The 57,671-nt window shown below is 43.7% G+C and carries 55 protein-coding genes, 3 tRNA genes and 2 pseudogenes (2 of these 60 cut by a window edge); 33 read left to right on the plus strand and 27 right to left on the minus strand.

All coding sequences use genetic code 11. From position 1 onward, the window contains the following. The 3 genes from AZH43_RS05670 to AZH43_RS05680 all read left to right on the plus strand — a co-directional run. Positions 1-259, plus strand: partial view of a DUF3015 family protein gene (locus AZH43_RS05670; protein ID WP_067667490.1) — the 3' portion only. 212 nt of this gene lie to the left of the window's left edge; the window shows 259 of its 471 coding nt (coding positions 213-471); its start codon lies off the left edge, out of view; its stop codon occupies positions 257-259. A gap of 100 nt (positions 260-359) precedes the next feature. After that, a complete protein-coding gene (locus tag AZH43_RS05675; RefSeq protein ID WP_067667492.1) occupies positions 360-2,261 on the plus strand; it encodes an Lnb N-terminal periplasmic domain-containing protein in 1,902 nt (633 codons plus the stop codon). A 325-nt stretch (positions 2,262-2,586) separates the two neighbouring features. Further along, positions 2,587-3,966, plus strand: coding sequence for a diguanylate cyclase (locus AZH43_RS05680; protein ID WP_067667494.1), 1,380 nt, complete (start codon positions 2,587-2,589; stop codon positions 3,964-3,966). A gap of 86 nt (positions 3,967-4,052) precedes the next feature. Here the strand turns inward: AZH43_RS05680 and blaOXA are convergent, their stop codons facing one another. From blaOXA to AZH43_RS05715, 7 genes are all read right to left on the minus strand, one after another. Next, a complete protein-coding gene (gene blaOXA / locus AZH43_RS05685; protein WP_067667496.1) occupies positions 4,053-4,886 on the minus strand; it encodes a class D beta-lactamase in 834 nt (277 codons plus the stop codon). A 92-nt stretch (positions 4,887-4,978) separates the two neighbouring features. Beyond that, positions 4,979-5,338, minus strand: a complete 360-nt coding sequence (locus tag AZH43_RS05690; RefSeq protein WP_067667498.1) for a cupin domain-containing protein — start codon at positions 5,336-5,338, stop codon at positions 4,979-4,981. 147 nt (positions 5,339-5,485) lie between these two features. After that, positions 5,486-6,034, minus strand: a complete 549-nt coding sequence (gene folE / locus AZH43_RS05695) for a GTP cyclohydrolase I FolE (protein WP_171254434.1) — start codon at positions 6,032-6,034, stop codon at positions 5,486-5,488. 96 nt (positions 6,035-6,130) lie between these two features. Further along, positions 6,131-6,814, minus strand: a complete 684-nt coding sequence (locus AZH43_RS05700; protein WP_067667500.1) for a Smr/MutS family protein — start codon at positions 6,812-6,814, stop codon at positions 6,131-6,133. A 539-nt stretch (positions 6,815-7,353) separates the two neighbouring features. Beyond that, complete coding sequence (gene trpC, locus AZH43_RS05705) at positions 7,354-8,160, minus strand: indole-3-glycerol phosphate synthase TrpC (RefSeq protein ID WP_067667501.1); 807 nt, start codon at positions 8,158-8,160, stop codon at positions 7,354-7,356. Between the two features lie 21 nt (positions 8,161-8,181). Next, a complete protein-coding gene (trpD, locus tag AZH43_RS05710; protein WP_067667503.1) occupies positions 8,182-9,228 on the minus strand; it encodes an anthranilate phosphoribosyltransferase in 1,047 nt (348 codons plus the stop codon). A 17-nt stretch (positions 9,229-9,245) separates the two neighbouring features. Beyond that, positions 9,246-9,830: an anthranilate synthase component II gene (locus AZH43_RS05715; protein WP_067667505.1), complete on the minus strand. Its 585-nt coding sequence runs from the start codon at positions 9,828-9,830 to the stop codon at positions 9,246-9,248. Between the two features lie 1,094 nt (positions 9,831-10,924). Between AZH43_RS05715 and glnA the strand changes: the two genes are divergently transcribed. The 5 genes from glnA to AZH43_RS05740 all read left to right on the plus strand — a co-directional run bounded on the left by glnA (position 10,925) and on the right by AZH43_RS05740 (position 15,492). After that, on the plus strand, positions 10,925-12,340 hold the full coding sequence (gene glnA, locus AZH43_RS05720) for a type I glutamate--ammonia ligase (protein WP_171254428.1): 1,416 nt from the start codon (positions 10,925-10,927) through the stop codon (positions 12,338-12,340). A gap of 96 nt (positions 12,341-12,436) precedes the next feature. Next, positions 12,437-12,712, plus strand: coding sequence for a hypothetical protein (locus AZH43_RS05725; protein WP_067667509.1), 276 nt, complete (start codon positions 12,437-12,439; stop codon positions 12,710-12,712). A 70-nt stretch (positions 12,713-12,782) separates the two neighbouring features. Beyond that, positions 12,783-13,268 (plus strand): chorismate--pyruvate lyase family protein, encoded by a 486-nt coding sequence (locus AZH43_RS05730; protein ID WP_067667511.1) that lies wholly within the window; start codon positions 12,783-12,785, stop codon positions 13,266-13,268. Continuing rightward, the gene (gene ubiA, locus AZH43_RS05735) at positions 13,265-14,143 is read left to right on the plus strand and encodes a 4-hydroxybenzoate octaprenyltransferase (RefSeq protein WP_067667512.1); all 879 of its coding nucleotides are present in this window, start codon (positions 13,265-13,267) and stop codon (positions 14,141-14,143) included. The genes AZH43_RS05730 and ubiA overlap by 4 nt, the downstream gene beginning before the upstream one ends. A 125-nt stretch (positions 14,144-14,268) precedes the next feature. Next, the gene (locus AZH43_RS05740; RefSeq protein WP_067667514.1) at positions 14,269-15,492 is read left to right on the plus strand and encodes an alpha/beta hydrolase family protein; all 1,224 of its coding nucleotides are present in this window, start codon (positions 14,269-14,271) and stop codon (positions 15,490-15,492) included. Between the two features lie 92 nt (positions 15,493-15,584). On the opposite strand, the gene AZH43_RS05745 is transcribed toward AZH43_RS05740, so the two are convergent. Beyond that, positions 15,585-16,466 carry a LysR family transcriptional regulator gene (locus tag AZH43_RS05745; protein ID WP_067667516.1) on the minus strand — a complete coding sequence of 294 codons (882 nt, stop codon included), beginning with the start codon at positions 16,464-16,466 and terminating at the stop codon, positions 15,585-15,587. 221 nt (positions 16,467-16,687) lie between these two features. Between AZH43_RS05745 and AZH43_RS05750 the strand changes: the two genes are divergently transcribed. The 6 genes from AZH43_RS05750 to AZH43_RS05775 all read left to right on the plus strand — a co-directional run bounded on the left by AZH43_RS05750 (position 16,688) and on the right by AZH43_RS05775 (position 25,285). Beyond that, positions 16,688-18,430 carry an FAD-dependent monooxygenase gene (locus tag AZH43_RS05750; RefSeq protein ID WP_067667692.1) on the plus strand — a complete coding sequence of 581 codons (1,743 nt, stop codon included), beginning with the start codon at positions 16,688-16,690 and terminating at the stop codon, positions 18,428-18,430. A gap of 132 nt (positions 18,431-18,562) precedes the next feature. Next, positions 18,563-18,853, plus strand: coding sequence for a hypothetical protein (locus AZH43_RS05755; RefSeq protein WP_067667694.1), 291 nt, complete (start codon positions 18,563-18,565; stop codon positions 18,851-18,853). Positions 18,854-19,376: 523 nt separating this feature from the next. Beyond that, positions 19,377-20,786 carry an aldehyde dehydrogenase family protein gene (locus AZH43_RS05760; protein ID WP_067667518.1) on the plus strand — a complete coding sequence of 470 codons (1,410 nt, stop codon included), beginning with the start codon at positions 19,377-19,379 and terminating at the stop codon, positions 20,784-20,786. An 89-nt stretch (positions 20,787-20,875) separates the two neighbouring features. Further along, the gene (locus AZH43_RS05765; RefSeq protein ID WP_067667520.1) at positions 20,876-21,538 is read left to right on the plus strand and encodes a helix-turn-helix transcriptional regulator; all 663 of its coding nucleotides are present in this window, start codon (positions 20,876-20,878) and stop codon (positions 21,536-21,538) included. 82 nt (positions 21,539-21,620) lie between these two features. Further along, positions 21,621-23,930: a primary-amine oxidase gene (gene tynA, locus AZH43_RS05770; protein WP_067667522.1), complete on the plus strand. Its 2,310-nt coding sequence runs from the start codon at positions 21,621-21,623 to the stop codon at positions 23,928-23,930. A 77-nt stretch (positions 23,931-24,007) separates the two neighbouring features. Continuing rightward, on the plus strand, positions 24,008-25,285 hold the full coding sequence (locus AZH43_RS05775; protein ID WP_081406780.1) for a hypothetical protein: 1,278 nt from the start codon (positions 24,008-24,010) through the stop codon (positions 25,283-25,285). 118 nt (positions 25,286-25,403) lie between these two features. On the opposite strand, the gene AZH43_RS05780 is transcribed toward AZH43_RS05775, so the two are convergent. From AZH43_RS05780 to fahA, 5 genes are read right to left on the minus strand one after another with little or no spacing between them, the layout of a single operon-like run. Further along, positions 25,404-26,051: a 3-oxoacid CoA-transferase subunit B gene (locus AZH43_RS05780; protein WP_067667524.1), complete on the minus strand. Its 648-nt coding sequence runs from the start codon at positions 26,049-26,051 to the stop codon at positions 25,404-25,406. 2 nt (positions 26,052-26,053) lie between these two features. Next, positions 26,054-26,755, minus strand: coding sequence for a CoA transferase subunit A (locus AZH43_RS05785; protein WP_067667528.1), 702 nt, complete (start codon positions 26,753-26,755; stop codon positions 26,054-26,056). 18 nt (positions 26,756-26,773) lie between these two features. Further along, on the minus strand, positions 26,774-27,349 hold the full coding sequence (locus AZH43_RS05790) for a VOC family protein (protein ID WP_067667529.1): 576 nt from the start codon (positions 27,347-27,349) through the stop codon (positions 26,774-26,776). A 30-nt stretch (positions 27,350-27,379) separates the two neighbouring features. Next, a complete protein-coding gene (maiA, locus tag AZH43_RS05795; RefSeq protein WP_067667530.1) occupies positions 27,380-28,018 on the minus strand; it encodes a maleylacetoacetate isomerase in 639 nt (212 codons plus the stop codon). A gap of 18 nt (positions 28,019-28,036) precedes the next feature. After that, a complete protein-coding gene (fahA, locus tag AZH43_RS05800) occupies positions 28,037-29,320 on the minus strand; it encodes a fumarylacetoacetase (RefSeq protein ID WP_067667532.1) in 1,284 nt (427 codons plus the stop codon). 386 nt (positions 29,321-29,706) lie between these two features. Here fahA and AZH43_RS05805 point away from each other — a divergent pair, with 386 nt between their 5' ends. Genes AZH43_RS05805 through AZH43_RS05820 form a run of 4 tightly spaced genes read left to right on the plus strand, consistent with a single transcriptional unit; the run spans position 29,707 to position 33,780 of the window. Then, positions 29,707-30,486, plus strand: coding sequence for an IclR family transcriptional regulator (locus tag AZH43_RS05805; protein ID WP_067667534.1), 780 nt, complete (start codon positions 29,707-29,709; stop codon positions 30,484-30,486). 50 nt (positions 30,487-30,536) lie between these two features. Beyond that, positions 30,537-31,844 carry an MFS transporter gene (locus AZH43_RS05810; RefSeq protein ID WP_067667536.1) on the plus strand — a complete coding sequence of 436 codons (1,308 nt, stop codon included), beginning with the start codon at positions 30,537-30,539 and terminating at the stop codon, positions 31,842-31,844. Positions 31,845-31,888: 44 nt separating this feature from the next. Beyond that, the gene (locus AZH43_RS05815) at positions 31,889-33,598 is read left to right on the plus strand and encodes an FAD-dependent monooxygenase (protein ID WP_067667537.1); all 1,710 of its coding nucleotides are present in this window, start codon (positions 31,889-31,891) and stop codon (positions 33,596-33,598) included. Next, on the plus strand, positions 33,595-33,780 hold the full coding sequence (locus tag AZH43_RS05820) for a hypothetical protein (protein WP_067667538.1): 186 nt from the start codon (positions 33,595-33,597) through the stop codon (positions 33,778-33,780). Before AZH43_RS05815 ends, AZH43_RS05820 begins: the two co-directional genes overlap by 4 nt. Before the next feature lie 129 nt (positions 33,781-33,909). On the opposite strand, the gene AZH43_RS05825 is transcribed toward AZH43_RS05820, so the two are convergent. The 3 genes from AZH43_RS05825 to AZH43_RS05835 all read right to left on the minus strand — a co-directional run bounded on the left by AZH43_RS05825 (position 33,910) and on the right by AZH43_RS05835 (position 35,074). Beyond that, the gene (locus AZH43_RS05825) at positions 33,910-34,353 is read right to left on the minus strand and encodes a DUF2726 domain-containing protein (RefSeq protein WP_067667699.1); all 444 of its coding nucleotides are present in this window, start codon (positions 34,351-34,353) and stop codon (positions 33,910-33,912) included. A 59-nt stretch (positions 34,354-34,412) separates the two neighbouring features. Continuing rightward, positions 34,413-34,488, minus strand: a tRNA-Asn gene (locus tag AZH43_RS05830). Positions 34,489-34,998: 510 nt separating this feature from the next. Beyond that, a tRNA-Asn gene (locus tag AZH43_RS05835) sits at positions 34,999-35,074 on the minus strand. A 250-nt stretch (positions 35,075-35,324) separates the two neighbouring features. Between AZH43_RS05835 and AZH43_RS05840 the strand changes: the two genes are divergently transcribed. Continuing rightward, complete coding sequence (locus tag AZH43_RS05840; protein WP_067667540.1) at positions 35,325-35,768, plus strand: hypothetical protein; 444 nt, start codon at positions 35,325-35,327, stop codon at positions 35,766-35,768. Positions 35,769-35,883: 115 nt separating this feature from the next. Here AZH43_RS05840 and AZH43_RS05845 read toward each other — a convergent pair whose 3' ends face one another. Then, on the minus strand, positions 35,884-36,318 hold the full coding sequence (locus AZH43_RS05845) for a PaaI family thioesterase (protein ID WP_067667542.1): 435 nt from the start codon (positions 36,316-36,318) through the stop codon (positions 35,884-35,886). A 122-nt stretch (positions 36,319-36,440) separates the two neighbouring features. Continuing rightward, positions 36,441-36,680: a hypothetical protein gene (locus tag AZH43_RS05850; protein WP_067667544.1), complete on the minus strand. Its 240-nt coding sequence runs from the start codon at positions 36,678-36,680 to the stop codon at positions 36,441-36,443. Between the two features lie 212 nt (positions 36,681-36,892). On the opposite strand from AZH43_RS05850, the pseudogene AZH43_RS05855 reads away from it, so the two are divergent. Both AZH43_RS05855 and AZH43_RS05860 read left to right on the plus strand, forming a co-directional pair. Beyond that, positions 36,893-37,311, plus strand: a pseudogene (locus AZH43_RS05855) (GFA family protein). A 146-nt stretch (positions 37,312-37,457) separates the two neighbouring features. Then, positions 37,458-38,294, plus strand: a complete 837-nt coding sequence (locus AZH43_RS05860; protein WP_067667546.1) for a DMT family transporter — start codon at positions 37,458-37,460, stop codon at positions 38,292-38,294. Positions 38,295-38,400: 106 nt separating this feature from the next. Here the strand turns inward: AZH43_RS05860 and AZH43_RS05865 are convergent, their stop codons facing one another. Both AZH43_RS05865 and map read right to left on the minus strand, forming a co-directional pair. Beyond that, on the minus strand, positions 38,401-39,636 hold the full coding sequence (locus tag AZH43_RS05865; protein ID WP_067667549.1) for a pyridoxal phosphate-dependent aminotransferase: 1,236 nt from the start codon (positions 39,634-39,636) through the stop codon (positions 38,401-38,403). Positions 39,637-40,021: 385 nt separating this feature from the next. Continuing rightward, positions 40,022-40,849, minus strand: a complete 828-nt coding sequence (gene map / locus AZH43_RS05870; protein WP_067667551.1) for a type I methionyl aminopeptidase — start codon at positions 40,847-40,849, stop codon at positions 40,022-40,024. A gap of 207 nt (positions 40,850-41,056) precedes the next feature. Here map and rpsB point away from each other — a divergent pair, with 207 nt between their 5' ends. The 6 genes from rpsB (at position 41,057) to AZH43_RS05900 (ending at position 45,642) form a co-directional block, all read left to right on the plus strand. Further along, a complete protein-coding gene (gene rpsB / locus AZH43_RS05875) occupies positions 41,057-41,806 on the plus strand; it encodes a 30S ribosomal protein S2 (protein WP_067667552.1) in 750 nt (249 codons plus the stop codon). 141 nt (positions 41,807-41,947) lie between these two features. Then, positions 41,948-42,826, plus strand: coding sequence for a translation elongation factor Ts (gene tsf, locus AZH43_RS05880; RefSeq protein ID WP_067667554.1), 879 nt, complete (start codon positions 41,948-41,950; stop codon positions 42,824-42,826). A gap of 187 nt (positions 42,827-43,013) precedes the next feature. Continuing rightward, complete coding sequence (locus tag AZH43_RS05885) at positions 43,014-43,535, plus strand: DUF3465 domain-containing protein (RefSeq protein WP_067667556.1); 522 nt, start codon at positions 43,014-43,016, stop codon at positions 43,533-43,535. 93 nt (positions 43,536-43,628) lie between these two features. Further along, the gene (locus tag AZH43_RS05890) at positions 43,629-44,468 is read left to right on the plus strand and encodes an AraC family transcriptional regulator (RefSeq protein WP_067667700.1); all 840 of its coding nucleotides are present in this window, start codon (positions 43,629-43,631) and stop codon (positions 44,466-44,468) included. A 152-nt stretch (positions 44,469-44,620) separates the two neighbouring features. After that, entirely contained in the window at positions 44,621-45,325 is a 705-nt protein-coding gene (locus AZH43_RS05895; RefSeq protein ID WP_067667558.1) for an AzlC family ABC transporter permease, read from the plus strand. After that, positions 45,325-45,642 carry an AzlD domain-containing protein gene (locus AZH43_RS05900; RefSeq protein ID WP_067667701.1) on the plus strand — a complete coding sequence of 106 codons (318 nt, stop codon included), beginning with the start codon at positions 45,325-45,327 and terminating at the stop codon, positions 45,640-45,642. The genes AZH43_RS05895 and AZH43_RS05900 overlap by 1 nt, the downstream gene beginning before the upstream one ends. Before the next feature lie 92 nt (positions 45,643-45,734). On the opposite strand, the gene AZH43_RS05905 is transcribed toward AZH43_RS05900, so the two are convergent. From AZH43_RS05905 to AZH43_RS05935, 7 genes are all read right to left on the minus strand, one after another. Then, positions 45,735-46,190, minus strand: a complete 456-nt coding sequence (locus AZH43_RS05905; protein WP_067667702.1) for an Mpo1 family 2-hydroxy fatty acid dioxygenase — start codon at positions 46,188-46,190, stop codon at positions 45,735-45,737. A gap of 309 nt (positions 46,191-46,499) precedes the next feature. Beyond that, positions 46,500-47,111: a septal ring lytic transglycosylase RlpA family protein gene (locus AZH43_RS05910; RefSeq protein ID WP_067667560.1), complete on the minus strand. Its 612-nt coding sequence runs from the start codon at positions 47,109-47,111 to the stop codon at positions 46,500-46,502. Positions 47,112-47,397: 286 nt separating this feature from the next. Then, positions 47,398-48,399: a lytic murein transglycosylase B gene (gene mltB / locus AZH43_RS05915; protein WP_067667561.1), complete on the minus strand. Its 1,002-nt coding sequence runs from the start codon at positions 48,397-48,399 to the stop codon at positions 47,398-47,400. Between the two features lie 771 nt (positions 48,400-49,170). Then, positions 49,171-49,821: a hypothetical protein gene (locus AZH43_RS05920; RefSeq protein WP_067667562.1), complete on the minus strand. Its 651-nt coding sequence runs from the start codon at positions 49,819-49,821 to the stop codon at positions 49,171-49,173. Positions 49,822-49,846: 25 nt separating this feature from the next. Beyond that, a complete protein-coding gene (gene queF, locus AZH43_RS05925; RefSeq protein ID WP_067667564.1) occupies positions 49,847-50,662 on the minus strand; it encodes an NADPH-dependent 7-cyano-7-deazaguanine reductase QueF in 816 nt (271 codons plus the stop codon). Further along, positions 50,662-51,435: an ABC transporter permease gene (locus AZH43_RS05930; protein WP_067667567.1), complete on the minus strand. Its 774-nt coding sequence runs from the start codon at positions 51,433-51,435 to the stop codon at positions 50,662-50,664. The genes queF and AZH43_RS05930 overlap by 1 nt, the downstream gene beginning before the upstream one ends. Continuing rightward, entirely contained in the window at positions 51,432-52,367 is a 936-nt protein-coding gene (locus AZH43_RS05935; protein WP_067667569.1) for an ABC transporter ATP-binding protein, read from the minus strand. The genes AZH43_RS05930 and AZH43_RS05935 overlap by 4 nt, the downstream gene beginning before the upstream one ends. 188 nt (positions 52,368-52,555) lie before the next feature. On the opposite strand from AZH43_RS05935, the gene AZH43_RS05940 reads away from it, so the two are divergent. The 6 genes and pseudogenes from AZH43_RS05940 to AZH43_RS05960 form a co-directional block, all read left to right on the plus strand. Beyond that, positions 52,556-52,631 (plus strand) — tRNA-Arg (locus tag AZH43_RS05940). 149 nt (positions 52,632-52,780) lie between these two features. Then, positions 52,781-53,005, plus strand: a complete 225-nt coding sequence (locus AZH43_RS18845) for a hypothetical protein (protein WP_227509789.1) — start codon at positions 52,781-52,783, stop codon at positions 53,003-53,005. Further along, positions 52,948-53,490, plus strand: coding sequence for a tyrosine-type recombinase/integrase (locus AZH43_RS19050; RefSeq protein WP_264753346.1), 543 nt, complete (start codon positions 52,948-52,950; stop codon positions 53,488-53,490). The genes AZH43_RS18845 and AZH43_RS19050 overlap by 58 nt, the downstream gene beginning before the upstream one ends. Positions 53,491-53,643: 153 nt before the next feature. Continuing rightward, a pseudogene (locus AZH43_RS05950) lies at positions 53,644-55,440 on the plus strand (sigma-54-dependent Fis family transcriptional regulator). A gap of 411 nt (positions 55,441-55,851) precedes the next feature. Beyond that, positions 55,852-56,733: a transporter gene (locus tag AZH43_RS05955; RefSeq protein ID WP_067667571.1), complete on the plus strand. Its 882-nt coding sequence runs from the start codon at positions 55,852-55,854 to the stop codon at positions 56,731-56,733. Positions 56,734-56,820: 87 nt separating this feature from the next. Then, on the plus strand, positions 56,821-57,671 hold the 5' portion of the coding sequence (locus AZH43_RS05960; RefSeq protein WP_067667703.1) for a benzaldehyde dehydrogenase. 604 nt of this gene lie beyond the right edge of the window; 851 of the gene's 1,455 nt are visible here — the first part of the coding sequence; the start codon lies at positions 56,821-56,823; the stop codon falls past the right edge of the window.

Here is a 57,671-nt window from a genome sequence, read left to right on the forward strand (position 1 = left end):
AGTAACAGCGCAGGCGGTCACGTTCACCAATGAAAACTCTGAATCCCTAGCGCGCGATATGGCGGTTGGCCAAGGTGAAAGCTTGAATGTGCTGGCGGAGCTGCTGAATATTAAAGCGGCAGATAAAGCGCATTTCTTTGCGGTATCTAAAGCCAATTTCTCTAAAATTTACTCAGCTGAAAATGCATCTTCAGTTCAAGTGCTGGCATCGCTGCAAAGCGTTATGGCGCAAGATGAGGTATTGAAAGCCTACGTTTAATCTGCTCAATCAAAACCCTGTCACAGCGGCAGGGTTTTGTTGTCTCTGCATCTATAAAAAATCATTCCAGATAAAAATTATTCAACACTGTCAGGCGTTCATGAAATCAATTGCTTTATGCTGTGCTTTAGCTGTCCCCAGTTTTGCTTTTGCTCAAAATTCACCTGCTGAAATTTTAGTGAGTGTATCTGATGCATACGGGGCGAAGGCTGAACAGCTGCAATTGGCAGATCAGCTGGCATGGACGCGTTTGATGTATGCCGATGCGCAGGGTCAAAGCGAAGTGGCCTATGCGGGCTATTTTCTGTCTCAAGATGGACAGCATAATCTGAAAAATGAACTGCGCGCGAATGTACAGGCCCTGTTTCAGGAAGCATCGCCCAATCAGTCTATCCGCTGCCGCTTTCCTGCGCGCAGCCAGTGGCTGATGGCGCAGCTGCAAATACAGTCGTCACAATTGCCTGAAGCGAAATGTCCTGAATTGGATGATTGGTTTGGAAAAATTAAGCCTTATAAAGCGACTTTAATTTATGCCACAGATTTTATGGGCAATCCCAGTTCGATGTTTGGGCATACGCTTTTGCGTATCGATCCTAAAGATCAGGAACAGCTGAATTTAGTTTCCTATGCGATTAATTACGCGGCCACAGTAGCCAATGCCGATGGCTGGTCATTTGCATGGAAAGGCTTAACTGGACAGTATCCTGGTGAATTTTCATTAATGCCGTATTACCGTAAAGTCAAAGAATATGGCGACTTTGAAAGCCGTGATTTGTGGGAATATGAACTGAATTTATCTGAGACGGAAACTCAGTTTTTGGTCAAGCATATTTGGGAAATGCAGAACGTCAGTTTTCCCTATTATTTTGTCAGTGACAATTGCGCATACCGCTTGCTCGGACTGCTGGACACCGTCCGTCCCGAGCTGGACTTAAAGAATCAGTTTAAAGCGGCTGCCATTCCGATTGAAACCATACGTTCGGTTGCGCGGCAGGGGCTGGTTGCAGAAACGGCCTACCGCCCGGCTTTGGAAACTCAGCTCTTGGCGCAGGCCCGGCAGCATGGCAATGTTTTGGCGCAAAAGGCGCACCAGCTGGCTTTTGCAGCGCCACTGCAGATGCAGGCGCAATTGTCAGCCTATTCGGAAATAGAGCGCGCTAAAATTTTAGAAATGGCGTATGACGATTTATACTTGTATTTAACCTCACGCAAAGTCGAGGGAGAATTCGCTCAGCCGCGCCTGCGTCAGCTTTTGGTGCTGCGCAGTGAAATACACGCGGAAAAACAGCGCAAAGATGCGCCGCGTCCAAATACTGACCCGGTTCAGGGGCATCATGCCAGAAATTTGCAGTTCACAGCCGGTGAAGTACAAGGCGACAGTTTCTTTGAGCTTGGGCACCGGCAGGCCTATCATGATTTAATTGACCCGCAGGGCGGTTTCCGTACAGGGACGCAGCTGATGTTTTGGGATGGCGCGCTGCAATATCGGCAGGATGAATTGAAGCTGGAACATTTTAACTTTCTATCGGTCAATTCTTATAATCCAATCACGCCGTTTAAAACCCCGCTGTCGTGGGGATTTAACTTCGGCTGGCAGCAGGAGGCCTTAGGCGCGCATGGCCAGTTCAGCGAAATACATCAGCATGGTGTGGCCAATTTGAGTGTACAGACGGGTTTCAGCAAAGCAAATAGTGACCGCAGCCATTTATGCTATGCGCAAATGCAAATGCATTTGCAGGGCAGTCAATCATTAGATAACGGCTGGCGCGCTGGGGCAGGGCCTGCGCTAGGATGTCAAAATATCTGGTCAGATAAAATCAACAGTTTGGTGCAAATTGAATTGCCATTTTGGCAAGATCAAAGTCAATGGGCTGTACGGCTTAACAGTCAATTGCAATATTCGGTTGATGCGCAAAATGCGCTGCGCGTGGGATGGGTATTTCAGCAGCAGCATCGTTTAGATTGGAATAAGGCCAGTTTAGAATTTGTTCATTTCTTTTAATCAATGCCTGATTCAGCATGTCTAAAAAGCCTTAATCTGAATTATGGCTAAATCATATCCCGGTTTGAGAATACTTCTTAGCCTTTAATTTTGCGTTAAAAGCATGAACTTTGCTCTGAACGATCTCACTCATTTCTTTGAATCACCAGATTATCTACTTAGATTTCAGTTTATTTTTCATTCTATTTCGTGAATTTTTTAAATTTAAAGCACTGTTTTTCATAAAAAGATTAATTAGGTCGCACTATTTAAATTATGTATAATTTGCGGCACTAATAAATCTTTTTTTGCTGGCTGGATATTTATAGCCATTGGGACAGAATGTATGAATACTGAAAGCATTGCAAAGCTTGCAAAACAGTGGAAATTAATTTGCGATGATTATTCAGTCGATATTCTCAATGATGCTGTTCACTTTATACAAAGACATTCTGAAATTTTAGTCGTTGAATTTTATAAAAATATGATGCTGGAAAAAGAAGCCTCATATTTTCTTTCGGATGATATTGTCCAAAACCGCTTAACAAAAACCTTGAATCAATGGCTGATTGAATCTTTCAATGCACCGCTGCAGCACAAGTTTGAAGAGGTTGCCGCAAAGCAGCAAATGGTCGGCAAGGTTCATGCGCGGATCGGCATTCCGTCTTGGCTGATCATGCGCGGGATTCGGGAAATCGAAAAGAAAATCTTCAGCCTGCAGGCCGAATCTCAGTTTGCTGAGAATTATACAATCAGCATGATCAGCTATATTTTTCAAATTTTAGGCTTCAGTTCTGAAATTATGTGCCGTTCGTATGAAGTCAATATTGAAAAAAATAATGACATTAAGCACAGCTACCGGTTATTTTCCGCCATGCAGGATGCTTCTGTGCAAAAAGACAAGCAGCGCAGTTCATTGCTGGATTGGGAAAATGAATTGATGTTTAAAGTATTTTCAGATACACAGCGGTTTACGCATCCTGCACTGTCAAAATCTGAATTCGGCCTGTGGTTTATTCATAAGGCGGCTTATGCTTTTAGCGGTTCAGAGCAAGTGGATGAAATCATCAGCCGGATTCATGAAGTTGATTTGCTGAATCATCATGTGCTGGAATGCGAGCGGAAAGAGCAGACCATAGACCTGATTCAGCAGATGCGGAGTAAAAATAGAGAAATTCAGCATTTAATCGATCAGCTGTTCCAAGTGGCTGAATATATAGACTCAGGGAATGATGCGCTGACGCAGCTGCTTAACCGGCGCTATTTAGACACCATTGTCTCACGGGAGATTAATTTTTCTCGTAAAAATCATTCACCATTGTCACTGCTGGCCATAGATGCTGACTACTTTAAGCGCATTAATGATAAGCATGGCCATGCGGCCGGCGATTTGGCGCTGCAGTTTATTGGTGAGGTGCTGTTAGAATCGGTACGCGGCAGTGACTATGCCTTCCGTATTGGCGGAGAAGAGTTTTTGCTCTTGCTGGTCGACAGTGATTTGAGCCGGGCGCAGGAGATTGCAGAGCGTATCCGTAAACGTGTGCAAGAAACGCCTATTCGCTCATCTTTGGGCAGCAGTTTTAATTTTACCGTCAGTATAGGCTGTGCCCTGTATGATGGGCACCCGGATTATCAGCGGTTTTTAGATACAGCCGATGCCGCGCTGTATGCCGCTAAAAACAAAGGCCGCAACAATGTGTATTTGGCAAAATTGAGCGCAGAATAGTCATCACAAAATAAGAAAGCCGTAAATTGCGGCTTTCTTATTTTGTGAATTGGTTTACCCCAGTAACTGTTGGTATTTTAAAAAGCTTATAGAATTTTGAGCTGCTTTAAGCTGCTGATCACCAGTTCTTTACGGATAGAGGCCGGGGTGGACGGATCCATCTCAAGGTTTAATGAAAATGCTGTGGTTCTGCCTTGAGCATCTTCAACCCAGCCGGTATACCAGCCCACTTGGGGTTCAATATCCATGCCCCAGCCGCTTTTGGCATAGAGCGCTTTATTGCCGATCTGCTCAATAAACAGCATTTTAACCACTTGCTGCTGTGTGATTTTGCTAAAGGGCAATTGTAAATGAGACAGCTGATCGGCGAATTGCACTTCCTGCTTTGGGGTGATTTTGAGCGGGCCAATCAGCCAGAAATTATCGACTTGAGTGCCAATATCGCCATTGCCGAATTGAACCCGTTTCACTTCATTTTGCATCAGCTCTAAGCCAATTCTGCGCGCCAATTCCTGATATACCGGCACCGCAGAGGCGGCCATTGCCTGCGCTAAGGTCAAATCTTTTTCCCAAGCCGGAAAGCTGCGCTTTTCCCCATTCCATTTGAATATTTCATCTGGGGACGTTTTGTTATGTTCAATGCCAATCAGGGCATTCAGCATTTTAAACGTGGATGCCGGGATAAATTGCTGATCTGCGCGCTGTACTGCATTGCCGTGTTCTTGAAGATCATTGCCGTTTTTAATGATAATCACGCCTTTAACATTGGCTTGATTAAACAAATTGCGGATAGTGGCTGCATCAGCTAAATGGCTGGCGTAGGCAGAATGCGCCTGATTGTGCGAAAAAGGGGACGTAGTACAGGCGCCCAGCAAAATTATAGGACATACAATTGCACAGTATTTAATTAAAGGATTCATCCATTGAACTCTGAAAATTGCTTTCAGCACTATGCCAATAAACCTTTACAATTACAGCGATATTCATGTGATGAATCTGTAACTTGAGCCGTTTAAACCTCTACAATGACATAATATTTTTTTACGGCTTGCACGACTTCAAAGGTGCCTTCAAAACCAGGCGGAATAATGCCGGCATCGCCTGCGCCAATTTCAATTGTAATATTGGAATGTTTATGGTGCAGGCGTACAAGACCTTCGATTACATTAAAGAACTCTTGTTTATTATCTGCAAATACAATATTCCAAGCGCCGGCTTCACAGTGCCAAATACCGCAATCCATATGAGGATGCTCATACAGGCTGTAAGTTTGGCGTTCTGGATTGCCGTTGACCAAGCGTTCTGGCCGTGGAAAATCTACAGTGCATTCACTTTGGGTTAAACCTTGGCCTGCTAACCAGATTGCTGACATGGTCAATGCCCCTAGAAATAAAAATAGAAAAATGCAGTTTATCTGCAATTCGAAAATAAAAAAGCCTCAACATAGGTCGAGGCTGTAATTGTGTACTTAAAATTATTTGAAGCCTGAGCTTTGAAATCAGCTGCGGGCAATCACATTTTAGTAGCTTTCAGGCGCTGCGCTTAAAAACTCGCGGCGTTCTTCTTTATTGGTTTTAAAGTCGCCGACAAAAGATACAGTGCGGGTTGTGGATTCCTGTTTGCCTACACCGCGCATCATCATGCACATATGGGCAGAATCAATCATGACCGCAACACCGCGTGCGCCAGTGACTTCAGCTACAGCTTCCGCAATTTGCTGCGTCAAGTTTTCCTGAATTTGCAGGCGGCGCGCAAACATTTCTGTAATTCGGGCAAACTTAGACAAGCCTAGAACATTGCCTTCCGGTAAATAGGCAATATGCACGCGGCCATGAAAAGGCAGTAAATGATGTTCGCACAGCGAATAGAACTCGATATTTTTTACCAGCACCATTTCACGGTTGTCAGAAGGAAAGACCGCTTTATTAGTCACTTCTTCCAAGGTTTGGCTATAGCCGGACGTTAAATAGGAGAAGGCTTTAGCAGCACGCATAGGGGTATCTTTTAGACCTGGGCGATTAAGGTCTTCACCAACGGCAGTAAGAATGTTAGCGTAGGATTGCTGCATAGACATAAGACGTGTTCACTTACACAGAGAGATTGAACAAGGACGGCATTGTAGCAGAAAACCATTACAATGCCTGCTTTTAAAGGAAGAATCCGATTACTGTTTAAACTTTGGGTTCTTTTCAGCGCGTTTTAGCAGCACAAGAACTGCACCAGTTCCGCCCTGATTTTCAGGCGCGCTGACAAATGCCAAGACATCACGGTGCTGACGCAGCCAGCTGTTGACATGGGTTTTTAAAATGGCTTCAGGGCCTTTGCCATGTACAATTTTAATGACATTTTGATTGTCATCTTTGGCCATTTGAATAATCTGCAGGACAGCTGTGCGGGCATCTTCTACGGTACAGCCATGCAGATCTACTGCTTCAAACCAGCGCAGATTACCCGCTTTTAAATCTTCAAATACCCGATGCTGCAAGGTGGCTATCCGGTAGCTTAAATTGGCTTGGCTGGCGACAGGGTTCAGCATGGCTTGGGTATCGGAAAGCAAGGTGTCATCAGTTTGCATTGGGCCTGTGGCAGAGGCCCGTTTTGCCAAAGTCTGCGCATCCGGTTTTTTCTTGGTGACTTTGACCGCTTTCGCAATATTGCCGGCATCCATTTTTTGCACGCCTTGCATTTGCTTGCGGAAAAAGTCTAAATCTTCCTGCTGTTCTTGAGCAGTTGTTTTTTCTATAGGCGCAACCGGTTCTGGCGCAGGTGCAGGCTTATTGATTTGCTTTTTAAAAGCATTCAGTAAGTTGTATTGTTCTTTAGACAGCGAAGAATCGTGTTTGCTCATAATGGAAAAAACAGGGGAAGATGCGTAGTTCAGATGAATTATAGTCTGAAATGAGTTTGATTTGAACTGGAATGAGCCAATGTAAAATTAACTATCACTGAAAATATAAAAAAGAATAAAGCTATATTGTGCGTTTACAACACGAAAAAAATCTGTTTAGAAAAGATGAGAGAACAAGAGTCAACTGAATTGCAAAAGCAACAAGAAATACTGGCTCAACAAAGAAGGCTAAGAGAGCAAGCCGAACGTGCACGAAAAAAGAAATTAGAAGCAGATCCTGAATATAGTCTCAACAGAAAGAAAAGGCGCTTCTAAACACATATGATCTTTATCATCTCTTAACTCATCAAAAATCTGAGCGGCTAAAAATATTGAATCTTTTGGATGATTATTGAAGGCTAACAGAGCAAAGAATTTAGAAGCATTCTGTTGAAATTAGGCAATAGTATATATTCTGCTTTCTTTTATTTGAGTAAACAAAAAATTAGCCGTTAAAAAAGCCCAATTCACAGAATAATTGGGCTTTTTAAATTTTAAGCTCAAACGGCTTTCGGTACACCAAATAGCTCTTTAAAAGCCTGATCTGGGCGCGGCTGCTTCATAAAGCTTTCACCGACTAAGAATGCATGAATGTCATGTTCCTGCATCATGGCAACATCTGCAGGTGTAGCAATACCGCTTTCAGTCACCAGCAGGCGTGAAGGCTCCAGCAGGTTTTTTAAACGCAATGAAGTATTTAAATCTACATCAAAGGTTTTTAAATTGCGGTTGTTCACACCCAAAATGCAACGGTCTGAAAGACGCAAAGCGCGTTCCAGCTCTGCTTCGTCATGCACTTCAACCAGCACATCCAAATGATGCTCAAATGCAGTTTTCGACATTTCTTCCAATTGCTGATTAGACAGGCAAGCCACAATCAGCAAAATGCAGTCGGCATGCAAAGCGCGCGCTTCAATCACGCCATATGGATCGATTAAAAAGTCTTTGCGCAGGGCAGGCAAGCTGCAATGCGTACGCGCAATTTGTATGTTTTCGTCTGCGCCTTGGAAAAAATCCACATCTGTCAGTACCGATAGGCACGCTGCGCCAGCATCTTCATACTGCTGCGCAATTTCTGCTGGGTTGAAGTTTTCGCGGATAATGCCTTTCGATGGCGAGGCTTTCTTAATTTCAGCAATCACGCCCGGGCGCTTGCTTTGCAAAGACTTTGCAAAACCGCGTACAGGTGAAGCCGCCTGCGCCAGTTCTTCCACATCTTTATAGCTGTGCTGTTTTAAGCGTGCAGCGAATTCTTCCTGCTTGCGGTCAACAATTTTACCCAAGATGGTATTTGCGATATCAACCATGATTTAAATTTCCTTGACCGGTTAAGCTTCGTATTGTTTGAGCGTTTTGGTGAATTCTGACAGCACATCCATTTTTTCTAAGGCTTGACCGCCATAGATAATGTCATGCGCAAGCGCCACACCGAGCTTATATGAAGGTGTTAAGCCTGAGACATAAATGCCGGCGCCTGCATTTAATGCAATCATGCTGGCCGCTTTTTCACCAATAGCTGTTTTCTTTTTGCCTAAAGCATTTTTGATCAGCGCCAAGCTTTCTGCTGAACTGTCAACAGATAGGCCAGTCAGTGTTTGAGATTCAATTTCTACTGCTTCAGGCTGAATTTCCCATTCGGTGATTTCACCGTTTTTCAGTTCTGCAACATAGGTAGACGACGCAAGGCTGATTTCGTCTAAACCGTCTTTAGAATGCACCACCATGACGTGCTCTGCACCCAGCTGTTTCAGCACCTCCGCCATTGGGCGGCATAGCTCAGTAGAGAAAACCCCAATCACAAAACGTTTGACTCCAGCCGGATTCGTAAGCGGGCCGAGCAAGTTGAAAATGCTGCGGAAGCCCAGCTCTTTACGCGGGCCGGCAGCATATTTCATCGCTTTGTGGTGATTCGGCGCAAATAAAAAGCCTACCCCTAAATCACGGATGCAGCGCTCAGTTTGCGTCATGCTTAAATCAAGGTTAATGCCGGCTTGCTCTAACAAGTCCGATGAACCTGATTTAGATGACACACCGCGTCCGCCGTGTTTGGCGATATTTGCGCCGGCAGCAGCAATGACAAAAGAAGAGGCAGTCGATACATTAAACAGATTTTGCCCGTCACCGCCAGTGCCGACAATATCGACCAGATGCGGCAGGTCGCTGACATCAATTTTAATGGCGAATTCCCGCATCACCCGGGCTGCTGCGGTTATTTCATCAATACTTTCGCCTTTTTGGCGCAGGCCCATCATTAATGCGCCAATTTGCGCGTCTGTTGCTTCACCATTCATAATGGTGCGCATCACTTCTTCCATTTGCGGCTGAGTGAGTTCAATATTTTTTGTAATGTTATTTAAAGCTTGCTGAATATTCATAATTTGACTGCACCTGTTTATGCATAAATTTCTAAGAAGTTTTTGAAAATCTGATGGCCGTGCTGGCTTAAGATCGACTCCGGGTGAAACTGCACGCCTTCAACTGGCAATGTCTTATGTTTAACCCCCATGATCTCTTCCATAGAGCCATCTTCTTCATTGGTCCAGCACGTCACTTCTAAGCATTCCGGCAAGGTCGCCTGATCAATCACGAGGGAATGATAGCGGGTTGCTGAAAATGGAGAAGGCAAGTTGCTGAAAATTCCCTTATCGCTATGATGCATGTCAGATAAACGGCCGTGCATCACCCGTTTTGCGCGGATAATATCGCCGCCAAAGGCTTGTCCAATGGCTTGGTGGCCTAAGCACACCCCCAGTAATGGAATTTTGCCTGCAAAATGCTGAATGGCTGGAATAGAAATGCCTGCTTCACTTGGTGAACAAGGGCCAGGGCCAATGACCAAATACTTCGGTTGCCATCGCTCAATATCTTCCAAAGTCACGGCATCATTACGTACTACTTTTACTTCCTGATTTAACTCGCCAAAATACTGGACGATGTTGTAGGTAAAAGAGTCATAGTTGTCGATCATCAAAAGCATGAGCTTAACCTATTGAAATTATGCACTAAACTGTGCTTGATTAGTCTGAAACTGCTCACAGTGTTCCTGCAGTGCAATCACTGCATTGAATATTTATATAAAGATAAATAAATCAGGAAAATGGAGCGAAGGTCATCATAGCAAAAAATAAACATTTTCTGCTGAACTATTTATACGAACAGCCCTTTAAGCTCTTGGATTCTGCCAATATAGCTATTAGGTTTTAGTGATAATTGATTCAGCTCTGATTATTTGAGAAAGCTCACGCGAGCCAGCGAGGCTGTTTCTTCAAATCAGAGCTGACAAACAGAATGCAAAAGGGGGGTCTTCGGCCAGATAGAAAATAGCCTAATCAAGATAAGCGATCGTTAACTCCTTCAAGCCATTGAGGGAAGGAGGTTTGATTATTTGGTTATCTTAAAATTTGTGTCTCTCATGCGGTTTTATATCAATATCTCAAAAGCTGAAGCTTTATTGTTAGACGTTTTGAGTGCTGTAGATTTTTAAGAGTACGGTTTTTTTTAATGAAGGGATGTTTTGCTTTAGGTAATTTGAATTGCCAGCGGGGCTGTAAGCATTCACTCAAATGGTGCATTTTTCTAAGTGAATGAATTTTAAACAAGGACGATATGAAAAAAAGCGCAGGGTTGGTTTTATGCATTTACAGTGGATATTGAGCCTGCATTCATGGATTAACCGCTGGATTTTGACTGTAAAACAGTGTGAGCTGTGCGCGCTTAACTATTGATGATAAAACAAAAAGAGGATGATAGCGCTGTTCAATATAATTTTCCTTTGGTTTTTTTTAACAGAGGTCGGCCTTAAGCGGGAAAAGGCGACGGTGCTGATAGGTATGCACCAAATTGGATCACACTGTGGTGCTTTTTGAACAAATTTATAGGAGAGTGTTTGAATATGGTGCATTTACTTTGGCACTCAGTATAATAGATGCAAAGCAAAGCAGTGTAATCTTCAATTCTGATAAGGAATTCAATATTTTAACTTTGCTTTTAAAAGTTGGTACGGTAATTGCTTAATAACTGCCAACTACTAACACGCACTTCGCGAGTGCAGCAAAAAAACATCGGAGCAAATTGAGCATGGCGAACAAGGTCCTTCAACTCATCCAAGAAAGTGGCGCAAAATGGGTCGATTTTCGCTTTACTGACACTAAGGGTAAAGAGCAGCACGTAACTTACCCTGCTGATACAATCGACGAAGATACATTTGAAGACGGCAAAATGTTTGACGGCTCTTCAATTACAGGTTGGAAAGGCATCGAAGCATCTGACATGATTTTGCGTCCAGATGCAGAAACTTGTTTCCTTGATCCGTTCTTCGCTGAAGCAACAGTTGTTGTAACTTGTGACGTTATTGAGCCGTCAACTGGTCAAGGCTATGACCGTGACCCGCGTTCGATTGCTCGCCGTGCAGAAGAATACTTAAAGTCTACAGGTATCGGTGATACTGCATTCTTTGGCCCAGAACCAGAATTCTTTGTATTTGACGAAGTGAAATGGGAAATCGACATGTCTGGCGCGCGCCATACATTGATTGCTGAAGAAGCTGCTTGGTCAACGAATAAAGACTACGAAGGCGGAAACTCAGGTCACCGTCCACGCGTTAAAGGCGGTTATTTCCCAGTGCCTCCAGTAGATTCTTCACATGACATGCGTGCTGATATGTGCGCGCGTATTGAAGACATCATGGGTCCAGGCCGTGTAGAAGTGCATCACCATGAAGTTGCATCTTGCCAATTAGAAATTGGTGTGAGCTTCAACACTATGGTTCGTAAAGCGGACGAAGTGCAGCAGTTCAAATATGCAGTTTGGAACGTTGCGCATCAATATGCGAAAACTGCAACCTTTATGCCTAAACCAATGGTTGGCGATAACGGTTCAGGCATGCACGTTCATATGTCTATCTCTAAAGACGGCAAGAACCTGTTTGCTGGCGATGAATACGCTGGCTTGTCAGAAATGGCGCTTTACTTCATTGGCGGCGTGATCAAGCATGCCCGTTCATTGAACGCGATTACTAACCCTTCTACAAACTCGTACAAGCGTTTAGTGCCGCATTATGAAGCGCCGATCATGCTGGCTTACTCAGCACGCAACCGTTCAGCGTCTATCCGTATTCCTTACGTTTCTAGCCCGAAAGGCAAACGTATTGAAGCGCGTTTCCCAGATCCAATGATGAACCCGTACTTAGGTTTCGCTGCCTTGCTGATGGCTGGTCTTGACGGTATTCAGAATAAGATCCATCCGGGCGAAGCTGCTGACAAAAACCTGTATGATCTTCCTCCTGAAGAAGAAGCGAAAATCCCTACAGTTGCGCACAGCTTGGATATGGCGCTTGAAGCGCTTCAAGCAGATCATGACTACCTGTTAAAAGGCGGCGTGTTCACTAAAGATATGCTGGATGCTTATATCGAAGTTAAAACTGAAGAAGTTCGTCGTTTAAATACAACAACTCACCCAGTTGAATTCGATATGTATTACAGCCTGTAATTCTGCTCAGAATCACAACTGTAAAAAAACCCGCTCTTGCAGCGGGTTTTTTTGTATCATCTGCTTCTGTAAATACTCTTTAGATGACATAAATGTATGGCGCAGCGTAAGAAACATACCGGTTTTTATCCTTGGGTCGATATTAAAGATCATGAAAAAGGCTTTAAGCTTAATTTTTCTCCAGTCACTTATTTTGAGGCCGGAAGGACAGCCGAAGGCTATAAGCAGGCGGAATTTGTAGAGCTGAAATATCCTGAGATGGCTTTGGAGTATGATTATCCAAAGCAGTTTTATCTTAGTGCGGAAGGCTTGATTTTGATTAAAACCCCTCAGGGTAAATATGAAGTCATTGCAAAAACAGATAATGTTTAACATCCATTAGTGAATGGTTCATTTAGATATAAGCAAGAATGCAACGCAGAATAATTGAATAGGTAGAGTTATGCGGCAGATACCGGCTGAGCTGAAAACATGGCTGTATGCATCAGGTTCATTAACCCAGCAGCTGACGGATTTGGCAGATGGCGTGTTTCGTGTTCAGCCTGTAAAAGAGCATTTCCAGCGGCTGAATTTTATGGATGCAAAATGGATGCGGATGCCTTATCAGCATACGTCATGGGTCAGGGAAAGTTTTCTGTACGGCAGCGAAGAGCAGCCTTGGGTCAAAGCCAAAAGTATTTTTCCTATACTCAGCTTGCAGAAAAGAGCGCGGCTGTTTAAGCATATTGGCAAAAAACCCATCGGATTTTTTTTGTTTCAGCGAACAACTCCAGCTTGCGAGCGCCGTGTCATTTGGCTTGAAGATGGCTGGACACGGCAGAGCTGTTATACTTGGCATGGCTGCAAATTCATTGTGCAGGAAACTTTTTTGGAAAGTTTTGAACAGTTTTTGCAAAAGCAATATTCAGCAGGCGAAGGACAGTTATGACAGCTGCGCATCAAATTACTTGGCGTGAACGTTTAGAGGCATATTATTATCTGTGCCGTTTTGATAAGCCCATTGGCACAGAATTGGTATTTTGGCCGACAATGTGGGCCTTATGGATTGCCAGCGCAGGGACACCAAGTTTTTCGATATTGATACCGATGATTTTAGGCACTATCTTTATGCGTGCGGCAGGCTGCGCAATTAATGATTTCGCTGACCGTAAAGTAGATGGTGCAGTAGAAAGAACAAAGAACCGTCCTTTAGCGACTGGAATTATCAGCAGCAAAGAAGCTGTTTATGTTTTTTTGTTTTTGGTGGCTGCGAGCGCCAGCATGCTGTTTTTCTTACCGATTGAAACTTTTTATTGTTCATTCGGCGCTTTATTCTTAGCATTCATCTATCCTTTTATGAAGCGCTATACCCATTTGCCGCAAGTGGTTTTAGGCATGGCGTTTTCATGGGGCATTCCCATGTCATTTACGGCAATGGGTAAGCCATTGGATTGGACATGCTGGCTACTGTACTTTGGTAATTTGGCGTGGACCGTGGCGTATGATACGCAATATGCGATTACAGACCGTGAATATGATTTAAAAATCGGTGTGAAATCGACAGCGATTCTTTTCGGCAAATATGATATTGAAATTATTTCATTGCTGCAGGCCGTGAGTATTTTACTGATTGGCGGAGCGCTGTATTTAGAAAACCTGCTTATGCCGTTTGGTTTTTTAGCGCTGCTGGCTGTGGCCGCTGACTTTATTTATCAGTGGACAAAAACTAAGGATCGGGATCCGCAGCGCTGTTTTTGGGCATTCCGCCATAACCGCTGGGTGGGGCTTATTATTTTCATTGGCATCTTCTTTGCGGTGCTATGAAATATTTGGATAAACAATTGCTGAGGCACCTTACAAAAAGCACTCAATGAGGGTGCTTTTTTTGTGCTTAATTTTATAGATCTCGTGATGAGATAACGGCGAATAACAAAAAAAGGAATTGAAAAATGAATCAGATGCTTAAAAAAAAATTATTGGCGGCTGTATGTTCTTCAGCTCTATTTTTAACGGCGTGCGGCGGTGGAGATGATGGAGACTGGAGTTTTGGATCTTCAAATGTAAAAGCCTATGCGGTTGATGCGGACGTTTCTGCAATTGCTGCTAAACATGAAATATTGACTTATAAAATGCAAAGTGTTGCAGGAAAAGATATTGATGCCACTACTTTAATTTTTATTCCAAAGGGTTCGGCACCTTCAGGAGGCTGGCCTGTGGTGGTGTGGGCGCACGGCACTACTGGCGCAGCTGATCAATGCGCGCCGTCGAAAAATGTTTTGGATGGTTCCGAAAAGGATTTGGTTAAAGCCTTACTGGCCAAAGGCTATGCCGTGGTCGCACCGGATTATGAAGGTTTAGGCAATACTTCTGCACCGCATCCGTATTTAAACTTAGAAAGCGCGGCGACTTCGATTCTTTCTGCCATTAAGGCGGCTAATGGTCAGTATGGAAGTTTATCTAAAGATTGGAGCGTCATTGGGTGGTCGCAGGGCGGTCATGCCGCATTAGCTGCGGCGCAATATCAAAAAGCGCTGCTGGGCTATAATTTTAAAGGTACGGTAGCCATTGCGCCGGCATCCTATTTGGCGGATACGTTGGATGAGGACCTGCAAACTGCGCAAACCAAAGCAGCTGCAGCCCTGTCCGCTAATGATGCTGCTGCATTCACTCAAGCTATCGGTATTGCTGCAACGGCATATACCTATGCCGCCATTGTCAGTTCGGGCATTAAAGCCGAAACGCCATCATTTCAATATGTGCAGTCTTTCCTGCCGGTAAAAGTTCCGATCGCAGAGTTGGCTGAAAGCATCTGTTCACCTGAGTTGGGGCAAAAATTCGGTGTTGATATTCAGCAATATATGAATACTGATTACACTAAATTTTTCACTTATACGGCGCTGCAGCCAAACTTTAAAGCAGATCCAGTAATTGCAAAGTATTTGACAGACAATACCCCAGGAACGGTCAAACTGGACAAGCCGGTCGTCATTTATCAGGGGGAGGCTGATACAACGGTTCCAGTGAATATCACCACAGACTTGGCGGCCAATATGAGCGGATTGCAGACAGATGTTCAGTTGGTCACTTTTGCGGGAGAAACACATTCAACAGTTTTTGCTAATAATATTGATGCTTTAGTCAGTGATATTAATGATTTAATGACAGATAATTAGCCAATTGGTGATTGTATATAATTGATAAAAAAGGGGCTGCGGCTCCTTTTTTATATTCGCTGATTTATTTGAAAACCGTTTTCTAGGCTGATTTAATGCAGCGCAGCGCTTTTTAATTCATGACAAATCAGCTGCAGCGCTTGGTGGTTCGAATTTTTTCTAAAACTGGCATACAGATGCAGCGGAGCAATTTCAAAATCAGTTTCAATCACCTGCACATGATCACTTAAAAATTTCAGCAGATATTCAGGTGCAAAACTGTAGCCTATGCCCATATTGATTAAATTGATGTGCTGCATCACATTGGTAACCCAATGCATTTGGCGGTGCGGAATATGTTCTAAGGGCAGAATCTGATGAATATTTTCATAAAATACGGGGGATGCGCTTTGCTCGCACATAATGATGCTTTGCTTGCTTAAATAATTTCGTGTAACCGTATGGTTGCTGCTATACAGCTTTTTCGATGCGACTAAATAGATTTTTTCAGTCATCAGCTGAATATTTTCATAATCATCATGCTGGACAGCATAGCGCGTAAAGCTGATATCCAGTTCAGATTTTTTCAGTTTATGAATCTGTTCCAGACAGGTGAGGCTCTGAATGTGAATGCTGATATTGGGGATTTGCTTTTTTAGCTTTTCCAAAATCAGCGGCATGATTTTTAATTCAGCGACATTTAAAAACCCGATATGTATTTGATTGTTTTTTTGATGGGCAACTTGCTGAGCCGCTGCAGCGGCCAGTTTTGAGCTTTCTATGGCATTTAAAGCATGTTCTAGAAAAGCCTGTCCTTCATCAGTGAGCTTGATTTGTTTGCTGGTGCGGTCAAACAGCAGGACGCCGACTTCAGCTTCTAAATCTTTAATCTGCTGGCTCAGCGAGGGCTGCGCCGTAAACAGCTTTTCTGCCGCTTTAGTGAAACTGCCGTGTTCTGCAACGGCTGCAAAATATTTTAAATGACGAAGTTCCATAGAGCATGACCGCGGGCTGTAAGAAAAATGAGCGTGTAAAGCAAAGCAGGCTTGGAGATGGCTGCAAACTTGAATAATTATGCGGCAATGCAGATGAAAAAAATATGCAACTATCGTTTAAACATCTAGATGTGTTGCCTGCACACAAACTTTCCTAGACTGCTGTCAGCACCATTGGATAGATGGCCAAGCTTTTCAGTCATTTAAAGGCGGAGTTTTATATGCCGAAGCAATACGATACGGATGTTTTAATTGTCGGGACAGGGCCAGCAGGTTCAACTTTAGGGCTGGCGCTGGCATCTTATGGCATAAAGGTGCAGCTGTTTACGCAGTTTAATTGGCTGGCCAACAGCCCGCGCGCGCATATTACCAACCAGCGCGCCATGGAAGTGCTGCGGGATTTAGGTGTTGAAGAGCAAGTCAAAGCAATTGCGACGCCTTGGGAAGCCATGGGTGAAAGCCTCATTACGACAAGTCTAGTTGGGGAAGAAATTGCCCGCATGAGCGCATGGGGCACGGGTGATGAACGCCATGGCGATTATGTCAAAGGCAGCCCTTGTCCTTTGGTGGATTTGATTCAGCCGAAAATGGAAGCGCTGCTGGTTAAAAATGCAGGAGAACGCGGGGCAATCTATCACTTTAATACAGAATATTTGTCTCATGTTCAAGATGAGCATGGCGTAACCGCAACATTCATGAACCGAATTACTCAGCAGGAATTCAGTCTGCGCGCTAAATATTTAGTCGGTATGGATGGCGCGCGCTCTAAAATTGCAGAAGAATTAGATTTGCCCTTAGAAGGCGTGATGTCCCGTGCAGGCACAGTCTATGTCACCTTCAATGCAGACCTTTCAGAATATGTGAAGCATCGTCCTGCTATTCTGCAATGGATTGTAAATCCTGAAGCGGGCTTTGGCGACATTGGCATGGGCTTGCTGCGCGCCATCAGTCCATGGAATGAATGGATCATGGGGTGGGGCTTTGACATTGAACAAGGTGAGCCGCAAGTCTCTGAAGCGCAAGTCCGCGCACGCTTGAATGCTTTTGTTGGCGCAGAAGTTGCCGATGTTGAAATTGACAAGGTTTCATATTGGTATGTCAATCAAACTTGGGCCACCCATTATTCAGTAGGCCGAGTATTCTGCGGCGGTGATGCGGTACACCGTCATCCGCCATCCAGCGGTTTAGGTTCAAATACCTGCATGCAGGATGCTTTTAATTTGGCATGGAAGCTGGCTTATGCCATCAAAGGCTGGGCCAAAGAAAATCTGCTGGAATCCTACACGGCAGAACGCGCGCCAGTTGGAAAACAGATAGTGCAGCGTGCGAACCAGTCGCGCTTTGACTATAAATATTTAAAAGATGTATTTGGTTTTGATGACGGCATTAAAACTCAGGCGCAGATGCTGGAACGGATTTTTGCCGCTACGGATGAAGGGGCAGAAATCCGTGAGCAGCTGTTTAAGGCGCTTGAAATTAAGCATTATGAGTTTAATGCGCAAGGCACAGAGCTGAATCAGCGCTATGCATCCAATGCTGTCATTGCTGAAGCGGGTGAAGAAGCCTTTTTAAAGGATCCGCAATTGTACTTGCAAGCCACAACCCGTCCAGGCGCAAAAGTACCGCATACGTGGGTGATTGATGCCAAAGGGCAAAAACACTCAACCTTAGACATTACTGGCAAGGGCCGCTTTACCTTGCTGACCGGTTTATCGGGTACAGGCTGGAAAGTAGCAGCTACAGATTTGGACTTACCATATATGGATGTGGTACAGATTGGCTCACGCCAATTCCGAGATGTTTATGGCACATGGAATCTGAAGTCTGAAGTGCATGAAGCTGGCGCAGTGCTGGTGCGGCCAGACGGTTATGTGGCATGGCGGATGGCTGAAAAGCCAAGTGCAGATTTTGATTACCAGCAGGCTTTAAGGCAGGTTCTTGCTCATCTCCAGCTGAATATTTAGCTCTAAATGAAAAAGCCAGTTTTTCTGGCTTTTTCATTCGTGCAGGCGTGTAAAGTTAAAATAAAAAATGCCATGAATTTGTTATATTGGCTTCTGAAATTCGTTAAGCACCAATTCAGCAGGTTAATTGATATGTCGCAGTCTGAGCCAAATGACGTTAAACCCGGTAAGAAGAAAGTCATTATTTTGATGGCGCTGGGTTTGCTGATACCTATTTTTCTGGTCAGCATGGCTATTTTAGCAGTCAATAGCGATACCAAAAATCAGGAAAAATATGCACAGCAGAAGGCGGATATATTGAAAAAAATTCAAGCGCGTGAAGCCGCAGAAAAATTAAAGGCCGAGCAGGAACTGCAAGGCGCGGCATCAGAAGCCAGCGATGCATCTGCAGCCAAAACTGACCCTGCAGCGGATTCGCAGTAAAAGCTAGCGCTGAATTTTGGCTAGTGCAGTTTTAATTAGCGATGCATGCATAAAAGCCAGTATAAAAAGCCGATGCTGAATGCCTAGACTTTTTAGTGTTTGTACCAGCAAGGCAGCATCCATACAGAATGCGTGATGAGCTTAACGCAAATAAAGCACTGTAATTTTTTTACAGCTTTTCACGCATGGTTTTGAGGTGAAAATGGGGAAGATAAAAAAACAATGGGTTCATATTCAAATTCTGCAGAATTAAATGTGATACGTTTTTTTGTGTTTATTAAAATTATTGTTTCTATTTTTGAAATTTTGTATAGTGCTGAATGAAATTAATAAATTTATTTTTTTTCATATTCTCAATGCGCTGAAATCATTAAGGAAGATGGTTTGTATTGAAAACGGCTAATGGATGATATGGCATTTTTGATGAATGGAATTGATCTAAAAATCATCCTTTTGGATGACTTCTAGATTGAAAGACATCGTTAGAATGCAGTGTAATTCAATATATAAACAGGGAAGAGGCATGCATATTCATTCAATTATTAACGGTCAGTCAGTCATGGGGCAGGCCTCCAGTTTCAGCGTCATTAATCCTGCAGATGAAAGCATCATTGCGGAAGTTTCTGCTGCATCTGCCGCGCAAGTTGATGAGGCGGTTCACGCTGCATCGGCAGCATTCAAAAATTGGAAAAACGTATCTGATGATACGGTCAAACAGATTTTTGCGAAAATAGCTGCGGATATCCGTGCAGAAAAGAACAGCATTGCACAGCTCATTACCCAAGAGCAGGGCAAAACCCTTGGCATGGCGCAGTTTGAAGTGGAAGCAGGCGCGAGCTGGATCGAATATTTATCTAGTCTGGAAATTCCTATTGAAACCCTTCAGGAGCCAAACGGTAAAATCATTAAAGTATATAACCGTCCGCTTGGTGTAGTGGCGTCAGTTACGCCGTGGAATTGGCCATTTATGATTGCGGTATGGCATATTTTTCCTGCGCTAAAAACCAAAAACTGTGTTGTAAATAAGCCATCAGAATATACCCCGCTCAGTACGATTAAGCTGGCCGAAATTATAAACCGCCATATTCCTGCTGGTGTCTGCAGTCTTGTATTGGGGAAAGGGGATGTCGGTCAGGCGCTGACAGAGCATCCGGAAGTTGCGAAAGTGACCTTTACCGGCTCGACACGGACAGGACAAAGCATTTTAGGTCACTCTGTCAGTTCGCTGAAAAGCGTAGTGCTGGAGCTGGGCGGCAATGATGCCGGTATTGTCTTAGAAGACGCCAATCTGGATACAGCTGCCGAAGGTATTTTTGCTTCTGCATTTTTGAATGCAGGACAGACCTGTGCTGCCTTAAAGCGTTTATATGTGCATGAGAGCATCTATGATGCCCTGACTGAAAAGCTGCTAAGAATTGCAGAGGCGCAAATTGTTGGAAATGGTGCAGATGCTGCGGTTACTTTTGGCCCTGTGCAGAATAAAATGCAGTATGACAAAGTAAAGGCATTGATTGCGGATGCTGTCGCGCAAGGCGGTAAAATTTTAACTGCTTCAAAAGCGATTCCTGAAAAAGGCTATTTTATAGCGCCAACATTGATTGCTGATGTCGCGGAAGGAATTGCGCTGGTAGATGATGAGCAGTTTGGTCCTGTATTGCCTATTGTTAAATTTTCTGCAATAGACGAAGTGCTGGAACGAACCAATAATACGCAATTTGGGTTGGGCGGTTCAGTTTGGAGCACAGATTTAGAACAAGCGCAGCAGATTGCCGCTCAAATGGAAGCAGGAACTGTATGGATCAACAGCCATTCAGATTTATCGCCCGCGGCTCCGTTTGGCGGCTGGAAACTGTCTGGTCTTGGCTATTCCTTTGGTTTAGACGGATTACTTTTGTTTACGCACAAACAGGCGGTACATATTACGGGCTCATGATTTCTTTTATGGAGGCCTCTTACAGGATGTGAGAGGCTGAATTGGCTCATATATTGCTTATAAATTTCCTGTACGGATAGGTGGAAATTATGCTGAATCATCAATTCTTAACTGAATTCAGTCAAAACTTTATAGAACAAGTGCAGCGGGTATTAAATATTGATGGGTATCTAACTTATTCTATTGATAATATTAATTCTGCATATAATTATCATGCATTTAATATTCATAAAACTTCGTTAGATGAATATTTGAATCATAAAGTTGAATATGATCCTGTTTCATTTAAACGGTTTTATAATAAAAATAATAATATTGAACTGTTGAGCCAGCATCAATGTGATGACACATATTTAGATTTTATGAACCGATGGAAAATTCAGGATACTGCAGAAATATTCTTCAGGAAAAGAAATGGAGATCCTATTTTGGGGCTCAGTATTATCCGAGAAGATTCTCATCAGCCTTTTTCTATTCAGGATAAAAATATGCTGGAATCCTTTTACCAGCTGTCAAAAAAGTATTTTTACCATCATGCGGACACCTTGGATAAAGCGGATATCGCGGCCTCATACAGTTTGACAAAAAAAGAAATTGCAGTGCTGGAGCAGCTGTTAAATGGCATTAATAACAGTGACATTGCAATGCATTTAAATTGCAGTTTAGCCACGATAAAAACGCATGTTCAGCATATTTATCAAAAAATAAATATAAATAACCGTCAGGAATTAATTTGTAAATTTTTAAGATAAAAATCATCCTTTGGGAGGATTTTTAAATAAAAAAAATCCTCTATTTTAAATCCATAGAGTTTATTTATTATGGATTTAGGGAATGAAATATAATCTGATTACACAGTCATTAAAAAAATGGGCTGGTTTAAATTTAACTTTAGCAGCAGTATTTATGGGGGCAAGCCAGCAGATTTGGGCGCATGGTCAAGCGGCTGATATGGTTCCGCTGTATCAAAATATGAGTGATTTTGGCGCAGACGTCAAAAAAGATGAATTTGCAAATATCTATACTATTTCTAAAGGTTCACTGGTGGTTCGCGCTAAGCCGGACTCAGACACTGTTTTAGTCAATGGCAAGCCGCTGAAAGTGAGTGTGCCGCTGGTGGTGAAAAACGGCAAACCCGTGGTCAGCAAAGAGTTTGCATCTGAAATTTTTCAATCAGGCTTAGATCAGACTTTTAAAGTTGAGTCCGTTGCGCATCCGCTCAATGGCTTAACGTCGAAAGAAATATCACAGACTTTTGAAACCATCAGTAAATCTGAGCATGCGTATGCCAACATGCGTTTTTCTGAAATTAAACTGAGAGAGCCTGAAAAAGATAAAGTCTGGGATGCCTTTATCAATCACAAAGATTTGATGCAGGACCGTGTAGCTGAATTCACGCTGCTGAAAGGTAAGCAGGTGATAGAAGGCGCTGTTGATTTAAAAACCAATAAAGTGACGCAGTGGAAAGTTTTAAACAATACTCATGGCATGGTGCTGTATGACGATATGTTGGCTGTACAGGAAATTATTACAAAAGATAAAAATTATAAAAAGGCGTTGGCAAAACGCGGCGTACATGATGTGTCTAAAGTGGTGACGACACCGCTGACGGTGGGTTTTTTTGGCGGCAAAGACGGTTTGGGTCAAGAGCTGAATGTGCTGAAAGTGGTGTCCTATTTAGATACAGGAGACGGCAATTATTGGGCGCATCCGATTGAAAACTTAGTTGCCGTGGTGGATTTGGACAATAAGAAAATTGTAAAGCTTGAAGAAGGCGCAATTATTCCTGTGCCGATGTCACCAAATTCTATTGCGAATAAAAATGATAAATCACAATTTAAACCGCTGAATATGGTCGAACCTGAGGGTAAAAACTTTTCCATTACCGGTCAGACCATTCACTGGGGGCCATGGTGCTTTCATGTCGGTTTGGATTCACGCGTCGGTTTAAAAGTCTCTACAGTGACTTATAAAGATAAGGGCGAAAAGCGTAAAGTCATGTATGAAGGCAACCTAGGCGGCATGGTGGTGCCATATGGTGACCCGGATATGGGCTGGTATTTCAAATCTTATCTGGATTCTGGCGAATACGGCATGGGCACGCTGACGTCATCTATAGAGAAAGGCGTTGATGCGCCAGATAATGCAGTATTGCTGGATGCGGTTATTGCAGACTACACCGGCCAGCCGCGTGTGATTCCAAATGCCATTGCGATTTTTGAACGCTATGCAGGCCCTGAATTCAAGCATCAAGAAATGAACCAGCCCAATATCAGTTCGGAGCGCCGTGAATTGGTGGTGCGCTGGATCAGCACGGTCGGCAACTATGACTATATCTTTGACTGGGTCTTTAATAATAACGGCATCATCGGCATCAATGCCGGCGCGACAGGCATTGAGGCGGTCAAAGGCGTGAAAGCCCGCACCATGCACGATGCAACGGCAAAAGAAGATACCCGCTACGGCACATTGATTGACCATAATGTTGTCGGTACAACACATCAGCATATTTATAATTTCCGCTTAGATATGGATGTGGATGGCGGCGCAAACAGCTTTATGGAGCTGGATCCTGTAGTCGCTAAAAATACCCGCGGCGGCCCGCGCAGCAGCGTAATGGAAGTGAAAGAGCGGATTGTCGGAACGGAACAGGCAGCTGCACAGAAGTTTGATCCATCAACCATCCGCTTAATTTCAAACACCAATAAAGAAAACCGCATGGGCAATCCGGTGTCTTACCAAATGATTCCATTTGCTGGAGGGACGCACCCGATCGCGAAAGGCGCAAACTTTGCGCCAGATGAATGGCTGTTCAAGCGTTTAAGCTTTATGGATAAGCAGATTTGGGTGACCAAACGTGATAAAGATGAGCAGTTCCCTGAAGGCAAGTATTCAAACCGCTCGGTAAAAGATACAGGGCTGGGTGAGTTTGTTGCCAATAATGACAATATTGAAAATAAAGACTTGGTGGTCTGGATGACTACGGGCACGACACATGTCGCGCGTGCAGAAGAATGGCCGATTATGCCGACAGAGTGGGTGTATACCATGCTTAAGCCATGGAATTTCTTTGACAGTACACCAACCTTAAATAATGGCGCGGATCAAAAGCAGGCCGCTGAAAAAGAACAGCACAAGCACTGATTGATGAATCAGGAGGATCAGCAGGCAGCTGGTCCTCTTTTTTTGAATATTGAAAAATAAGTTTTAAGGGAAAGCGAATGAAAAAGACCATGTGTGCGGCAGCATTGCTGCTGAGCGGCGGCACAGTGCAGGCGCAAATGAGCAGTTTACCTGAAAATATAAAAATTAAACCGGTTTTAGATGTGACTTTAGGCGCTTTTTACAGTGATAAAAGCTATAACAACCCAAATGCGCAAGGTGATGTGTTTTGGCAGGAAGCCTATGCTAAATATGGTGTTGAAGGTGAGTATTCACTCAATGGCGGCGCACTATACGGCAGCGTGATGGGATTAAGTTCTGGTACTTTTGGCGATGGAGATGCTGGCGGCATGACCATTGGCAAAGAGCGAAAAACATCTTTAGAAGAATGGACAGCCGGATGGCGTAATGGTTCTGCAGAAGAAGCCAGCTTTGATATTCGAGCAGGACGGCAAAACATACAAATCGCTGATGGCTTTTTAGTTGCTGGAGATGCGCTGAATGTTGGTAAAGGCATCGCCGATGGTGAGCTGAACCGCGGCGGAGGCTATTATTTAGCGGCGCGCCGCAGTTTTGATTTTGCAGTGCAAATGAAGCTGCAGCTGAATGAGCAGCTGAAAACGCAATGGTATTACTTAGAGTCTGACAATAAAGCGCAATATCAGCCTAAGCTCTGGGCAGCAGATACGGAATATGACTTTGGCAAAGCATCCGCAGGCTTAACCTATTTGCAGGTGACGGATCTGGAAGATCCGAATCAGGAATCTGTGCGTGATGATCTGAAAGATATTGCGCTGCGGGCGAAAGTGCAAGTGAATGAACAGCTGGCGTTCAATGCTGAATATGTGCATCAAGATCAAAAGCATAATAACGAAAATGCATGGTACGCCGCTGCAAATTACATCTTTGATCAGCTGCCGTACCAGCCTGTTTTAGGCTACCGCTATTCATCTTTTTCAGAAAATTATGATCCGCTGTTTTATGGCAATACCGATGCAGGCTTTGGCACATGGTTCCAAGGCGAAGTCGCTGGCAATTATGCAGGGCCATTCAGCAGCAACGCGCGGATTCATCAGCTATCGCTGCAGGCATCTATAAAAGAGAATTTGCATTTAGGTGTTTTGGCATATCAGTTTGATACCGTCAAAAAAGATATTGAAAATTTGGATGGCCATGAGGTGGATGTTTTTGCAGTGTGGTCACCCACAGCGAATATCAATGTGATCCCATTGGCTGGCTGGTATAAGCCTAAGAAAGATATCGATCATGGCGGCAGTCAGGTAGGCGGTACAGATGGTAATGTTTATGCTCAGCTGATTCTGCAGTATCTGTATTAAATGCATAACTAGCCAATAAAAAAGTACCGCAGCAGCGGTACTTTTTTATTGCAGGCTGGAATTGGTTTAACCAGCTATTTTTGCAAAATCATGGTCAAAAATCATATATTGCTCCAATTTAGGCCGCATCCAAAGCATCGGTAAGCAGCGCTGTACCAGTAGCCGCCTTAAGCTGTTCCAGCGTTACATCTTTTGCTAATTCAACCAAAGCGATACCTTTTTCGGTTATATCCATCACGCCTAGATCTGTGATGATGCGCGTTACCACTCCTTTGCCTGTCAGCGGCAGGGAGCAGTTCGGTACAATTTTAGGACTGCCGTCTTTGGCATTGTGCTCCATCAGCACCACGACTTTTTGCACGCCGGCCACTAAATCCATAGCGCCGCCCATACCTTTGACTTTCTTGCCCGGAATCATCCAATTGGCAAGATCGCCAGTTTCAGAAACTTCCATAGCGCCTAAAATTGCGATATTTACGTGACCGCCGCGGATCATGGCAAAAGATTCTGAGCTGGAGAAAAATGCTGCGCCTTTGCGCGCGGTAACGGTTTGCTTGCCGGCATTAATCAGGTCTGCATCGACAGTTTCTGCAGTCGGAAATTCATCAATGCCCAGCAGGCCATTTTCTGACTGCAGCCACACATTGATATTGCCGGGAATATAATTGGCGACTAAGGTCGGCAGGCCAATACCGAGATTGACGTAGAATCCGTCTTCTAATTCTAAAGCTGCGCGCTGCGCCATTTCATTGCGGGTCCATGCCATGATTAAGCCTCCGCCTTAAGCGTCATTTGTTCAATGCGTTTTTCAGGCGCTGTATTCAATACAATGCGGTTGACATAGATGCCCGGCAAATGGATATGATCCGGGTTAATCTCGCCAATCTCAACCACGTGTTCCACTTCAGCCACAGTAAATTTTCCCGCCATTGCACATTCAGGATTGAAGTTGCGCGCAGTTTTACGGAACACCAAATTGCCGGCTTTGTCTGCTTTATACGCTTTGACTAAAGCAATATCTGCTGTAAGCGATGGCTCTAAAATATATTCTTTGCCGTCAAATTCGCGGACTTCTTTGCCTTCTGCAATTAAAGTGCCTACGCCTGTCTGGGTAAAAAATGCAGGAATGCCCGCACCGCCAGCCCGCAGTTTTTCCGCCAATGTGCCTTGCGGCGTCAGTTCAACGTCCAGTTCACCATTTAGATATTGGCGCTCGAATTCTTTGTTTTCACCGACATAAGATGAAATCATTTTTTTGATTTGCTTGGTCTGCAGCAATTTGCCCAGGCCGAAATCATCCACACCGGCATTGTTGGAAATACAGGTCAGGCCTGTTACGCCAGTATTTTTTAAGGCTTCAATCAAAGCCTCAGGAATGCCGCATAGGCCAAAACCGCCAACGGCAATGGTTTGATTGTCTGCAGCAATATCCGCCAATGCCAGTTCTGCACTTGCAATGAGTTTATTCATGACACATCTTCCTTGATCTTAAGCATCTATTTTTGCAGAAGCTGAATTATTGTCTAATTCAGAGGCGTGCAGGAAGTGTGTATGGTCAGGCGCGCGTTTGGTCTTAGACCACTGTTCAAGCATGTCATGCTTCATTTCTTCCGTTATCATGGCAATTTTTTCAGGCGCTTTTTCATCATCATACGCCAGTTCCAAGCGATGGCCATTTGGATCAAAGAAGTAAATTGAATGGAAAATGCCGTGGTTGGTAATGCCTAATACGTCTACGCCATTGGCTTGCAAATGCGCTTTTGCTTCAATTAGGGCAGTACGGTCTTTAACTTTCAGCGCAATATGCTGCACCCATTTCGGGGTGTTTTCATCACGGCCCATTTCCGGCTGAGTCGGCAGTTCAAAGAAGGCTAGAACATTGCCGTTGCCAGCATCTAAAAATAAATGCATATACGGGTCAAAGGCTTTAGTCGATGGCACATGGTCTTCTGCAAATGCAAGAATAAAGTCCATGTTCAGGTTTTTTTTGTACCATTCCACGGTTTCTTTGGCATCTTTACAGCGGTAAGCCACGTGGTGAATTTTTTCAATTTGAATTGCCATGTTGAATGTCCTTATTTACGAAATAACCGGTTAAACCGCATCTGGCTGCGCTTCAGGCGCAGCCTGTTGAAATGCATCCAATGCATTGCAGTGGGCATAAATAGATTGAATTTTTGGATACGCTGCTAGATCAATATTGAAGCGCAGCGCGTTATAGACTTGCGGTATCAGACAGCAGTCAGCAATGCTTGGGCACTCGCCAAAACAGAAGTTGCCGTTGGAGTGGACCAGCTGCGCTTCTAAAGCGTCAAATCCAACTTTGACCCAATGCGTGTACCATTCGTTTTTCTGTTCATTGCTTAAACCCAGTACGCCGCTTAAATGCTGCAGCACGCGTAAATTGTTGAGCGGATGAATGTCGCAGGCAATGCTCATGCTGAATGCACGGGCAAGCGCCCGCAGCTGTAAGTCTTGCGGCAGAATGCTGTGCGCTGGATATTTCTCTTCCAAATATTCCAAAATGCTGAGCGACTGTGTCAGGATGAAATCATCATCTGCCAGCGCAGGCACCAATTCGCTTGGGTTGACTGCACGGTAAGCTTCACTGTGCTGTTCGCCGCCGTTATTCAGTAAATGCACCGGCTTTTGCTCTGCATCCAGCTGTTTCAGATTCAGTGCAATGCGGACGCGGTAAGCGGCTGAACTGCGGAAATAACTGTAAAGTTTCATGGCTATGATCCTTTCAGCTTAATCTGCGAAATTAAAATTCAAAGCCGGCAGAACTTTGCCTGAGACTTCACCAAAACCGATGCGCAGGCCATCTTTTTCACAGAAGCCTTTCATAATGAGCGTATCGCCGTCCTGAATAAAGCTGCGTTCTTCGCCATTGGACAGCGTTAAAGGCTTCGTCGCATTCCAAGTGATTTCCAGCAATGAACCATACGAATTTGGTGTAGGGCCTGAAATAGTGCCAGAACCCATCAAATCTCCCACTTGCATATTGCAGCCTGCAATAGTGTGATGCGTCAGCTGCTGCGCCATCGACCAGTACATATATTTAAAGTTGGTTTCGGAAATTACATCCGCTTGTTCGGCGCCATCGGCCTGAATTTCAACAGACAGATGAATGTCATAGCTGTTGCTGCTGTTGTCTTCACGCAAATACGCCAAAGGCTGCGGTTCCTGCACTGGAGAAGATGTTTTAAATGGCTCTAAAGCCTCTAAAGTCACAATCCATGGTGAGATGGATGATGCAAATGTTTTGGCATTGAACGGACCGAGCGGCACATACTCCCACTGCTGCAAGTCACGTGCAGACCAGTCATTGAACAGCACCATGCCAAAAATGTGATCCCATGCATTTTCAATAGCAATCGGTTCACCGAGGTTATTTGATTTGCCGACAATAAAGCCGGTTTCCAATTCAAAGTCGAGTTTACGGCAAGCCGAGAACTGCGGACGCTCTGCATTTGGCAGCTTAATTTGGCCAGATGGGCGGACGACATCTGTCCCGCTGACAATCACTGAACTTGCACGGCCGTTATAGCCGACAGGCAGTTCTGACCAGTTCTGCAGCAGGGCATTTTTAGGGTCGCGGAACATGCAGCCGACATTGGTCGCATGTTCTTTAGATGAATAAAAATCGGTATAGCCTGGAATATGCACAGGTAAATGCAAAGTCACATCTGCTTGCTTAAAGAAGATTTGGTCACGCAGTGCTTGGTTGTCACGCAGTTCAGCATTATCTGCAGACAATAAGTCTTGCAGCTCGGCACGGATTTTGGACCAGTTGGCTTTGCCGGATTCAATAAATTTATTCAGCGTGCTTTGCGCGAAAAAATTTTCTCCGTCTTGAATGCTTAAATAGCCCTTTGCTTCGAGCGCAGCTAAATCTAATACCCATTCACCAATGGCAGTGCCTGCACGGCGGACACCATCTTTGGTTTCACTGAAAATGCCATAGGGCAGGTTTTGAATAGGAAAATCTGAGTTTTCGGCAATGTCTATAAATGATTTCAATGGGCGAGTCATGTCTAAATTCCTTGTAGCGATGCAGGCAATCCATGTGCTTTGACAAGTTTGCATGAAAAATAAAACCATCAAGGCTTCAAAGCAGGGCGCATATTCAGCAGTCTGAATAATTTAAAAAATTAATAAGTATATAAATTAGAAGTACTTTTTAAATTTTTTAGCCTAAGGTCTAAGAAGTCTTGATTTTTGCGATTAATCTCATCATACTCATTTTTATAAATTACGCAATATATAAATTAATTATGTATTTCGTAATTTGATAGAATTTTAATCGATATCTCAGGAGCTCTGCTTAAAAGTTTATTGCGGCCAATTTTGTGTTTAGCGCTTTTCAATCAGACTGCTTCGCGTAGAATGCTGATCATTAAAGTGAGAGTTAAAGACGGATGTCTGAAGAAAAAATACAAGGCGGCGTGCAGTCCTTAGAAGTAGGCTTGAATGTATTGGATGCGCTTATTGCGCACCGTACGCCTATGATGTTGAAAGAACTTTCTGAAAATTTGTCGATGCATCCGGCAAAGGTTCACCGCTATGTGGTGAGCCTGGTGCGGACGGGTTATGCCAAGCAGCTGGCGGATGGGCGTTATGCGCTGGGAGATCAGGCATGGCGTTTAGGCCTGATCTGTATTCAGCGGACAGATATGATTCAAGCGGCTCAGCCGATGATTCATGCGCTGCACCGTGAAATTAATTGCGGTTTGCAAATCAGCAAATGGACATCGCAAGGGCCCTTAGTAGTGCAGTGGATTGAGCCAGATCAGCCAGTTTCCGTTATTACGCGGGTGGGTTCAATCATGCCGATGCTGAATTCGGCAACAGGCCGAACCTATGCTGCCTACATGGCAGAAGATATTGTTCGGCCTTTGCTGGACAAGGAATGGCAGCAGCGCGAAAAACTGGGACAGCAGGTTTATCCAGCCAACTGGGATGAGTTCAAAGCGCTGAAAATCAGTATATGCGAGATGGGCGCGGCGACAGTTTCAGGAGATTTGCTGGCAGGCGTCAATGCGGTGTGTGTGCCGGTGTTTAACCGCCATGGTGAAATTGAATTCGCTATTGCCGCTTTAGGTGCGGAAGGCCATTTACCCATAGATTTTAAAAATGAAAAAGTTGAGGCTTTAAAAGGAACTGCCGCAGCGCTCACGGAATTTATCTCTCAAGGTTAAGCCTTTGCTTTCCTTGGGCAGACAGTATGCAAGGAACTAGGGAAAGCAAAATGAAGAAAACCTCAAATCCATTTTTTTACGGCTGGTGGATTGTGCTGGCGCTTATGGCGGTTTCAGGCACAGCCATTGCTTTAACTATCACCACTTTCAATATTTACCTGAATGCATTTACGCAGCAGGCTGGTATCAGTGCAACGCAGTTTGCCTTATGTTCGACAATTATCAATATTACAGTAATGCTGTTTTCGCCCAAAGTTGGAAAAATCCTGCAGGCGCATACCCAAAAAGCCTTATTGTTTTTCTTAACAGGTTTTTGCTTGAGTTATGCCGCATTTTCCATGGTCAACAGTATCATGGTGCTATATGTCACAGCGGCGCTGTTCGGATTTTTTTCTACAGGTTTGACTTTTATTCCGCCCAATATATTGGTGAACCGCTGGTTTGCAGAAAAGAAAGGCTTGGCGATGAGCATTGCGCTTTCGGGCAGTGCATTCTTTGGAATGGTGTTAAGTAAATATATTACCTACTGCATTCAGCATTTCAGTCTGGCGTTTGCTTATCAGACGGTGGCGGCGATCATGTTTGCAGCAGGAGCCGTGCTGATTGTCTTTATCATCAAAGACAGCCCAGAAAGCATGGGCTTAAAAGCATATGGCGAAGCGCGGGCGGTTAAGCAGTCTGTGCCGGAAAATCAAATCGCGCTTGTGCATTTGGCGCCTGCGGTATTAAAGAAAAAGCCTTTTTTCTGGTCTATGCTGGCGGCTCAATTTTTGGTGGGTTTTGTCGGCGGCGGTATTGTGCTGCAGCTGCCGGTTTATCTGCAAAATACTTTTGGCATGGAGCAGGCATCAACGCTGCTGGTGATCACGCTAGGCATTATGATTTTTGCAAAAGTGGGATTAGGCTGGCTGTACGACAAATTTGGATCGCTTAAAACGACTGCATTGGTGGCGGCATCGGTTTTACTGACTTGTACGGCTTTTATTTTTACTGTTTCTGCAGATATGTGGATGCTGGGGCTATTTGGTGTGATGTTTTGGGGCGTTGGCAACTGCATAGGCACGGTAACGCCGGCTGTTGTGGCCTCCAAAACTTATGGCCCTGCATATTATGGCGAAGTTTACGGTATCTGCTTGCGCTTTCAGACACTGGGTATTGCCACTGGCGTTCCGGCAATTTCAATGATTGCCGCCGCGACAGGTTCATTCACTGTCGTTTGGATGCTTTGCTCAGTGTTAAGCATTTTATTGCTGGGATTTTATGTCCTTGGCTTGCGTGGAAGCCAAGAGTACCGCAGAAATACAGAAGAAAATTCGATTGAATTAAAAAACAGCATGCCGCTGCAGCCAGCAGGTTGAGTGGTTAGGTATCTATTTATTGTAATGAAGACAAGGAGTTCAATATGCATTTTCCAGCGGCAGAGCCAAGAAAATCACTGTATTACAATTATCAAGTTTTTCCGCATTATCATGGCGCTTCATTTGAAACGGTAGATGATCAAACCGTCACCGTAGTCGGTGCCGGACCAATTGGCATGACTGCCGCCTTACTGCTGGCCAAGCAGGGCGTCAAAGTTATTTTAATGTCAGCCGAACTGCAGCTCTCTGAAGGCAGCCGCGCACTGGTTTACACCAAGCGTTCCATGGAGATTTTGCAGGCTGCGGGCGCTGCTGAAGGCATTATGACTAAAGCGCTGCCTTGGACGCACGGCAATTCAATCTATAAAGGTCAAATCGCTTTTCGCATGGCATCACCGGTCAATGAACATGATCAATTTGCGCCATTAAACAATCTGCAGCAAAACTGGCTGGAGCATTTTCTGCTGGAAGCCATTCACAAACAGCCGAACATAGAAGTGCGCTGGGGCAATAAAGTCGTCGATCATGAGCAAGCGGATGATCAAGTCACCTTAAGCATCGAAACACCGGAAGGCATTTATCAGCATATTGCGAAGTGGGTGGTGGCAGCGGATGGCGGGCGTTCCCCAATTCGGGAGCGCATGAAATTGCGGATGGAAGGTGCAAGCTACGAAGGGCGGTTTGTCATTGCGGATATCCGTATAAAATTAGATTATCCAACAGAGCGATTGGCTTACTTCTCTCCAGACTGGAATCCGGGCAATACCATTCTGATGCACCGTGAGCCCGACAGTATTTGGCGTTTTGATTATCAGCTCGATCCTGCTGTTTCTCCAGAAGAGGCTTTGCTGCCGGAAAACTTGCATAAAGCCGTCAATGATCAGCTCAAGATGATTGGCAAAGATCATTTGGAATGGGAAATGGACTGGAGCACGGTATATTCTGCGCGGGCGCTGACCTTGGATAATTATGTGCATAACCGGATTGTTTTTGCCGGTGATGCCGCGCATCTGTTGCCGATTTTTGGTGTACGCGGCGCAAATACCGGTTTTCAGGACGCGCAGGATTTGGCATGGAAACTGGCAGCAGTGGTGAAGGGCTGGGCGGCTGAAAAGCTTTTAGAGAGCTACAGCTGTGACCGCGTGGGCGCAGCCCGTGAAATTATTGCAGAGGCTGGAAAATCCACCCGCTTTATGGCGCCGCCGACAGAAGGTTACCGTCTGCTGCGCAATGCGGTGCTTTCGTTGTCTTTGGAGCACGAGTTTGTGCGTCCGCTGTATCATTGGCGCACATCGCGCCCGCATGCCTACACGCATTCGCCGTTGAACAGCCAGAATGATGATAATGCGCAAATGAGCGAATTGACCGAAAATGGCGCGCTGATTCCCAATCTGAAATTTGCCGATGGCGATTATTTGTATAATGCCATTTCAGGAAAATTCACAGTGCTGGCATTGACCGAACACGGCCAGCTTCCTGCACAGCTGCAGCCTGAAATTCAAGCACTGAAAGCGCAAGGTGTGCCTGTCCAAATTATTGCTTTGGCACAGGACGGCGTTACTGTGAATGGGGCAGACAAGACTTTCATGATTGAAGAAAATATTGCGGCTGAGCGCCTGTTTGCCCAAACTGGAGCGATTTATCTCGTGCGCCCAGGGCATCATATTAATGGCCGCTGGATGACTTATCGTGAAAATGCCATTACACAAACGTTTCAACAATTTCTTCAAGCTGCCGAAGGAGCTGCTGCATGAATGCTATTTCCATTCCAGATTTAGAACAAGTCTATGACCTGCTGGCCGAAACTTTAGATGCTGTGCCGGAACAAAAGCGCGAGCTGTTTCTGGTCAAGCTGGCCCTGTTGAGCGCCAATCAAATACAGGATGGAGCGGCATTTTTGCAGCTCATTCATCAGGCCAAAGTATTTGAAGATTAATTCTTCCCTTTGATGTGAAAAATCCTAGCCGCTGCACAGTGTCTGGGATTTTTTATTGCAGTGTTGCCGGAAGGGTTAAGAATTGCTGAGATAAGCGGGCAGATAAAATAGGGATATTTAGGAAGCGCCTTACAGAATATCTTTCTGCAAATTATGTATGCTAGGGATGCTGGTGTAGCGCAGCACGCGGTAACCGGCTTCCTGCAGCATGGAATCTCGCTCTGCATCTTCTTTTTCTTTGCCGAGATGGCTTGGATCATCCAGTTCAATAATCACGACGACATTGCAGTCTTTATCCAGCAGTACAAAGTCAGTCACTTTACGGTTGAACTGATTGCGGATTTTATAATTTTGATTGGTAATTAATGCGCTGAACGCCACCTGCGCTAAAACATGGTGCTGCGGAAAAGCACTGATTAGGCGTGTGTACATTTTGCTTTCAAAGGGGGTAATGACACGTTTAGGAAAATATTTCTGTTTGCTGAAAAACAGACGAGGAAACAGAATGCAAATTAATGCAAAACTTGCCAGACAGCCAATGATAAAAAAAATACTTTGAGATAAATCGAACACAGGAACTTTTGCTATACCGAAGAAAAAGCCCACGTCATAATGCGTGGGCTTTTAAAATTTGGCTCTCCAACCTGGGCTCGAACCAGGGACCTGCGGATTAACAGTCCGTCGCTCTACCGACTGAGCTATTGGAGAATCTGAAGCGGATTCTAGACACCTCAGCCCATAAGGTCAAGACAGAATGTTGAAAAAACTCGAAATTGCTGCTTAATCGAAGTAAAAATAATCAACATGCAGCATTTTACCGCGGCGTGTGAATGTAAGGCAGGTGGACAGTAAAACAGTCATAGCGGAATGGGCCTATATTTTGATGCCATGCTGGCGGCTGCATTCGAGCCAGATATGGCCTAAGCCGCTGCATTTTAAAGTTATGCAAGGGAGGGGGGAGAAGGCTCTGCGGGTTCGATACAGGTAAATTCATTGGCTTATATTTTTCATTATTTATGCCGTTTTGTCTTAAAAATGAGTTTAGGCAGAGATGCTGCATCTTTCGATTAAGTTGGTAAAACTGAAAACTGAAAACTGAAAACTGAAAACTGAAAACTGAAAACTGAAAACTGAAAACTGAAAACTGAAAAGCAGGTGATAAAAGATAAATGCAGGAATAAAAAAAGCCCACGTCATAATGCGTGGGCTTTTAGAATTTGGCTCTCCAACCTGGGCTCGAACCAGGGACCTGCGGATTAACAGTCCGTCGCTCTACCGACTGAGCTATTGGAGAATCTGCATGCGATTATAAGGAGATTTCCTAGAGGGTCAAGTGAAAACTGTCATCTTTCTATCATTTTTGAACTATATGCTTTTTATTTAAACAAAAGAGTTCGGTTTTTAAATTTACAGCCGGAAAGCCTTGCAATAGGAAAATTCACTTGCTAGTCTGATTTTAACAACAGAGAGTTTAAGCGCGAGCTTAAACGGTGTGGATTTAAACCAACTTGCCAGCACTAAAATGGCTAAACAGGAGAAAGCGAATGAATGCGCTGACTATTTCTCATCTATTTTCAAATTTTCAATCTTATCAAGACCAGTATCTTTCAATTCTGCAGAATGCTGAACAATACTTTACGCCCGTAGAAGATGCCTATATTCATGTATGGCCGGCTGCAAGACAGCCGCTGTATCTGGGGGATTTACTGCAGCTGTGGCTAAGTGATAAATGGATTGTAAATACAAAAAAAGCGCCATTAATCAATACTGTTTTACGCGATAAAGCGAAGCCTGCGCCTGAGTTTGACCGCTATGTATTTTGCCTGCAAGGCAACTTGCTGACAGGTCAGAATGCAGCACAGGCATGGTCCATTCAAGGCTCGCAGCGTGAAGCATTCAATCTGGAAGGCTTATTTCAGTTCTACTGCATCTTTAAAAGCTTAAACCGTCCAAAACCTCAAGTAAAACCATTGCCGCAGCTGATCTAAGAGGCCAAATGCAATGCGCTGGGAGACTCAGCTGCGCAGCAGAAGATCTATCCCAGCATTGATTTTATATGAGTCTCAGACGGGTAGAGCAGTGTTCTATTTTGAACATAAAAGCTTAAGGGCGGATGATCATGCACGTTGCAGTGGCATGGGCATACAGCTTGCCGTCTTCATCTAGAATTTTCCCTTCTGAAATGCCTAAATTCTTACTGATATTGATCAGTGTGCCGACAGCCAAAAGCTCTTTGTTTTGAGGGATTGGGCGGCACATTTTAATATTTAAATCGATGGTGCCATAGCCTACGCCAGCTTCCAGCATAGTATGAATGGCGCAGCCAGTCACTGAATCTAAAACAGTTGCCGCGAAACCGCCATGTACGCTGCCCAGCGGGTTTAAATGACGGTGATCTGCTGTTGCTTTAAAGCTGATGCTTCCTTCAGAAACTTTAAAAGGCTGCATAGGAATTGTCTCGCTGATGCTTGCAGGGGGGATTTTGCCGTCACACATGGCCTGTAATAGCTGTAGTCCTGTCATTTCTTTTGGATGCATTCTGTTCTTCCTGTATTTATTTAACATCTAGTTCCTTTTTGGAACTTAATATTATTAAACAAAATTCACCCGCGGGCGTCAATGCGCAGTTTTGAATTCATCAGTACATTTATTGGTCTGTATTAGGTGAGATAGGCTTTATCAAAGCTGTCAAATTGGCGCAGGATTTTCATGGCAATTTCTTCGCCTGTCGCCCACGTTGTCACAGCTGTTTTAGGATTGACATCAATGATATCTAAATTCAGGCAGAGGGTCTGAGTACTTTGAATAATAATGAATTGAGGGGAGCGGGGCTTTAAGCTTTTTGCAATGTAGTGCTTCAGATTTTCTTTCTGGTAAACATCGATAATTTTATAGCGCATGACGTGCTTGATCACTTCTATAAGAGAGTGTTGCTGTATTTTAAAGTTTAAGCATGTGTTATTGCAAAGAGATTATTGTTTCAAAATTCATGATTAAAACTTAGCCATCTTTTTGTATGTGCTTTATATATAAAAAGAAGCCATGATGAACAGCGGTTTTTAGAATACTTAGATTGGCATTCGAATTTTAAAAAGTGACAGAGGGAATAAAGATGAAAGTGAGCTGTTTATGCGCTAAAACTGTTTTTGAAGCAGAATTAAAAAATCATGATGTGCATGCTTGCCACTGTTCTATGTGCCGGCAGCAATCCAGCGGTGTGCTGATGAGTATTGATATTGAGCCCGGCAGTTTACGGTTTGAGGATCAAGCGTATTTAAGCCTGTTTAAGTCATCTGAATGGGGCGAGCGCGGGTTCTCAGCTACTGCGGAACAACGCTGTTTTGGCGTACGCAGGACGGCAGTTATTGCAATATTAATGTCTTTGCGCTGCAGGAGCCGCCGGAGGATTTAAAACTGACGACTGAAATCTATATTGACCATAAGCCTGATTTTTACCAGTTTAAATATTCCAGAGAACAGCTGACCGAGGCAGATGTCGTGGCGTTATTCTCCCAAGATGAAAAAGATTAATAAGGTAAGATGAATGATGGCGTTTTTGAATTGCAGGATTCAGTCATCTGTAATGTTTATAAATTGAATCAGAAAAACGATATAGATTTAATGGGATAGTTTCGATATATCTATAGCATCATGCTATTGGATAAGGATGCTCAAGCATGCTGTTTAAAATTTGCATTGCCATGCTGGCTTTTGCGGCAAATTCAGTTTTATGCCGTTTGGCGCTGGCTGAACAGCAGATTGACCCGATGAGTTTTAGTCTGATTCGGGTCGGCAGCGGAGCGGCGGTTTTGCTGCTGCTTTATTTATTCTCTAAAAATATAGACAAAATAGAATGGAATATTAAAAACGGTTTTTTTCTTGCATTGTATATAGTCGCTTTTTCTTTGGCTTATGTGCATATCGATGCCGGTGTGGGGGCGTTGCTGCTCTTTGGTACAGTTCAGCTATGCATGGTGGGCTATGGCATCTGTCATGGTGAAAAAATCAATGCGCGCCGCGGCACTGGCTTGGCAATTGCAATTTTAGGCATATGCATTCTGCTGCTGCCGGGGGCATCTGCGCCAAATCTTATTTATGCTGCGGTTATGGTGCTGTCAGGAATTGGCTGGGCCATGTACAGCATCGCGGGTAAAAATATGCAGAATCCGATGGCCAGTTCTTTGGCGAATTTCATTATGGCGATTCCTTTTGTCTTACTGGCTTATATCGTTTTTTACAGTCAGAGTTTTGTACAGCCTAGAGGAATGGTTTTAGCCATGCTGTCAGGCGGTTTAGCGTCCAGCGGCGCTTATGTCCTGTGGTACGCCATTGTGAAGCAGATTGACCGTGTAACGGCCAGCAGCGTGCAGCTGTCTGTACCATGTTTGGCCATTATTGGCGGCGCATTGTTTATAGGTGAACCTTTGAGTTTGCGCATTATAGTTTCAGCGGCAATTGTTTTGGCTGGGATTGGCTTGGTGATTTGGGCTTCGTCAGAGAAAAAGAATGTTTAGAAAACTAAGGGAAATGATTCAATCGTACATGTTTTGAAGCTGTTAAATTCAAACCATAAAAAACCCCGCGAAATTTGCGGGGTTTTAAAAATCTAAGCGCTAAGTCTTAAATTATTTTTTTTTCAGCAGCAATTGAAGCAATCGCAGCGTCAACGCCTTCGATTGAATCAGCCGCTTTCTTGATACGTGCAAGCGCATCAACAAGTACTTCGTCAGCAGTTGCATAAGAAATACGCATGAAGCCGCCTAGACCGAATGCATCGCCAGGAACGACAGCAACGCCAGTTTCTTCTAGTAGCCATTCAGAGAATTCTGTGCAAGATTTTAAACCTTTTGCACGAATTAATGGTTTGATATTTGCATATGCATAGAATGCGCCATCAGCAGGTAGGCAAGAGATACCGTTGATGTCGTTCAAACCAGCCATTACTAAGTCATGACGGCGTTTGAATGCTTCAATCATTGGCTCAAGAACATCTTGAGGACCATTCAACGCAGCTTCTGCAGCAACTTGCGAAATAGAAGTCGGGTTAGACGTTGATTGAGATTGGATTTTTTTCATTGCGCCAATCAATTTAGCAGGGCCCGCTGCATAGCCGATACGCCAGCCAGTCATTGCATATGCTTTAGACACACCGTTCAGAACGATTACGCGGTCATAAAGGTCAGGCGCAACAGTCGCGATGTTGTAGAATTCATCATCCCAACGGATTGGTTCGTACATGTCATCAGAAGCAACCATAACTTCTGGGTATTTACGAAGAACATCAGCCAAAGCTTCTAATTCAGCTTTAGTGTAGATCATGCCTGTTGGGTTAGACGGGCTGTTCAAAACAACAAGACGGGTTTTGTCTGTAATCGCTGCTTCTAATTGAGCAGGCGTGATTTTGAAACGCTGTTCTTCACCGCATTTTACGATAACAGGAACGCCTTCAGCGATGATCACCATATCTGGATAGCTTACCCAGTAAGGTGCAGGAATAATCACTTCGTCGCCTTTGTTTAACAAAGCCAGCGCCAAGTTAAAGAATGACTGTTTGCCGCCGCAAGAAACCAAGATTTGGTTTGCAGCATATTCAAGGTTATTGTCGCGTTTTAATTTCGCAATAATTGCTTTTTTAAGGCCAGGAGTACCGTCAACAGCGGTGTATTTTGTAAAGCCGTTGTTAATCGCTGCAATTGCTGCATCTTTGATGTGTTGTGGTGTGTCGAAATCAGGTTCGCCAGCGCCCAAACCAATAACGTTTTTACCCGCAGCTTTTAATTCAGCTGCTTTGTTCGTTACCGCAAGAGTTGGGGACGGTTTGATGGCATTTACACGATCAGAGAGACGTACGTCCACGGCAGTATTCCTTCTTATAGGGATTAAAAATTAAAAAGCACACTATCTTAGCCTAAAATGGTGCATAAAGGGGAGTGAGATTTGCGCCAATCTAAAAAAAGTCTATAAAAAGGCAATGGTCATTATTCAAGTGAATAAAAAATAGAAAAATCTTGGCATTACGAATTAATTAAATTGATAGGTTCGCTTCAATGCTGTGCGCAGATGCTTGTTTGCAAGGCATTTTATATCGCTGATGCAGCGGCTAGAAGCTTAAATTATTTATGGCAGCAATGGATAATAGCTGGAGCCGTATGGGCAATATAGTGCGCATCATTTCAATAGATGTGAAAAAGACCGCCCGTAAGCGGTCTTTTAGGATATTTTACAGGACTATGTGCGCCGCTTATTTTTGAAAACGGGAAAGGTCTTCTTCTTGACGCGCAGTCAGCACTTCAACACCGTTTTTAGTAACCAGCAGCGTATGTTCATACTGGGCAGACAGGCTGTGGTCTTTAGTCACAACAGTCCATTTGTCGCCTAATAATTTAGTTTTCCAGTCACCGCCGTTAACCATCGGTTCAATGGTAAACGTCATGCCTTCTTCTAAAATCATGCCAGTATTGGGCTGGCCGTAATGAAGCACTTGCGGCTCGTCATGGAAAACCGTGCCAATACCGTGACCGCAATATTCACGAACCACGCCAAAACGTTCAGATTCCACATATTTTTGAATTGCGTGGCCAATGTCGCCAATGGTTGCACCCGGCTTAACGACTTCCATGCCGCGGTACATGGCTTCTTGAGCTACTTTGCATAAGCGGTTTGCAAGAATTGATGTTTCACCGCCGACGATGTACATCATGTTGGTGTCGCCGTGATAGCCATCTTTGATGACAGTCACATCAATATTCAAGATGTCGCCTTTTTTCAGCACCTTGCTGTCAGATGGGATACCGTGGCAAACCACGTGATTCACTGACGTGCAAATCACGTGCTGAAATGCTGGGCGGCCCGGCGCTGCGCCGTAACCTAAACACGCTGGAATTGCATCCTGTTTATTGACAATATAGTCATGACAAATCGTATCAAGTTCCAGGGTAGTCACACCGGGAACAATATGCGGTTTGATCATATCCAGAATTTCTGCAGCCAGCCGTCCAGCCACACGCATTTTTTCAATTTCGTCTGGTGTTTTAATTAAACGGCGGGGGGCTTCGTAAGTACTGATCATGATCTTTAAAAACTTTTGGAAATTTGTATGTGACTATGGTATAAATAGCCGCCCATTTTATCAAATGCTTTTTCGTGAATAAATTTCACGGGCTTTGTGCGATGGGGCAATAAAATCCGCACATATATCGACACATTTCTCTGGGTGCCCTTTGGGGTGGAGAATGCGGATATATGGAGGCCTAACCCAAACTTTAAGGTAAAGAAAATGGCAGATTACAACGTAAGCATGCGCGACCTTCTTCAAGCAGGCGCTCACTTCGGTCACCAAACACGTTTTTGGAATCCAAAAATGCGCGAATACATCTTCGGCGCGCGCAACAAAATTCACATCATCAACCTTGAGCACACTGTTCCTGCGTTAAATGATGCTTTGAACTTTGCTAACAACTTGGCTAGCAAAAAGAACAAAGTTTTGTTCGTTGGTACAAAACGTGCTGCTTCTAACATCATCCGTGAGCAAGCTCAGCGCGCAGGTCAACCATACGTTGATCACCGCTGGTTAGGCGGTATGTTGACTAACTGGAAAACTCTTCGTCAGTCAATCAACCGTTTAAAAGACCTTCAAACTCAATCTCAAGACGGTACTTTCCTTAAGCTGACTAAACGTGAAGCTTTAGAGCGTACTCGTGAGATGGAAAAACTTGAACGCGGTCTTGGCGGCGTTAAAAACATGGGTGGTTTACCTGACGCATTATTCGTAATCGACGTTGATCACGAAGCAATTGCAATCAAAGAAGCTAAAAACCTGGGTATTCCTGTAATCGGTATCGTTGATACAAACTCTAACCCAGACAACGTAGATTACGTTATTCCTGGTAACGATGATGCGATCCGTGCAGTTACTCTTTATGCTTCTGCTATGGCTGATGCGATTCTTGCTGGTAAAGAATATGCTCAATCACAAGCAAATGCGCAAGCAAAAGCTGAAGACGTTAAAGAAGCTCCAGAGGCTTAATGCGTTTGACGCAAGCTTGTCATTTTTGCGACATGTGATGGTGGCAATGTAAGCGTCATGTATGCAGACGGCCCATGAGTATCCTCTGGGCCGTTTCTGTTCTAAAAAGAATTCATTTTCTACCGAATCTAGGAGATAAACATGACTGCAGTTACAGCAAGCATGGTTAAAGAATTGCGCGACCGTACTGGCCTTGCAATGATGGAATGTAAAAAAGCATTAACAGAAGCGGGCGGTGATATCGAATTAGCGATTGATAACCTTCGTAAATCTGGTCAAGCAAAAGCGGCTAAAAAAGCGGGCAACATTGCAGCTGACGGCGCAATCACTATCGCTCAGGAAGGCAACAAAGCGCTTCTTTTAGAGGTAAACTGCCAAACTGACTTCGTTGCTAAAGACGAAAACTTTGCTGGTTTCTCTGCTAAAGTTGCTGCTGCCGCACTTGCTGCTGGCGTTGTTGATCCTGCTCAAATTGCAGAATTGAAACTTGAAGATGGCCACACTGTAGAAGAAGCGCGTATTGCGCTTGTTCAAAAAATCGGTGAAAACATCCAAGTTCGCCGTGCAAAAATTGTTGAAGGCGAAAACCTTGCAGTTTACAAACACGGTCTGAAAATTGGTGTAGTTGTTGCTTACTCTGGCGATGCTGCGACTGGTAAAGGCATTGCAATGCACGTTGCTGCATTCAACCCTGTTGCTGTAACTGAAGCTGAAGTATCTGCTGAACTTATCGCTAAAGAGAAAGAAATTGCTGAAGCGAAAGCAATTGAATCTGGCAAACCAGCTAACATCGTTGAAAAAATGGTAACTGGTTCAGTTCAAAAGTACCTTAACGAAGTTGTACTTGAGAACCAAATGTACGTAATCGACAACGACAAAAAAGTTGCTGACGTACTGAAAGCCGCTGCAACAACTGTTGCTCAATTCGTTCGCTTTGAAGTAGGTGAAGGCATTGAGAAGAAAGCAGAAATGAGCTTCGCTGACGAAGTTGCTGCTGCTCAAGCTGCTGCTGCTCAATAATTTTTTGCCTGTATAGGCTTAAATTATTTGCAGAGAAAAGCCCCTTTATTGGGGCTTTTTTTATGGATGGCTTTGGCTGAATACGCCGCTGCTTGTATATGGCTGTAATAATAAACATAAAACATATAATTATCAGAGGATTGATCTGCTTTATAATGGCCGCAATGATTTACACATTAGATAACTTATGGCGAATAAAACAAATATAGGCATAGGCGCGGTTATTGCATTGCTGGCAGCGGCGTATTTCGGCATTGATCTGCAGCACAATAAAATGGAGCAGTCTGCGTCTCCACATGTTTCTGAGGAGCAGCTGCCTGCGGAGGTCAAAGTGCAGCATGACTCTGCGCAAATACAGCAGCATCAGCGTCAGGACGATACTGCAAAAATTGCGCAAGCATTTGCACAGCAGCAAAGCAATGTGCAGGTACAGGCCAGCGGACAAGTCAAGGCGGTACTGCGTGATGATACAGAAGGATCAAAACACCAGAAATTTATTTTGAAACTCAGCAACGGGCAAACTGTTTTAGTCGCGCATAATATTGATTTATCACCAAGAATTCAAAATCTGCAAAAAGGTGATATGGTCGAATTTTATGGAGAGTATGAATATTCAGGCCAAGGCGGAGTTATTCATTGGACGCATTTAGACCCGAATAAACGCCACGAAGATGGCTGGTTAAAGCATGATGGGAAAATTTATCAGTAAAAAAGCTGCGATTGATAAAGCTCAATAAGCAATTTTGTTCTATGCACGCGTTAAAAAATAGCTATGTTAGGTGTTCATAAGGCAGGAGCAGTCATGCAAGAGAACAAAGCGCTTGAATTTGCAGATTATTGGCATGTCCAAGAGCTGGGCGGGCTGGAGCTGCTGAAAGCATCCTATCAGCAGACTCAGTTTTCAAAACATACGCATGAAGGCTATTGCATTGGTTTGATTGATGAAGGGGCTCAGTCGTTTTTGACCATGGGGAGTCAGCATATTGCACCGAAAGGGGACATTATTTTGGTGAATGCGGATGAAGTACATACCGGTTCTTCAGCGGTGGACACGGGCTGGCGCTATCGGGCGATTTACCCGACTCCAGAGATGATGGAGGAAATCAGCGCCGGATTTTTCAGAGAAGCGGGTGCAGCCCCGTGGTTTCCGCAAGCCGTGGTGCATGATGAGGGGCTGGCGGAGCAGTTGCATTTGCTGTTCGATTTATTGCTGCAGCCTAAAAATGCATTATTTAAGCAAAGTTTATATATTTCTACACTGGCCTATTTATTCGGTAAACATGCGCGGGAAAAACAAAGTTTAAAATCTTTACCTGAAGCGCAGCAAAAAATTCAGCTTATACAGGAATTCTTGGCCGCTGAACCCGAAAAAGAGCATCAATTGGCCGAATTAGCGCAGATGGCGGGTTTAAGCCAGTGGCATTTATTGCGCCAATATAAAAAATATACAGGATTGCCACCGCATGCCTGGCTGGTGCAATGCCGTTTGCGTAAATCGCTGAAACTGCTGAAACAGGGTCAGGACATTGCTTTAACTGCACAGCTGTGCGGTTTTTCTGATCAAAGCCATTTTACACGGCATTTTAAGAAGTCGTTGGGCTGCACGCCTGCACAATATATATTGCATAAAAATTCCGTATAGCTTTTCAGCATGCGCAGCTATTTGCATCAAGCATGTGTGTAAAACCGCTCTATTTCCTATATTTGCATGTATGCATACCGCAATTTTGTTCAATTAATTCAGTGTATTTGGATTCATTCTTTTTAGAAATTGGAACTCGGGATGAATCCGTAATGATGAAAACATGGCCTAATTCAGCGAAGGGCACTCCGTCTTTAGGCTTTTGGCAGGGCGTGCAGGATATGCTGCCGCTGTCTATTGCTGTTATTCCTTGGGGGATTCTAGCTGGATCTGCAGCAGTCAATGCGGGATTAAGCTTAATGCAGGCGATTGGCATGTCTGCTTTTGTATTTGCGGGCGCCGCGCAGCTGGTCAGTTTGAGCATGCTTTCAGCAGGCGCATCTGCTGTCAGTATTGTCCTCACCATATTTTTCTTAACCAGCCAGCATTTTATTTATGCCCTGCATTTAAGGGATGAAGCGGTCAAATTGCCGTTGGCAAAACGGCTCTGCCTTGGTTTTTTACTGACGGATGAACTCTATGCCACCGCTATGCTGAATGAGCAGCGGCCTTATAAATATTTATTGGGAGCCGGGTTGAGCTTTTATCTGTGCTGGGTGGGGTTCAGCATCGCAGGTATTGGGCTGGCTGCAATGGTTCCGAACTTGTCTACCTTCCATTTGGAGTTCTCGATTATTGTCATCTTTTTGGTCATGGCGGTTTTGCTGCTGAAGAACAGGCTGGCAATTGTTGGCGTATGTGCCTCAGCGCTTTTTGCAGCGGTGTTTTCTTGGCTGAAACTGGAAGCGGCTATTGTGCTGGCAGGGCTTTGCGGCATGCTGGCCGCTGCATGGCTGGATTGGAGAGGGAGCAAATGATGAGTTGGATTTTATTATTTGGCCTGACTGCGGTGACTTTTTTTAACCGCTACCTTTTTCTGGAGCCTAAAACAGCCATTAAACTGCCTGATTTTACCCTGCGTATGCTGAAATATGCAGCGCCTTGCTTAATGGTTTCCATTTCTACACCGATCGTGTTTTTCGAGCACAGTGAATGGAAGGGAATCATCAGCAACAGTTATTTTTATGGCGCTATTTTTGCTGTTTTTGTGACCGCAATGACGCGTAAATTGCTGATCAGCATTGTGCTGAGTTTGCTGTTTTTTTATTTAATGATTTATTTTTTCAATTTTTAATAATTAGATGAAAATAATTCAAATAAGAAGGCTGGTTTGATGAAAAAAGCTAAACAAAAAGCCTTTTTTATCCCAGTTAGAAAATAAGTGCGCTAAATGCTCGCCATTTGCGTTTTTTGGCGGGTTTTCCATTTAGAGCTAACTTTACCTAGATACGCATCTACACACCATATAGGGCCAATGAGGAGGAATTGAAGATCTTTAAAGAATGAAGGTTTTTTCCCCTCCACTTTATGGCCATAAAATTGTCCGATCCATGCCGCAATGAACAGCGCGATGTATAGACCTGCACTTGCAGGCAATGTGAAAATCAGCCATGCCATCACTAAAGTCAGCGCTGCCATGGCAATGGCTAAAACAATATCCAGCCGCGCATAGAATATCATTGCCATAACAATTAAGAGGGCCGTCAGCAGAACACTGAAGTGAGCGAGAATGCCGATGATTGAAAAATAAATGGTCGGTACGCAGATCCAGTGGATCAGCTTATTGGTTTTGTTCTGATGGCTTTCACTGTATTCATCAAACCATTCGGTGACTGTTTTCATGCGGGATCCTTGCTTCAGTTTATTCCTGAGTAAAATATAATCAACAAATGCGGAGCCGTCAAAATATTCAAATCCGCAGTATGCCGGATTGGGTTTGAGGTTATGCATTAAAGCATCCAAGCTAAACTGAGGATGCCTGCATACGGCGATTTTGCTTGTTTGGAAAATGCAGTGCGTTATGGTGATGTTCGGTTTATTCGGGCTTGTGAAAGAACCTACCGTTCAGCTGGTGGGGCATCAGGCTTTTAAATGCAATGAAATGAAAAAAAGCCGCAGAGCGGCTTTTAAGTCAAATGCAGCAGTAAAGCCTTAAGAGTTCGGACCGTCTACACGTTCAATGTTGACACTTGCAGTACCTGAGTTGGTAATGCCAAGCTGTTTAGCTGCGCCATAGGAAAGATCCAGTACACGGTTGCCATGGAATGGGCCGCGGTCATTAACTTTCACCACAACGCTTTTACCGTTGTTTTTATTCGTTACACGAATAAAGCAGTTCAGCGGCAAGCTGCGGTGCGCTGCGGTTAAGCCATTCATATCGAATGTATCGCCGCTGGCAGTTTTACGGCCATGAAATTGACGGCCGTACCACGAAGCGGTACCTGTTTGGCTGAAGCGGCGAACAGTGTTGGACGCAACAGTATTCAACTTCTCAATCACTGAAGGCTCATCTTGAGGGATTTCAATTTTTGCAGCAATTGTTTCTCGGCGGATTTTGTCGCCAGAACGCTCAGTGATTGAAAGGCTGCTGAGGTTTTTAAAATTTGAGTTAAAGCTTTGCGCTTCTTTGTTTAAAGCACGCGCGGCAAGACGAGAATTGTCGTTATCATTGGTAAATGATGACTGAACCATCTCGGCTTGTGATTGGCTTAGGGCAACCGTCGTGGCAACCGCTAAGACATACTTAATAAGTGATGACTGCATTGTTTATCTCCCAAGGGCATTTTTGCAGTTAATTTCAACTGTTTGAAATTTATGCAATGTTGCCTGTTATTTCACTTTTGCAACTACATTTGACGAAATGGATAATATTCATGCAGTCAACAGGCTGTCTAGTGTTTAATTAAAATAGTTTAAAAAAGCACGAAAAACACACAATCATTGATTAAAAAATAATCAATAGTGTAACAATATATGTAAAACGCCTGTTTTGTAGTCTTTTTCTTAATTTTTTTTATTGACTTTTACTTTCCAAAGGAAATTACCGGCCTTAGCGGCTGGTAATTTCAGTCCCTAAAAGCCATAGCGCAGTGGCATACATGCGGCTTTTGTTGTAGGTGGTAATCACCTGAAAATTGGGATAAGTAATGTAATAAATTGGCCCATAATTTTCTTGCAGCTGTATGACATTCACCAAGTCTAAGTCATCTATTTTTACAATAGGATTCAAAGGGCTAATGCCTTGAGTCTTTAAAACGCCGTATGGCATGGGCTGATTTAAATCTGCAGAAATGACGGCTGCGGGATTGCTTCCTGAATAGCGGGCAGGAAATGCAATAGGCTGATTGCGCTGCCAGCCATGCTGCGCGAGATAATTTGCAATGGAGCCGATGGCATCTACAGCAGAATTTCTTAAGTCGATATGGCCGTTGCCGTCATAGTCCACGCCAAATTTAGGAATGTTGCTCGGCATAAATTGCGGATAGCCCACAGCGCCGGCATACGATCCGACAATTGAATTTGCCGGTACGCCATCTTTATATGACCAAGCAATTAAAGCGCTTAATTCATCTTGAAAATATGCGCCGCGGCGTTCATAGCCAAAACCTAGCGTTGCCAGCGCATCACGGGTGACAAAATTGCCTTTATTGGCGCCAAAACCGGTTTCTACGCCCAGAATGCCTAAGATGATCGACTGAGGGACACCAAACTGCTGTTCCGCCCGGTTTAGCGTATCTGCATATTGCTGTTTAAAACGGACACCGCGCTGAATTGTGCTTTCAGCTAAAAAGTTGGTTTTATATTCATACCACGGCTTGCTTTCACCTGGACGGTTCATAATATTGATGATATTGGGCAGGTTTTTTGCGCCATTCATTGCCCAATCGACCTGTTCTGCACTTAAGCCATAGGTCTGCATGGTTTTTTGTTTAAAATTAAAATATTGCGGTGAATTCTGAAAGTCATTCGCTTGGCAAAAACTGGTGATCGAAAGTGCGCCAGCAGCTAAGGCCAAAGTTTTAAGCTTCTTATAGAAATGTTGTTTAAACATATTGGGCTGAGTTCCAAAATTATTATCAAAACGTATCAAATGACCGTAATGCGCTAAAAGATGCAGGAGGATGTCAAAAGCATCAAAAAATGCTGAATTTAAGTGGCGTGTTGCCTAATTTCCTAAGATAACACTCATGGGCTGCAAGTTAACAAAAAGTTCTATAAAAGCAGACAAGGATTGATCAAAAGATAAAGCCTCATCCTTCATTTATGCAGATTTATACCTATATATAGTAGAAGAATTTATTTGCCTGCAAAGAACTGTATTGAAAAAATGCTTATCTCGATTTTCCGCTGGAAATAATCAGGTGAAAGCAGGCTTTTACAGGAATGCCGTTTGAAAATTTTAATGATATGTCCAGCTTTTTAATGTTTGTATTTTGATGGCTTTATCTATGTCAATTCGATGCTGCATTTCTTGATGTTTTTAATAAGCGATCAATTCGAGCGGCACGCTCCAGACACCTTCGGGTTTGGATTGCATGCATGCGCAAAGCTGTATTTAAAGCAGACGTGTATAAGGGCTTTATAAAGGGTTTTAACTTTAAGAGGTCTGATTGAAATACATATATAGTCATTAATGCGCAAAACTTGAATTTTTATTCAAGCGCACATTTATGCTGGCCTGCTGCAATGCGCTGCAGCTGATATTTCTTTAATCAAGCAAAACACGAACTAGGATAAATATTAATTACTGCTCAACTGCCGAATATAAAAAAGCCGCATCTTTTTAAGCGCGGCCTTTTTCATTCAATACCAGCAGGGCAACTTATGGATTGAACATTGGGTCGTGTGCTTCGGCCAGTGCACCTAATTCTTCTTTGGTTAAGTTCGGGAAGATTTTATCAATGGCGATATGAATGGCTTTAATGACTGCAGATGAGCCGAGGTCAGCGGCTTTGCGCTTAATCATGCCCAAATCTAGAGTTTTATTAAAATCATTCATAAAATGACGCACAGTCGCTTCTGCAAATTGTTTGTACAATGCGGCAAATGCTGACTTATTAATGTCATTTCCAGCTTTAATCTCTGCATAAGAGGCTTTTAAGTTGGCAACTAAACTGCTGTCCAGCGCTTCCCCGACACGTTTAGCGCCGGAAGCGTCAGAAAATAAGCTCCGCTCAGAAAATTCAATCGATTGCTTGACTACATCATTATCAGCTTTGCTGAGCAGCTGCTTTAATAGAACGGCAACGGTTGATTTTACATATCCTGCCAGCTTCTCAGCTGTATCGCGCTTGTCACTGGCGGGGAATAAGCGAACTGGGCCTAGAATTGTCGCATCAATAATTTCATCATTGATCAGCAGGGCTGTTTTATCCCGTAAAGGATACAGCGGCTCACTGGAATTCTTTTTGCTGTGGCCAGTCTCAATGCTGTTTAAAAGCGCTTCAGATGGAATAAAACCAAAAAATGGCATCGTATAAACCTCAATGTTCTTTATTTTATTGTCGCGCCAATCGAATTGGGCGAGGCATCCATGTTAAGTCCGATACACGGCAAGGGTTAATGTCTAAACCGCCGCGGCGTGTATAGGCAGCATATACCATGAGCTTTTCAGGCTTCAGGTTCTGCCAAATGTCAGCATACATCTGTTCCACGCATTGCTCGTGGAAACCGTTGTGCTGGCGGTACGAGATAATATAAGCCAAAATACTTTCATAAGACGGCTTTTTACCTTGGTATCTTATAAATACCGTGCCCCAGTCCGGTTGTCCAGTGACTGGACAGTTACTTCTGAGTAAATGTGAATACAGCTGTATTTCAACATCTTCAGCGTGCGCATGATCTAAAGCCAGCAATGCCGCATTGGGATGATTTTCCAAATGTGCCGGTGACAGATCATCAATACAGATGCCTTCAGGCTGCGATATGGCGACATCATCGGCATGAAATAAATCTATAGTGACAGGCGCTCCTGCAGCAGCGGATAAATCTTTTTCAACCAGCGCTTTAAACTCATCTTTGTAATTGAACTTAGTAAAGTTCATGCTGTTAAAATATAGCTTTAAAGATTTTGATTCGATCAAATTCGGTGAAACTGCAGGCAAAGTCAGACGGCCAATCGCCACTTGCGGAATACCGGCATTATTCAGCCAAGAAATTTCAAAAACATGCCACCAGTCTTTGCCTTGCTGAATGCCTTCTACATGCGCATAATTTTCGCGGGCAGCAGCGCGGGCAATCGGAAACAGAATATCGGGCTGATATTCTGTTGGATAGTTAGTGTCTTTACCTAAAAGAGAATGTTCTACACTCATTATTCACGCATTCCTGAACCACGAGAAAGTAAATAGTAAGCAATGCCGTAAAGTACAGCACAGCACAATGTGACAACCGCAAGTGAAATGCCAACGCTGACATCGCTGTGGCCTAAGATGCCGTAGCGGAATGCATTGACCATATACACAATGGGGTTAATTAAAGATAAATTTTGCCAAAATGGACTGAGCGCCGAAATGGCGTAAAACACGCCGCCTAAATAGGTCAGCGGTGTAAGGACGAAAGTTGGGATAATTGAAATATCATCAAAAGATTTAGCATATACCGCATTAATAAAGCCGCCCAATGAAAATAAGAAGGAGGTAATGAGCACGGTATATATAGTCACAAACCAATTGGTAATATAGAGGTCTGTGAAAAACAGGCTCATGGCTGTAACAATAATGCCGACCAGCACGCCGCGGCAAACACCGCCCAAGACATAGCCCCATAAAATAGCATGCAAAGGGACAGGGCTCATAATCAGTTCTTCAATGCTTTTTTGAAATTTTGCGCTGAAGAAACTTGAAGACACGTTGGCGTAGCTGTTGGTAATCACGGCCATCATAATTAAGCCGGGAACAATAAACTGCATATAGGTGAAACCGCCCATGGTGCCAATGCGTGACCCGACTAAATTGCCGAAGATCACAAAGTAAAGGCTCATGGTAATGGCTGGCGGCAGTAAAGTTTGCGGCCAAATCCGCATAAAGCGGCGGATTTCTTTATGTACAAGAGTATAGAGTGCGACTTTTAGCTGACTTAAATTCATTGCGCGGCTCCATCAAGATTTTTTTCAACCATTTTTACAAACAGCTCTTCTAAACGGTTGGATTTGTTGCGCATGCTGCGCACTTGAATGCCTTGAGCTTCCATTAATTGGAATAGCTCATTTAATGTATGCGCTTTGTCCATTGTCACTTCTAAGGTGACAGGGTCGATCAAATTAAAACGCACGCCAATAATATCGATATGCAGCGGTTCAATCGGCGCGGCCAAATCAAAGATAAAAGATTCTTCGTTTAGCTGATTTAAGAAGTCTTTCATACTGGTATCTTCTTTAATCACGCCGCGGTCAATAATCGCAATACGGCGGCAGAGCATTTCGGCTTCTTCTAAATAGTGCGTCGTTAAAATGATAGACGTGCCTTTTTCATTCATTTCGGTCAGGAATTCCCACATCGAGCGGCGCAGTTCAATATCGACACCCGCAGTCGGTTCATCCAATATCAGCAATTTTGGCTCGTGCATCATGGCGCGGGCAATCATCAAGCGGCGTTTCATGCCGCCTGACAGCATGCGGCCCTGAGTATTGCGCTTTTCCCATAAACCGAGCTTTTCTAAATATTCTTCTGCACGCTTTTCCGCAATTTTCTTAGGAATACCGTAGTAGCCGGCTTGAGTGACTAAAATATCAAAGGTCTTTTCAAATTGTCCAAAGTTGAATTCTTGCGGGACGACACCTAGGCACTGCTTCGCTTCAGAAGGGTGAGTATCTAAATTATGCCCAAAAATTTCCACGCTGCCAGACGTTTTTTTAGTCAGTGAGCTGATGATGCTGATAGTGGTTGATTTACCTGCACCATTTGGACCTAATAGCGCATAGAACTCACCTTCAGGAACGGTTAAATTGATTCCTTTCAGCGCTTGAAACCCGTTTTTATAGGTTTTAGATAAATCCCTTAGCGTCAATGCATCAGTCATGAAAATATTACCTGGTGAATAATGGGGCTATTGTGAGCGAATTGACTCAATAAACCAAGTAATTCACAGGGAATACTGCGTTGCAAATTCAGGATATTGTACAAAGTATAGGCACTAAAATGCATAAGCTATATATAGTTGCTTTACCTTGCCGTTTTTTTTGATATGATGTGCGCAATCCTACCGAAGCGGCCATAGCTCAACTGGATAGAGTACAGGTCTCCGAAGCCTGTGGCGTGGGTTCGAGTCCCGCTGGCCGCACCATTTTTATGTTTTACCTTATTCTAAGAAATCCAAAATATATTAAAAATAAGTAATTTATCTTTTTTCTGTCCGATATTATCCGAGCGCGTTTCAGGTTATTTTAGTTTTTTACGGTAATTTCAAAACTATTGTAAAGGCTTACCGCAAAAATGCCAAAAGTAGTTGCAAATCTGACAGATACAGAGATACGTTCAGCTATAAATTCACATAAAAAATTATCAACCAAAGTTCAAATTAAACTTGCCGATGGTAAAGGACTATTTTTATCATTGATAAAAATGGGAATGCATATTGGAGATGGGACTATGTTCGCCCAATCACTAAAAAACGCAATAGTATTTCTTTCGGGGCATATCCAGAGGTATCGTTATTAAATGCACGAGCAAAAAGAACAGAGTATCGAGAATTACTCACTCAAAATATAGATCCAGCAGTTCTGAAGAAAAATGACGAAGAAGCTAAATTAGGTAAAAATACTTTTGCTTTAATCGCGGATGAATATAGAAAGACAAAGGAGTTAGAGCCTAGCACTCAGCGAAGGAATCAATTTGTTTGGGGTAAGTTGTATGCTGCAATTGGGGATTATCCAATAGACAGTATTACAACATCTCAAATTTTAGAAGTTTGTCGTATTTACGAAAGGCAGGGTAAGACAGATTCAGCAAGGCGTATGAGAAGTAAGGCATCTCAAGTTTTTAGATATGCGATTGCTTTGAATTTATGTCAATTTAATGTCGCTGATCAAATTAGTGGTATTTTGAAGGTGGGAAAAACTAAGCATAGGGCCGCTATAACAGATGAACAAAAGCTTGGACAGCTATTGAGAAATCCTATACATAGCTTTATGGTGATGAAATGATAGCCGATTTTTTAGGTGTGATTTGCAATAGATTTAAAATGAAAACAGTGATTCAGTTGCGGTAGACGCTGACTAGGCTTGCATCGAGTGCAACGATACGTTCAAAGCAACAGGTATATGAACTAAAGAAACGATTTAATTTGGGATATGCTCATGGATGGTTTATCTGAATTTTCTTGGCAAAATATTAAATACAATTTCTACACGACAGGCGTGCTTCCAGATATTGTGAAGCGAGATTCACCGATTCTGCAAGCGTGGGAACGGTCTAAGAAATCGGGCTTAAGTCCATTTTCAAAATTGACAACTTTATTTGACTTTCCTGTCGATCATCTGTCTCGTGAGGATGTAAAATTCTCAGCATTAGCAGAAGCGGTTTTAAATGATATTTGGCAGTTATTTGGACAGCAGGATGTCAGTGTTTTTTTAATTAATCATCAGCTTAAAATTATTGCTGAACGGCATAATCCTGATTTAGATGATCAATATCATTTTCTGCGCATAGGCCGCGTGGTCGATCCATCCATATTTGGTGCAATTGCGCCGACGTGCAGTGTCTTGTCCAAACAGCCAATGATTATGACTGGGCATCAGCATTATTTAGATGAGTTTTCCAATTATTCTTGTGCTTCTGTGCCCATTTTTAATGGCGCGGGCGAAATTCTAGGGGCTTTAGATATTACGTCGCCGAAAGGGTTGCTGGCCAGCAATTGGCTCAGGCATTTGCTGTATCAAAGTTATATTTTAGAAAATAAAGTGATACTTGCTGAACTGAAGCCCAATCAGCGTGTTCTATATTTTCAGCATTCGAAAGATTTACTTGAAAATGCCTATACAGGCATGATCGTGTTCGATGAACATGGGAAAATTGTAAAGGCCAATCAAATGGCATTGAAACTGCTCAGTTGTTCGATTGATGTGCTATTAGATCGTTCAATTCATGATTTTTTCTTAACAGAGCAGTTGAGTCAGCCTGATGCGAGTGATTCATTTTTTATCCAAAGCCACGATCATGCTTTTTTTTATGCGCATTTGAATACCTTGCATGGAATGATATCCAAGCAGACTAAGAAAATCACTGCGCAGCATGAACTTGATCAAGCGCTTAAAGCCTTAAAAGCGGATATTCCAGTACTGATTACGGGGGAAACAGGGACAGGCAAAGATCATTTTGCACAGCAATTGCATCAAAAGCTGGATGCTGATTTGCCTTTTATTTCTATTAACTGCGGTGCGATTCCAGATCATTTATTGGAAGCGGAACTGTTTGGCTATGAGGGCGGCGCTTTTACCGGGGCCAAAAAACAAGGGGAAAAAGGCCTCATAGAAATGGCAGATCAAGGGATTTTGTTTCTGGATGAGATTGGTGACTTGCCTTTGCATCTGCAAGTTAAAATTTTAAGAGTCCTGCAAGATCAGCAGTTTTATGGTGTCGGAGGACGCAAGCCGATGAAGTCAGCATTTAAATTATTGTGTGCGACGCATTAGGATCTAAAAATGAAAATAGAACAGCAGTCATTCCGCAGTGATTTGTATTATCGGATTTGTGGATTTCAAGTGCATTTGGAACCTCTGCGCTTACGTCAGGACAAGCAGGCTATTTTCCATAAGGTTTTACATCAGTTTGGGATTTCGCAGTGGTCAACTAAAGTGGAGCAGCAGTTTAAGGCCCATACATGGTCGGGCAATATTCGCGAGCTCATTCATATCGTAAGGTTGTCGGCTGCATTTAATGAAAGTGATGTTTTAAATCAGCTTTATTTACCCGAGCCTCAGCTGTGTCTTCAAACTGTGAATCAGCCTGTTTTAGATGGCAGTAATGAGAATTTAAATGCCATGACCAAGCATATGGTTATGCAGGTGCTCAATGAGGAGAACGGCAATATCGCACGTACTGCAAAGCGGCTCAATATATCAAGAACAACAGTATACAAATACATCAGCAGTTAAGCCTTATGGCGTAGCTTAACTTTGAGGTTATCCTGCCATTGTCTTTACTTTCAACATTGGATTGCTGCTGCGCAAATGCGGTTATGTTTCGGGCTTTTGCTTAAATTCAGCGTTCTGATCACATTTTAATTCAGCCGGGTTTTTTGAGTGTCACTTTAAACAAAGGACTGTCCAGTAACTGGACATTCCTTTGTTCGTATGTCTAGATCATGGACACGTTTGATTTTCTATTAAACTTAAAATATTGATTTTTAATAATAAAAAAACTGGCATGCAAACTGCAATTATTCTCTTGCTCAGTCTCAATCAAGTATGGCTTTTGGCAAATAATCAACAGCTTTAAATGCCGTTAAAAAAGCTCAAGAGAAGAGAAGAGTCATGAAGGACAATTTAGATAAAAGGGAACGTGTTATGCATTTAAGGACTAAAAATGCGCCGGTACTCATGCTGGGTGCTTTACTTGCATCGCAGAGTCATGCCATTGATGTGAATGCTGGGGATTATACGGCTTTACCGAGCGGAACCAATGTCGGTGTTTTTTATTATCAGCATAGTGAAATGGAAGGCTACTATCAAAATGGTGATAAAGCACGCGCTGACTCCCGCTCAGATATAGGTATTGCACGGTTTATTCATTATACCGATATCGCAGGATTACGTGCAACGCCGCAAGTGGTTATTCCGTTTGGATCGGTGCGCAATACTCAAATTGAGGATGCTCATTTAAATAATGCATCAGGCTTTGCAGATCCTATTATAGCCTCTGCATTTTGGCTAATTAATCAACCTGAGCAAGGGGTTTCAGGGCGTTATCTTGCACTTACGCCGTTTATTTATTTGCCGCTTGGGCAATACGATAAGCATGATACGGTAAACCTAGGTGAAAACCGTTTTAAATATGATTTGCAGTTGGCTTGGGTACAGCCGCTTTATGGCAAATTGGGCTTTGAGTTTTATCAGGATGCAATCTGGTATGGCGATAATGATGAAGCTGGCAGCGGCAATCAAACTCTTTCACAAGTCACCAGCTATCAAACACAGGTCAATTTACGCTATGACTTGAATGCTAAGCAACGTGTAGCACTGGGATATGCGGCTAACTATGGCGGTGAGCAGTCTTTGGACGGTATTAAGCTTCAGCAAAATATGGAGAAGCAGCAGGCAAGGTTTGAGTTCCAGCAAATGATAAACCCAAGAACCCAATTGAGCGCACAGTTGGTTTCGGACACACAAGTTGAGAGCGGATTTAAGAAAGAATTAGGACTGAACTTCAGGCTTTTTTACATTTTCTAATTCAAAACATGCGTGATGACAACACATTCTCGCTTTAGTTTTGCAACGATGAAACTCAAGCAGTCAATACATTTTAAAGAGGTCATGATGACGATATTAGCAAAAGAAATTTGGGATAAAAAACTGTTCAGCGGTTTATGGCTGTCAACTCAAGCGACCTATAAAGTGGTTGAAGTGGCTACGGGTAAAGAGCTGGGTGAAATCGGCTATGCCTCTGCTCAGGATGTTGTGGAGGCGGCTCAACAAGCAAAAGCCGCACAGCAGCAGTGGTGGGCGCTGAGTTATCAAGAACGCCAAGCAGTATTTGAACGCGCAGCCGCTTTACTCACAGAAAACCAATTGGACGTGATTGAATGGCTGGTGAAAGAAAGCGGTTCTTTACAGCTCAAAGCAGGCTTTGAAGTCAGTATTGCAATTCAAGTCCTTAAACATTGTATCGGTTTGCCTGCTGCGGATCAGGGCACTCTGCTGCCGGCTCAAAATGGCAAATTAAGCATAGCCAAGCGTGTACCACTGGGTGTGGTTGGGGTGATTTCGCCATTTAATTTTCCGCTGTATTTAGCTTTACGGGCGGTTGCGCCGGCTTTGGCACTGGGCAATGCAGTCGTGCTTAAACCGGATGAACGCACAGCCGTGTGCAGCGGTTATGCGATTGCGCGAATTTTTGAGCTTGCTGGCTTACCTAAGGGGCTTCTGCATGTATTGCCGGGTGGGGCAGAAGTTGGGGAAGCTCTGACGCTAGATAAAAATATTGCCAGTATTCAGTTTACAGGTTCAACCCATGTAGGGCGTATAGTTGGTGCGAATGCAGCAAAGACTTTGAAAAAAGTCTCATTAGAGCTAGGTGGAAAAAACTCGCTGATTATTTTAGATGATGCGGATATTGAACTTGCTGCTGAAAATATTGCATGGGGTGCATTTTTGCATTCAGGTCAAAT

It is taken from the genome of Acinetobacter pragensis (genome assembly GCF_001605895.1).
In the GTDB taxonomy this organism is placed as follows: domain Bacteria; phylum Pseudomonadota; class Gammaproteobacteria; order Pseudomonadales; family Moraxellaceae; genus Acinetobacter; species Acinetobacter pragensis.

Excerpts from the sequence above, each read along its gene's own strand:
- AZH43_RS05895 (WP_067667558.1), top strand. The coding sequence starts at position 44,621 with ATGATGAAAACATGGCCTAATTCAGCGAAGGGCACTCCGTCTTTAGGC.
- AZH43_RS05955 (WP_067667571.1), top strand. The coding sequence starts at position 55,852 with ATGCATTTAAGGACTAAAAATGCGCCGGTACTCATGCTGGGTGCTTTA.
- AZH43_RS05700 (WP_067667500.1), bottom strand. The coding sequence starts at position 6,814 with ATGAGCAAACACGATTCTTCGCTGTCTAAAGAACAATACAACTTACTG.
- AZH43_RS05765 (WP_067667520.1), top strand. The coding sequence starts at position 20,876 with ATGCTGAATCATCAATTCTTAACTGAATTCAGTCAAAACTTTATAGAA.
- AZH43_RS05755 (WP_067667694.1), top strand. The coding sequence starts at position 18,563 with ATGTCGCAGTCTGAGCCAAATGACGTTAAACCCGGTAAGAAGAAAGTC.
- AZH43_RS05840 (WP_067667540.1), top strand. The coding sequence starts at position 35,325 with ATGAATGCGCTGACTATTTCTCATCTATTTTCAAATTTTCAATCTTAT.
- queF (WP_067667564.1), bottom strand. The coding sequence starts at position 50,662 with ATGAGTGTAGAACATTCTCTTTTAGGTAAAGACACTAACTATCCAACA.
- AZH43_RS05745 (WP_067667516.1), bottom strand. The coding sequence starts at position 16,466 with ATGGAACTTCGTCATTTAAAATATTTTGCAGCCGTTGCAGAACACGGC.
- AZH43_RS05805 (WP_067667534.1), top strand. The coding sequence starts at position 29,707 with ATGTCTGAAGAAAAAATACAAGGCGGCGTGCAGTCCTTAGAAGTAGGC.
- fahA (WP_067667532.1), bottom strand. The coding sequence starts at position 29,320 with ATGACTCGCCCATTGAAATCATTTATAGACATTGCCGAAAACTCAGAT.
- AZH43_RS05920 (WP_067667562.1), bottom strand. The coding sequence starts at position 49,821 with ATGCCATTTTTTGGTTTTATTCCATCTGAAGCGCTTTTAAACAGCATT.
- trpD (WP_067667503.1), bottom strand. The coding sequence starts at position 9,228 with ATGAATATTCAGCAAGCTTTAAATAACATTACAAAAAATATTGAACTC.
- AZH43_RS05845 (WP_067667542.1), bottom strand. The coding sequence starts at position 36,318 with ATGCATCCAAAAGAAATGACAGGACTACAGCTATTACAGGCCATGTGT.
- AZH43_RS05725 (WP_067667509.1), top strand. The coding sequence starts at position 12,437 with ATGGCGCAGCGTAAGAAACATACCGGTTTTTATCCTTGGGTCGATATT.
- rpsB (WP_067667552.1), top strand. The coding sequence starts at position 41,057 with ATGGCAGATTACAACGTAAGCATGCGCGACCTTCTTCAAGCAGGCGCT.
- mltB (WP_067667561.1), bottom strand. The coding sequence starts at position 48,399 with ATGTTTAAACAACATTTCTATAAGAAGCTTAAAACTTTGGCCTTAGCT.
- AZH43_RS05775 (WP_081406780.1), top strand. The coding sequence starts at position 24,008 with ATGAAAAAGACCATGTGTGCGGCAGCATTGCTGCTGAGCGGCGGCACA.
- AZH43_RS05890 (WP_067667700.1), top strand. The coding sequence starts at position 43,629 with ATGCAAGAGAACAAAGCGCTTGAATTTGCAGATTATTGGCATGTCCAA.
- AZH43_RS05820 (WP_067667538.1), top strand. The coding sequence starts at position 33,595 with ATGAATGCTATTTCCATTCCAGATTTAGAACAAGTCTATGACCTGCTG.
- maiA (WP_067667530.1), bottom strand. The coding sequence starts at position 28,018 with ATGAAACTTTACAGTTATTTCCGCAGTTCAGCCGCTTACCGCGTCCGC.
- folE (WP_171254434.1), bottom strand. The coding sequence starts at position 6,034 with ATGCAGCAATCCTACGCTAACATTCTTACTGCCGTTGGTGAAGACCTT.
- blaOXA (WP_067667496.1), bottom strand. The coding sequence starts at position 4,886 with ATGAATCCTTTAATTAAATACTGTGCAATTGTATGTCCTATAATTTTG.
- AZH43_RS05680 (WP_067667494.1), top strand. The coding sequence starts at position 2,587 with ATGAATACTGAAAGCATTGCAAAGCTTGCAAAACAGTGGAAATTAATT.
- AZH43_RS05750 (WP_067667692.1), top strand. The coding sequence starts at position 16,688 with ATGCCGAAGCAATACGATACGGATGTTTTAATTGTCGGGACAGGGCCA.
- trpC (WP_067667501.1), bottom strand. The coding sequence starts at position 8,160 with ATGGTTGATATCGCAAATACCATCTTGGGTAAAATTGTTGACCGCAAG.
- AZH43_RS05930 (WP_067667567.1), bottom strand. The coding sequence starts at position 51,435 with ATGAATTTAAGTCAGCTAAAAGTCGCACTCTATACTCTTGTACATAAA.
- AZH43_RS05740 (WP_067667514.1), top strand. The coding sequence starts at position 14,269 with ATGAATCAGATGCTTAAAAAAAAATTATTGGCGGCTGTATGTTCTTCA.
- AZH43_RS05900 (WP_067667701.1), top strand. The coding sequence starts at position 45,325 with ATGAGTTGGATTTTATTATTTGGCCTGACTGCGGTGACTTTTTTTAAC.
- AZH43_RS05790 (WP_067667529.1), bottom strand. The coding sequence starts at position 27,349 with ATGGCAATTCAAATTGAAAAAATTCACCACGTGGCTTACCGCTGTAAA.
- tynA (WP_067667522.1), top strand. The coding sequence starts at position 21,621 with ATGAAATATAATCTGATTACACAGTCATTAAAAAAATGGGCTGGTTTA.
- AZH43_RS05885 (WP_067667556.1), top strand. The coding sequence starts at position 43,014 with ATGGCGAATAAAACAAATATAGGCATAGGCGCGGTTATTGCATTGCTG.
- AZH43_RS05760 (WP_067667518.1), top strand. The coding sequence starts at position 19,377 with ATGCATATTCATTCAATTATTAACGGTCAGTCAGTCATGGGGCAGGCC.
- AZH43_RS05785 (WP_067667528.1), bottom strand. The coding sequence starts at position 26,755 with ATGAATAAACTCATTGCAAGTGCAGAACTGGCATTGGCGGATATTGCT.
- AZH43_RS05730 (WP_067667511.1), top strand. The coding sequence starts at position 12,783 with ATGCGGCAGATACCGGCTGAGCTGAAAACATGGCTGTATGCATCAGGT.
- AZH43_RS18845 (WP_227509789.1), top strand. The coding sequence starts at position 52,781 with ATGCCAAAAGTAGTTGCAAATCTGACAGATACAGAGATACGTTCAGCT.
- AZH43_RS05675 (WP_067667492.1), top strand. The coding sequence starts at position 360 with ATGAAATCAATTGCTTTATGCTGTGCTTTAGCTGTCCCCAGTTTTGCT.
- AZH43_RS05690 (WP_067667498.1), bottom strand. The coding sequence starts at position 5,338 with ATGTCAGCAATCTGGTTAGCAGGCCAAGGTTTAACCCAAAGTGAATGC.
- AZH43_RS05935 (WP_067667569.1), bottom strand. The coding sequence starts at position 52,367 with ATGACTGATGCATTGACGCTAAGGGATTTATCTAAAACCTATAAAAAC.
- AZH43_RS05850 (WP_067667544.1), bottom strand. The coding sequence starts at position 36,680 with ATGCGCTATAAAATTATCGATGTTTACCAGAAAGAAAATCTGAAGCAC.
- AZH43_RS05815 (WP_067667537.1), top strand. The coding sequence starts at position 31,889 with ATGCATTTTCCAGCGGCAGAGCCAAGAAAATCACTGTATTACAATTAT.
- AZH43_RS05780 (WP_067667524.1), bottom strand. The coding sequence starts at position 26,051 with ATGGCATGGACCCGCAATGAAATGGCGCAGCGCGCAGCTTTAGAATTA.
- tsf (WP_067667554.1), top strand. The coding sequence starts at position 41,948 with ATGACTGCAGTTACAGCAAGCATGGTTAAAGAATTGCGCGACCGTACT.
- map (WP_067667551.1), bottom strand. The coding sequence starts at position 40,849 with ATGATCAGTACTTACGAAGCCCCCCGCCGTTTAATTAAAACACCAGAC.
- AZH43_RS05860 (WP_067667546.1), top strand. The coding sequence starts at position 37,458 with ATGCTGTTTAAAATTTGCATTGCCATGCTGGCTTTTGCGGCAAATTCA.
- AZH43_RS05715 (WP_067667505.1), bottom strand. The coding sequence starts at position 9,830 with ATGCTTTTGATGATCGACAACTATGACTCTTTTACCTACAACATCGTC.
- AZH43_RS05910 (WP_067667560.1), bottom strand. The coding sequence starts at position 47,111 with ATGCAGTCATCACTTATTAAGTATGTCTTAGCGGTTGCCACGACGGTT.
- AZH43_RS05905 (WP_067667702.1), bottom strand. The coding sequence starts at position 46,190 with ATGAAAACAGTCACCGAATGGTTTGATGAATACAGTGAAAGCCATCAG.
- ubiA (WP_067667512.1), top strand. The coding sequence starts at position 13,265 with ATGACAGCTGCGCATCAAATTACTTGGCGTGAACGTTTAGAGGCATAT.
- AZH43_RS05810 (WP_067667536.1), top strand. The coding sequence starts at position 30,537 with ATGAAGAAAACCTCAAATCCATTTTTTTACGGCTGGTGGATTGTGCTG.